A 48,673-nucleotide genomic window follows, 5' to 3' on the forward strand; every position below is an offset into this window, starting at 1 on the left:
TGAAGCAAGGTTCGGTGAGCGTCAGGGAAGGACAGCAAGTGACAGTCGGCAGTCCGCTGGCGCTGTCCGGCAACACCGGCAACAGCAGCGGCCCGCATTTGCACTTTGTGGTGCAGCGCAACACGGGGCAGGGGCTGGTATCGATTCCGTATCAGTTCAACCAGCCACTGGGCGCGTTGCCCAACTTTGCGTTGGGCAAACAGTGAAGGCAGAGGAGATCAACTGTGGCGAGGGGATTTATCCCCGTTGGACGGCGAAGCCGTCCCAAAACATTCAATGCGGTGTGTCAGTCAATACAGGGATGAAGGATTTGGGGCCGCTTCGCAGCCCAACGGGGATAAATCCCCTCGCCACAAAAGCCGCCCGCCATCCTGATCAATCCAGCATCAACACCTTCGCCAGCACAATCTTCGGGCCTTTCATCTTTTTGATGATGATCCGCAGGCCTTCGACTTCCAGCACTTCTTCCTCTTCCGGCACGCGGTTGAGGGTTTCATAGACCAGGCCGGCGAGGGTTTCCGCTTCGATGTGATCGAGGTCGATGCCGAGCAGACGTTCCACCTTGAACAACGGCGTGTCGCCACGCACCAGCAGCTTGCCCGGCTGATAGGCGAGGATGCCGCGTTCAGCCTTGCGGTGTTCGTCCTGAATGTCGCCGACCAGCACTTCCAGCACGTCTTCCATGGTCAGGTAGCCGATGATGTTGCCGTCAGCCTCCTCGACCACGGCGAAGTGCGAGCCGCCCTTGCGGAACTGCTCCAGCAACTGCGACAGCGGCATATGGCGCGACACGCGCTCCAGCGGACGAGTCAGTTCAGCCAGGTTGAACGACTCGGGAATGTGATCCAGCGCCGCCAGTTCCAGCAGCAGATCCTTGATGTGCAGCAGGCCGACGAACTCCTGCCGCTCGCTGTCGTACACCGGATAGCGGCTGAACTTGTGGCGACGGAACATCGCCAGAATTTCCTTCAGCGGCGCGTTGAATTCCAGCGAGATCAGGTCTTCGCGGGAGTTGGCCCAGTCGACCACTTCCAGCTCGCCCATTTCCACCGCCGAGGCCAGCACACGCATGCCCTGGTCGCTGGGGTTCTGGCCACGGCTGGAGTGCAGAATCAGTTTCAGTTCTTCGCGGCTGTAATGGTGTTCGTGGTGCGGGCCGGGTTCGCCCTGGCCGGCGATGCGCAGAATCGCGTTGGCGCTGGCGTTGAGCAGGTAAATGGCCGGGTACATCGCCCAGTAGAACAGGTACAGCGGCACCGCCGTCCACAGCGACAGCAGCTCCGGTTTGCGGATCGCCCACGACTTGGGGGCCAGCTCGCCGACGACGATGTGCAGGTACGAAATGATGAAGAACGCAGTGAAGAACGAGACGCCTTTGACGACCTCGGCCGATTGCACACCGACCGCGCTCAGCAGCGGCTCAAGAATGTGCGCGAACGCCGGCTCACCGACCCAGCCCAGGCCCAGGGAGGCGAGGGTGATACCGAGCTGACACGCCGAGAGGTACGCATCGAGCTGACTGTGTACGGTGCGCAGGATATGCCCGCGCCAGCCGTTCTGTTCAGCGATGGCCTCGACGCGGGTCGAGCGCAGTTTGACCATGGCGAATTCCGCCGCAACGAAAAAACCGTTGAGCAAAACCAGGATCAGAGCAAATAGGATCATGCCGAAATCGGCAAATATTGTTGCGAGGGACAAGCCAGGGGAAGGGTCCATGATGGAGTTTTGCGGGTTCCGTATGATTCAAAAGAAGGTAAAAGCCGCGCCTGAAAGGCAGGCACAAGTCAGCCAATGTAGCGGCTGACCGGGCGATTGCCTAGTGGCGCGTGCCGGGCGGCATCATTCGCTGGCGCTGATCGCCTGTGCATGGGCCACCTGAGCCGGGGCAAAATGGCAGGTGAACGTGCTGCCGTGACCGGGCACGCTGCTGATCTCCATCCGTGCGCGATGGCGCAGCAACACGTGTTTGACGATGGCCAGGCCTAGCCCGGTGCCGCCGGTGTTGGAGTTGCGGCTGGAGTCGACGCGGTAGAAACGTTCGGTCAGGCGCGGCAGGTGTTTGCTGTCGATGCCGATCCCGGAATCCTGCACGCTCAGGTGCGCGCCTTGATCGTCGCCCGACCAGCGAATGCGGATATTGCCCTCGGCCGGGGTGTACTTCACCGCGTTGAACACCAGATTGGAAAACGCGCTGCGCAACTCCGCCTCGCTGCCCTTGAGCAAAATGCTCGCATCGGCTTCGAGGGTGATGTGCTGGTTTTTTGCGCCGGACAATTGCTGCGCATCGCTTTTGATCGATTGCAGCAACGTGTCGATCTGCACTGGCTGGTTGTCCGACGGGTAATCAGTGGCTTCCAGTTTCGCCAGCAGCAACAGGTCGTTGAGCAGCGTCTGCATGCGCCCGCCTTGTTGCTGCATTTGCTGCAGGGCTCGGCTCCAGCGCGGGTTCACCTCTTCGACGTTGTCGAGCAGGGTTTCCAGATAGCCGCAGATCACCGTCAGCGGTGTGCGCAGTTCGTGGGAAACGTTGGCGATGAAGTCTTTGCGCATCTGTTCCAGCTGATGGATGCGCGTGACGTCGCGCACCAGCATCAAGTGTTCATTGTTGCCGTAGCGGGTGATGTACAGCTGAATGCGCAGGCGATCATTGGTCGGCGAGGGGATTTCCAGCGGCTCGGCGTAGCTGTCTTGCTCGAAGTACTCCTTGAAGCGCGGATGGCGCACCAGGTTGGTCACCGGTTGGCCGCTGTCCTGCGGGGTCTTCAGACCGAGCAAGGTTTCCGCCGCGCGGTTCCACCATTCCAGATTGCCGTCGCTGTCGAGCATGATCACCGCGTCTTTCAGCGCGGCGGTGGATTCCTGAACCCGGTCGATCACCGCTTGCAGACGCCCGCGTACGCGTTGGTCGCGGCGTTGCAGGTGATAGATGCTGTCAAAAACCTCACCCCACAGGCCATAGCCATCGGGCGGTGCTTCATCGGGTTGGTGCAGGCGCAGCCATTCATGCAACCGCAGCAACTGCTTGAGCGTCCAGGCCAGATAAATACCCAGACCTGCAGCAAGGCTCCAGCCGTAATAGCCGGTGATCAGGCCGATCACCAGGCAGGCGGTGACCAGCAACAGCATGTGGCGAATCAGGGTGCCATGCCAGTTTTGATTCACGGAGCGTCCTTAACGCAGCTTCGAGTTTCAAGCCACAAGCTTCAAGCTAAAGCGGATCGGCTTCAACTTGCCGCTTGTAGCTAGAAGCTTGCAGCTGCTGTTTTATGCCTTGGTGGAAAACCGGTAGCCAGTGCCGCGCACGGTTTGTACCAGATTTTCGTAGGCGTCGCCGAGGGCCTTGCGCAGGCGGCGGATGTGCACGTCAACGGTGCGCTCTTCAACGTAGACGTTGCCGCCCCAGACCTGATCCAGCAACTGGCCACGGGTGTAGGCGCGTTCCTGGTGGGTCATGAAGAATTGCAGCAGACGATATTCGGTCGGGCCCATCTCGGCCGGTTTGCCGTCGATGGTCACGCGGTGGCTGATCGGGTCGAGCAGCAAGCCACCGACTTCAATCGGCGCTTCGCCATCAGTCGGGCCGGCGCGGCGCAACACGGCTTTGAGGCGGGCGACCAGTTCACGCGGGGAAAACGGTTTGGTGATGTAGTCGTCGGCACCGACTTCCAGACCCTGGATCTTGTTGTCCTCTTCGCCCTTGGCGGTGAGCATGATGATCGGGATATCCCCGGTCAGCTCGTCACGCTTGAGGCGGCGGGCCAATTCGATGCCGGACGTGCCGGGCAGCATCCAGTCGAGCAGGATCAGATCCGGCTTGCGGTCGACAATGATGGCGTGCGCCTGCTGCGAGTTCTCTGCCTCGAGGCAGTCATAGCCGGCCATTTCCAACGCAACGGCGATCATTTCGCGAATGGGCGCTTCGTCGTCGACGATCAGAATGCTCCTGCCAACCATGCCTTAATCCTCTTGTCATTTAACTGTCTTGCGCCGCATTAGATAACGGAATTATTGCAGTCGTGTGACAGTATTTTAGTCGCCCGGCGATTGGCGCGATCCTGAACTAAGCTTTAAGTCCGAATCCTGACAACCACAAAAGAAGGTTTCCATGACTCAAATGACTGTTTCTTTCAAAGCGCTGATGCTTGCCGCTGCCCTGGCATTGCCATCGATGGCATTCGCCGCCGACCCGGCGATGGAAAAGGATGGCATGTACACCGATCACAAGGGCATGACCCTGTACACCTTCGCCAAAGACTCTGCGGGCAAGTCGATGTGCAATGACAAGTGCGCGACGAACTGGCCGCCGTTGATGGCTGCGGCGGGCGATAAGTCGATGGGTGACTGGACTGTCATCAAGCGTGACGACGGCAAGATGCAGTGGGCCTACCAAGGCATGCCGCTGTACACCTTCGTGATGGACAAAAAGGCCGGTGACATGACCGGTGACGGCAAAATGGACGGCGCCTGGAAAGTCGCCAAAGCCAAATAACCGCATTGCCTTTGTAGGAGCTGAGCTTGCTCGCGAAAGCGGTGTGTCAGTTAACGCGTGTGCTGACTGACACGACGTCTTCGCGAGCAAGCTTTGCTCCTACAAGGTTCTATGTTTAGCGCAACGCGTAATCCAACACGATCCCGACGAATATCGCCAACCCGGCCCAATGGTTGTGCAAAAACGCCTTGAAGCAGCGCATCCGGTCGCGATCCCGCGTGTACCAGAATTCCCACGCGTAGCAACCGGCAGCGACCAGTAAACCAAGGTGAAACCACGTCCCCAACTCGAACTTCGACCCTGCCAGCAACAGGCAGCCCAACGACAACGCCTGCAAACTCAGGATGATCACCCGATCCGCTTCGCCAAACAGAATCGCCGTCGACTTCACGCCGATCTTCAAATCGTCATCGCGGTCGGTCATCGCGTAATAGGTGTCGTAACCCACCGTCCACAGCAGGTTAGCGATCCACAGCAGCCACGCCGCCGCCGGCAGCTCGCCGGTCTCGGCGGTGAACGCCATCGGCATGCCCCACGAGAACGCCGCGCCCAGCACCACTTGCGGGTAATAGGTGAAGCGCTTCATGAACGGATAGGTGAACGCCAGCGCCAGACCGCCCAGCGACAACCAGATGGTCGGCGCGTTGGTGCACAGCACCAGCAGAAAACTCACGCCCATCAACAGCGCAAAGAACACCAGCGCTTCTTTCGAACTGATTCTGCCCGCAGCCAATGGCCGTTGCGCGGTGCGTTTGACGTGGCCGTCGACCTTGCGATCGGCCCAGTCGTTGATCACGCAGCCGCCGGCGCGGGTGAGGATTACGCCGAGGACAAAAATCACCACGTTGGCCAGCGACGGCGAGCCTTTTCCGGCAATCCACAGCGCCCACAGCGTCGGCCACAGCAGCAGGTAAATGCCGATCGGCTTGTCCATCCGGGTCAGCTGAATGAAATCCCAGGCGCGCGGGTTCAAACGGTTCAGGGACTTGAGCAGGCTCTGATACATCAGCAGTTCTCCGAATGGGCGCGGGCGGTGCGCCACAGGCTCGGCAGGAAGATTTCCGCGACCAGCACGCTCAGCGCGCCACGGTCGAAACGGGAACGACGGCCCCACAGTGCGGGCGCCTTGGCGGCGGGCGGCAGCCATTCTTCAGGGTAGTGGCAGACTTCGAGTGCGCGGCGCTGGAAGGCCTGATCGCAAAACAGCAATTCGCCCAGCGAGCGGCTGCCGAGTTCGTCCATGTGCAAACCGTCGCCCTGCAACGCGGCGCGCGAAGCGACGCTGCGGGCAAACACCCAAGCCTCGCCGTGGCCGCGCAAATACACCTCGCGCACCCAGCCTTCACTGCCTGCGGCCAGATCCAGCGCCGCGCATTCGTCGGCACGCAGGGTGTCCCAGCCTTCGAACAAGGGCGTCACGCTAAAGCCGTCGTTAGACAAACGGGTGAGTCGGCGGGTCAGGGAGCCTTCGTCGAACAGCCAGTCGAGGGTCAACGAATCGGGGAGGGGCGTCAGTCGGCTTTGAGTCAGCCAGAGCGGGGCCGGGGAGGAATTTGTCTGTTGCACAATGAGTCATTATTGGCCGCAAATGAGGCGGCGAGCTTACCATGGCGAGCTGCGATATTGAGCGATCCGGGTCGCCGTTGCGCCGAACAGGCTTGCATCTGCGCGGCTCCATCAGTACAAAACGCGCTGAGCCGGACGGCAGCGCAACACCCATCGACCGTCCGCGCCGGCAAAAGCCTGAACCCCTGAGGAAGTACCTGAATGAAAAAGTGGCAATGTGTGGTCTGCGGCCTGATCTACAACGAAGCCGACGGCTGGCCGGATGACGGCATCGCGCCGGGCACTCTGTGGCAGGACGTGCCGGAAGACTGGCTGTGCCCGGACTGCGGCGTCGGCAAAATGGACTTCGAAATGATCGAAATCAACTAAGTAAATCCAAAGGAGTAAGGCATGAGCGCACCTGTCGTCATCATCGGCACCGGCCTGGCGGGCTATAACCTGGCCCGGGAATTTCGCAAGCTCGACAGCGAAACCCCGCTGCTGTTGATTACCGCCGATGACGGCCGCTCTTACTCCAAACCAATGCTCTCCACCGGTTTTGGCAAAAACAAAGACGCCGATGGCCTGAGCATGGCCGAACCGGGCGCCATGGCCGAGCAATTGAAAGCCGAAGTGCGCACCCACACGCGCATCAGCGGTATCGATGCCGGCCACAAGCGTCTGTGGATCGGCGAAGAAGCTGTCAGCTATCGCGATCTGATTCTCGCCTGGGGCGCGGAAACCGTGCGCGTGCCGGTCGAAGGCGATGGCGCCGAACTGGTGTTCCCGATCAATGATCTCGAAGACTACGCGCGATTCCGTGCCGCAGCCGCCGGCAAGCGCCGCGTGCTGCTGCTCGGCGCCGGTCTGATTGGCTGCGAATTCGCCAACGACCTGATCCTTGGCGGCTATGAAGTGCAACTGGTCGCGCCATGCGAGCAGGTCATGCCGACCTTGCTGCACCCGGCCGCTGCCGCCGCCGTGCAGGCTGGACTGGAAAGCCTCGGCGCCAAGTTCCACCTTGGCCCGGTGCTGACCCGTTTGCAGAAAGTCGCTGACGGTCTGGAGGCGCACCTCTCCGACGGCCAGGTCATCGCCTGCGATGTGGTGGTCTCGGCCATCGGTCTGCGCCCGCGCATTGATCTGGCGGCGGCTGCCGGCGTGCAGGTCAATCGCGGTGTCGTGGTTGATCGCCATTTGAAGACGTCCCACGCCAATATCTACGCCTTGGGCGATTGCGCCGAGGTCGATGGGCTGAATCTGTTGTACGTAATGCCCCTCATGAGCTGTGCGCGTGCGCTGGCACAAACCCTGGCGGGAAACCCTACAGCAGTGACCTACGGCCCTATGCCCATCACCGTGAAAACCCCGGTGTGCCCGTTGGTTGTTTCGCCGCCGCCACGCGGTAGCGAAGGCGTCTGGACGGTCGAAGGGCAGGGCGCCGACGTCAAAGCGTTGTGCCATAACGCAGACGGCCAGTTGCTCGGTTATGCGCTGACGGGCGCGGCGGTGATGGAAAAACTCGCCCTGAACAAACAGCTTCCAGCCTTGCTGGCGTAAATACCGGTCGTTCTGTCGGAATCACCCCGCTTTTGCCCCCACAAAGATCCGGGTGAGACTGGCGCAGGCTTTAACCGCGTGCCATCCTCACTCCCGTCTGCCGCAGAGTAGAGCACCTGCGGCGCCTTGGGCGCTGTTCCAACGAGGACAGCACGGACATAACAACAAAAAACCGTCAAAGGGGCTTCACTAATGCGTAAACCAGAACTCGCCGCTGCAATCGCTGAAAAAGCAGATCTGACCAAAGAACAGGCCAACCGCGTTCTCAACGCCGTTCTCGAAGAAATCACCGGCGCTCTGCACCGCAAGGACAGCGTCACGCTGGTGGGCTTCGGCACCTTCCTGCAACGCCACCGCGGCGCCCGTACCGGCAAAAATCCGCAAACCGGCGAGCCGGTGAAAATCAAGGCCAGCAACACCGTTGCGTTCAAGCCAGGCAAATCGTTGAAAGACAGCGTCAATCCATAATTGCAACGAACTCCCTGAATAATGGGGAGAACGGTTGCGGAAAAATGGGCATACCGATTGAATCGGATGCCCATTTTTTATGCCTGATGGTTTCTACATATCGTTGTATGGCGATCGCCATTAATACTCTTGCAACAATATGCACATTGTATGCAATCCAGTCGGCTGATAATCCTTTCTATATAAAAGCCATCATTGTGATGGCACTTTTTTAATTGTCTGTTGTCACGCGGCGTTTAATTGAAACAGCAATGAAGTCTTTCAGAATTTTCCTACATCGGGATTTTTCAAAACTTGTCATGCTCCGCTCTGCTTCCGGCGACTCGTTCGGCTCCTGTTTTCAAGGGCGCTGGCGACCGCTCTGGATCGACGCTTTGCGGCCGGTTCGACCAGAGCGATGCTATTAAAATGGCATCGGGGATTCCCTGACGGAATATAGGGAAACCTCCTACGTGATTTAAAGAACACTTCGTCTTGTTGTTTAATCAGATGCTTGCTAGTGGCCATCATAGTGATTACGATGCGCGCACTTGAAAGAGCACAAACTCAATTGGATGAGTCCCGTACCCGCTCTTCGATACTGTCCCGCGCCGATGCAATTCCAATAGGCGCATGACCGTAATCCTTAATAAAGGCCATGGATGTCCTACTCAAGCAAACTTTCCGCTCATTACCTCGAACTCGCAAAAGTCTCTGTTTCCAAAGAGAATTTCGCGGGCGAAGACGTTCGTTTTTCGAGCGAATTCGAGGCATTGGAAAGCGAACTGAGCAAAGCCTCGTCGATGCACGAAAGCGGGCAGATCGACTGGCTGAAAATCCGCGAAAACAGCGAAAACCTGCTGCGTACCCAATCCAAGGATTTGCGTGTCGGCGCCTGGCTGACCTGGTCGTTGTACCAGCGTGAATCCTTCCCCGGGCTGCTGGCCGGCCTCGGTCTGCTGCACCATCTGTCGGAAAACAACTGGGCCGACGTCCACCCGCTCAAACCCCGCACCCGTGCCGCCGCCATCGGCTGGCTGGTGCCGCGTCTTGAGCAGGTCATCACCGAAAACATCGCGATCAAAGAGCAGTTGCCGATGTTCCGGCAGCTCTCCGATCATCTGACTGGTCTTGAAGCCGCTTGCGCCGAGCACTTGGGCGATGAGTCGCCGCTGCTGCTGCCGATCTCCCGTCGCCTGAAAACCATGATCCAGCGCGCTGCCGACAATCAGCCGGCCCCCGGTGTGGTGGGCGCAGCGGTGGCGCAGGTCAAGCAGGCCGCGACCCAGTTGCTCACTCCCGGCGCGCCGATCGACAACGAAAAAGACGCGCACAAAGCATTGCGCGCCCAGCAAGACAGCGCTCGCCCGTTGTGTGCCTGGTGGCTCAAGCAGAAAGCCACTGACCTGCGCGCCTTGCGCCTCAACCGCACGCTGTTGTGGATGACCATCGACGCGGTGCCCGAGCGCAACGCCGAGCAGATCACCGTGTTGCGCGGCCTGCCGGTCGACAAGCTCAAGCTCTATCAGGATCGCTTCGATCAGGGCAAATACGCCGACCTGCTGGTGGAACTGGAGGCGAGCCTGGCGAAGGCGCCGTTCTGGTTCGATGGCCAGAGGATGGTCTGGGAATGTCTCCAGAACCTCAACGCCGAGCTGGCCATGCGCGAAGTGGAAATCCACTTCGCGCTTTTGGTTCAACGGCTGCCCGGCATTATCGAACTGCGTTTCCATGACGGCGCACCGTTTGCCGATCCCGCTACTCGGGCGTGGATCGCCGCTAACGTCATGCCGCATCTGCAAAGCGCCAGCGCGCCGCGCAAGGTCGAAAGCGACAACGTCGAAACCCAGCCTGCCTGGGAAAAAGCCCTCGAAGAGGTGCTGCCGATTCTGCGCAAGGAAGGCCTCAAGCCTGCCGTGCAGATTCTCAAGCAAGGACTGCAAGCCGCCCAAGGCGGGCGCGTGCGGTTCTTCTGGCAGTTCGCCCTCGCACGGCTGTGCTTCATGGCCAAGAAATACGAACTGGCCAAGAACCAGCTGGAAACCCTCGATCAGACATTACAGGACTCAGGCCTGCACGCCTGGGAGCCCGATCTTGCATTGGAAGTGCTGCATTTACTGCATAGCTGCTGCGAGTTGTTGCCGCAGAACCATGCCGTACGTGAACGCAAGGAAGAGATTTATCGCAGGCTGTGCCACCTCGATCTCGAAGTGGTACTCGAATAGGCCCCAGGGCCACAACCGCAAGGAGAAAAGCCATGGCCAAAGAAGGCTCGGTAGCCCCCAAGGAACGCATCAACGTCACCTTCAAACCCGCCACCGGCGGTGCTCAGGAAGAGATTGAACTGCCGCTGAAGCTGCTGGCAATCGGTGACTACACCCACCGCAAGGACGAACGCAAGATCGAAGATCGCAAGCCGATCAGCATCGACAAGGTGACCTTCGACGAGGTGTTGGCCAAGCAAGAGCTGAGCCTGTCGATGAATGTGCCGAACCGTCTGCAGGAAGAAGGCAGCACGGAAGAGTTGGGCGTGCAGCTGCGCGTCAATTCGATGAAGGACTTCAACCCGGCCAGCCTGGTCGAGCAAGTGCCTGAGCTGAAAAAACTGATGGAACTGCGCGATGCGCTGGTGGCCCTCAAAGGCCCGCTGGGTAACGCCCCTGCGTTCCGTAAAGCCATCGAAGGCGTGCTCGCCGACGACGAATCCCGCGGTCGCGTACTCGGTGAGCTGGGCCTCAACGCCGCAGCCCCGGACGCCTGAACCCAGCAGCCAAGGAAGCCAACACAATGAGCACTAGCGCAGCACAAGAGAAAGGCGCCGCGAGCGGCGAGTACAGCATTCTCGACAGCATCATCGCCGAAACCCGTCTGACCCCGGACGACGAAGCCTACGACATCGCCAAACGCGGCGTGTCGGCCTTCATCGAAGAACTGCTCAAGCCGCAGAACAACGGTGAACCGGTCAAGAAAGCCATGGTTGACCGCATGATCGCCGAGATCGATGCCAAGCTCAGCCGTCAGATGGACGAAATCCTGCACACCCGGATTTCCAGGCGCTGGAATCGTCGTGGCGTGGTCTGCAGCTGCTGGTCGACCGCACCAACTTCCGCGAAAACATCAAGATTGAAATCCTCAACGTCTCCAAAGAAGACCTGCTGGACGATTTCGAAGATTCGCCGGAAGTCATGCAGTCTGGCCTGTACAAGCACATCTACACCGCTGAATACGGCCAGTTCGGTGGTCAGCCGGTGGGCGCGATCATCGCCAACTACTACATGTCGCCAAGCTCGCCTGACGTGAAACTGATGCAGTACGTGTCCAGCGTTGCCTGCATGTCTCACGCGCCGTTCATTGCTGCGGCCGGCCCGAAATTCTTCGGTCTGGAAAGCTTCACCGGCCTGCCGGATCTGAAAGATCTGAAAGACCACTTCGAAGGCCCGCAATTCGCCAAATGGCAGAGCTTCCGGACTTCGGAAGACTCCCGCTACGTTGGCCTGACCGTGCCGCGTTTCCTGCTGCGCAACCCGTACGACCCGGAAGAAAACCCGGTGAAATCGTTCGTGTACAAGGAAGCCGTTGCCAACAGCCACGAGCACTACCTGTGGGGCAACACTGCTTACGCGTTCGGCACCAAGCTGACCGACAGCTTCGCCAAATTCCGCTGGTGCCCGAACATCATCGGCCCACAGAGCGGTGGCGCTGTTGAAGACCTGCCGCTGCACCATTTCGAAAGCATGGGCGAAATCGAAACCAAGATCCCTACCGAGGTTCTGGTCAGCGACCGTCGTGAATACGAACTGGCCGAGGAAGGCTTCATCTCTCTGACCATGCGCAAAGGCTCCGACAACGCGGCGTTCTTCTCCGCAAGCTCGGTGCAGAAGCCGAAGTTCTTCGGCATCAGCGCTGAAGGCAAGGCTGCAGAGCTGAACTACAAGCTCGGCACTCAACTGCCGTACATGATGATCGTCAACCGCCTGGCTCACTACTTGAAAGTGCTGCAGCGCGAGCAACTCGGTTCGTGGAAAGAACGTACCGACCTCGAGCTGGAACTGAACAAGTGGATCCGTCAGTACGTTGCTGACCAGGAAAACCCGAGCGCCGAAGTGCGTGGCCGTCGTCCGCTGCGCGCTGCGCAAATCATCGTCAGCGACGTTGAAGGCGAGCCGGGCTGGTACCGCGTGAGCTTGAACGTGCGTCCGCACTTCAAGTACATGGGTGCCGATTTCACCCTGTCGCTGGTTGGCAAGCTGGACAAAGAGTAAGAGCGACTCATGGACGGATACGGCAGCCTTTTCGAACGCCTTAATGGCGACGCAGAAAAACGCAGTGGTTGGAGCCGCGAGGTTTCCGCCATGGCGTCCGTGGCTGCCCATCTGGCCAAAATGCTCAGCACCCGGGCCGGCAGCGTGCAAACGCTGTCCGACTACGGGTTGCCCGATCTCAATGACATGCGCCTGAGCCTGCACGACTCTCTGAGTCAGGCCCGCCTGGCCATCGAATGCTTCATCGAAGCCTACGAGCCGCGCCTGAGCAATGTGCGTGTCATTTCCCTGCCGCGTGATCACGATCAGCTACGCCTGGCCTTCAGCATCGAAGGCCTGCTGGAAGTTGATGGTTTCAAGCGACAGGTCAGTTTCGCCGCGCGCCTGGATGGCAGCGGTCAAGTGAAGGTCAACTAAGGAGACTCCGATGTCTGGCAAACCCGCAGCACGCGTATCCGACCCCACCGCTTGCCCGCTCCCCGGCCACGGCACCAACCCGATCGCCGCCGGTTCCGGCGACGTGTTCTTCGACGGCCTCGCGGCCGCCCGCCAAGGTGATGCCTCGGCGTGTGGTGGTGCGATGGTCGGCGATCTGGCGACCACGGTTTTGATTAACGGCAAACCTGCTGCAACGGTCGGTTCGGTGGGTTCGCATGGGAACAAGGTTACGGCTGGGTCCGGGACGGTGATTATTGGCAATTCGCATACGCCGGTGACGTTTGTGCCGCCAGTTCCAATGCCTGACTATTTCAATGACTTTTTCGTTTTGAGGGACGACGAAGGTAGCCCGGTGGCAAATTACGGCTACCGATTGGAGACCGAGTCAGGTGAGATTTATGAGGGCGTGACGGACGTCAACGGCCACACCAAAGCTGTTAGCACCGGTAAAGCTTCCCAGATATTGAAAATTTCCCTGCTTCCTCCAGCAGGAGTCGCGAATGTCTAACGTTACGCCTCTGGCGGAGGCTCCTTCCACCCCTTCTACCAATCGTGAGGGGCAGGTCGCGACCGTAAAATTAGCAAAGCTTTCAACTTATGAATTCAATATAAGATCGTTTCACCCAGGGAAAACGTTTGGGTGGAGCGGCTTTTACTTCGAAGGTGATGCACGCGGCTTTTCGTTAAAGCCAAGCGGCCTCTCTGGCGCTCAAGGTACGCTAATAACTTCACGTGTATGGCATAGGTTTTTTGTAAAGCTGGCAACGAACGAAGTTGTTAATACGCAAACGGAGTCGAATGATTCCGGGAAGGCGGGTGAAGAACATACTCACTATGATGCAGAGTTAAAGCCCAAAGGCGGAAGCTGGCCATCAATTAAAAGTGAAAAGGGTGCAGTCACTACTGTTTGGGTTGATGGTGGTTACGCAGGTGAGAATCACGCTTTTCCATTTTCAGCGGAAACAAAAAAATTGACAGGAATGACATTCGTGCCAAGCCTGGACGTAAGTTACAAAGTTATAATGACGTTCGATCGAGTGGCGAAGCATTTAGATGTAGTGACATATATAACTGGTGATGGATTTCCGAACTGTGAGGCTTTTATTACTGATGCTTCTGGAAAATCTGTTTTTTTAGGTGTGCATGTTCGGAAGGCTGCAGCTCTTGTTGCGCTATTTGGTGATAAGAAGTATCCGATGATCTCTTCGGCGATTCGCATAGAAGTTGATGAAGAGGGGAACTTCAAAGGCACTCTTGGAAACGAGATGAGAAGGCGAAAGTTAAAAAAAGAAGCTCTGGAAATGCGGCCGATTGAGGAGTGGAATAATTTTTTCAAAAATCTTAGTCCGAACGATGGCCGCTGGATGGGTATCTGGGAAGAGCCTATGCCGGACGACTCTACCGAGTCGACGTTGAAATGACGTATGTGAGTTATTTTAAAACAGCGATTTGGTTGCCAATGGTGGTGTTGCCGGTTTTGCTGTTGCTTGATGCTTTATATTTTTCCAGCCCGCTACGTGGTGGGATGGAACAGTTCGTCCTTATATACGTTCTTGGTTTCGGGCTGGTGGCCTATGTGTTATTCGCGGTCTTTTCTACTCGTTTGATTTCTAGGAGAACTGAGCTTGAAGTCGTACGTCTTGCTTGGTGGGCTCCTGTAGTTTTTATCCCGTTTTATGGAGTGCCTTGGGTTGTTTATGGCATCGGATGTTTGGCGTTTGGCAGGCTAGCTGGTCTGGGTATGATGTTTTTGTGGTTAACTTATATTCCCTATGTTTTAGTGGTTGGCGCATTTTTTTCAGTTGTTACGGTTGTTGCTTTTAAAGTCTTGAGTAAGTTTTTACTGTTTTCCGAGAAGCGTTAGAGATGCTTGTGATAAGCCCTGTTATGTGGCGTATCAAAACAGGTGGCTGTTCCAAATGGTAGTAAGCTCGTGATTTGGAAATCGAGAAAGGTGAAATGATGAGTGCAGCTCTATTATATTTTTCAAATGATGAAGTATGTAGGCGCAAGCTCATGAAGCTGTCTGTCGCAATTCTTGCTGTGGCTTTGTTTTCACTGACAAACGTGTTTCCTAATGCGCTCATGATGTTGATGGATGGTGTTAACTTCATCCCGTCTGAATCCTCCATTTTTTCATTCAAGCCTTATGAGATAAATGAGGGGTCGTCGAATTACTGGATCTATGGCGAGGATGGTAAGAACTATTACTACTTCTCCTACGAGCCCGCAGCGCCTTACGTATTCATTCGTAAATCCAATGCATGTCCGTCATTTGATCGGCTTGACCATGCCACGTGGTGCGCCGCAGAAGGCGGCGGTCAAAAATGAACCGGCATTTCGGTGGCGGAGCGTTTTTTTTATGAGTTCATTTTTCAGGCAGGTACCCCGTGTCCTTTAACCACTACTACCAAAGCGAACTCACCGCACTGCGCCAACTCGGTCGCCGTTTCGCCGAGCGTAGTCCGGCGCTGGCACCGTATCTGGGGCAGGCCGGGCGGGATCCGGACGTGGAGCGGTTGCTGGAAGGCTTTGCGTTTCTCACCGGGCGTTTGCGCCAGAAGCTCGACGACGAGTTGCCGGAGCTCAGCCATTCGCTGATGCAATTGCTCTGGCCCAACTACATGCGCCCGCTGCCGGCGTTCAGCATTTTGCAGTTCGATCCGCTCAAGCGTTCGGGCCCGGCGCTGGTGGTCGAGCGTGATACGCCGGTGGAGAGCAAGCCGATCGAAGACGTGCGTTGCCGCTTCCGCACTTGCTACCCGACCGAGGTGTTGCCGCTGGATCTCGCGGCGTTGAATTACTCGGTGAAGGGCGACGGCTCGCTGCTCAGCCTGCGTCTGGAAATGAGTGCCGACGGCCACCTCGGTGAGCTGGAACTGAGCAAGCTGCGTCTGCACTTTGCCGGTGAGCGCTACATCAGCCAGATGCTTTACCTGAGCCTGCTGCGCAACCTCGAAGGCATTGAGCTGATCCCGCTCGACGGCGCCGGCAAGCCAATTGATGGCGTCAGCGGCAAGCCGATGGCGTTCAAGATTCCCGGTGACCGGGTCACCCCGGTGGGCTTTGCCGAAGAAGAAGCGTTGATCCCGTATCCACTGAATACCTTCCGTGGCTATCGCTACCTGCAGGAATACTTCGCCTTTCAGGACAAATTCCTCTTCGTCGACGTCAACGGTCTGGACATCCTCAACGCGCTGCCGCAGGACACCCTCAAGCAGATGCGCGGCCTGGAATTGCGCTTCGACATTCGCAAGAGCGGCATCCTGCGCATGCGCCCGACACTGGATAACGTGAAGCTGTTTTGCACGCCGATCGCCAACCTGTTTGCCCACGATGCGTTGCCGATTCGTCTCGACGGCAAGCAGGACGAATACCTGCTGCTGCCGGCGGAATACGATCTGGAAAACTGCGGTGTGTTCTCGGTGGAAACCGTGACGGGATGGAAGCCCGGCGGCCTCGGTTATCAGGAATACGTGCCGTTCGAATCCTTCGAGCACGACCCGAGTTTCGACGTGCCCAACAGCCGTCCGCATTACAGCATTCGCCAGCGCTCGTCCTTGCTGCACGACGGCCTCGACACTTATTTGAGCTTCGGCATTCGACACACCGAAGCCCACGAAACCCTGTCGATCGAGCTGATTTGCACCAACCAGAATCTGCCGCGCAAGCTCAAGCTCGGCGACATCTGTGTGGCCTGCGAAGAGACGCCGGAGTTTCTCAGTTTTCGCAACATCACCCCGGCTACATCGAGTTTTGCGCCGCCGCTGAACCGTGACTTCCTGTGGAAGCTGATCAGCAACATGTCGCTTAACTATTTGTCGCTGGCCGACGTCAATGCGTTGAAGGTGATTCTGGAAACCTACGACTTGCCGCGTTACTACGACCAGCACGCGGAAAAAGTCAGCAAACGCCTGCTCGGCGGCCTGAAGAATATCAAGCATCACCACGTCGATCGCTTGCACCGTGGCTTGCCGGTGCGCGGCTTGCGCACCGAGCTGACCATCGACCCGGAAGGGTACATCGGCGAAGGCGATCTGTTCGTCTTCGCTTCGGTTCTTAACGAGTTTTTCGCGCTTTACGCCAGTCTCAATTCATTCCACGAGCTGCGAGTAAAAAGCACACAGGGAGAGGTGTACCAATGGACACCACGTATGGGCCTGCAGCCCCTGCTTTAAGCGGGCTCACCAAGGCGATACGCGAGTACTCGCTGTTTCAGGCAGTGCTGCTGGTGATCGATCGGCTGCGCGAGGCACACCCGTACCTGAGCGAAGACGATTTGTACGATCAGCTGGAATTCCAGGCCAATCCGAGCCTGGGTTTTCCCGGCAGCGACGTCGATCGCGTGGAGTTTTTCGAAGAGCACGGGCAGATGCGCGCGCGCATGCGTTTCAACCTGATCGGCCTGGTCGGTTCCGGTTCGCCGCTGCCGGCGTTCTATGGCGAACAAGCCCTGGGCGATAGCGAAGACGGCAACCCGACGCGCAACTTCCTCGACCTGTTCCACCATCGTCTGCAACGGCTGATGCTGCCGATCTGGCGCAAATACCGCTACCGCGCAAGCTTCCAGAGCGGCGCGCTCGACCCGTTTTCGGCGCAGTTGTTTGCGCTGATTGGCCTCGGTGGCGAAGAGATCCGCAAAGCTAAAGAACTCAACTGGAAACGCCTGCTGCCGTACCTCGGTTTGCTCAGCCTGCGCGCGCACTCGGCGGCGCTGATCGAAGCCGTGCTGCGTTACTACTTCAAGCACGAAGACCTGGTCATCGAGCAGTGCATCGAGCGCCGCGTCGAGATTCTCGAAGAACAGCGCAATCGTTTGGGCCGCGCCAACAGCCTGCTCGGCGAAGACCTGGTGCTCGGCGAGCACGTGCGCGACCGCAGCGGCAAATTCCGCATTCATATCACCGAACTCGACTGGCAGCGATTCCATGAATTTCTGCCGATCGGTTTTGGTTACCAGCCGCTCTGCGCGCTGGTGCGGTTCACCCTGCGTGACCCGCTCGATTACGACATTCGCCTGGTGCTGCGCCAGGAAGAAATCCGCGAACTGCGCATCGGTGAGCAGAACGCCTGTCGCCTCGGTTGGACCAGTTGGCTGGGCCGCGAAAAAGCGGACGGCGTGGTGACCCTGGGCAGCAAAATTCATTAAGGACGTGAGCCATGATCAACGTAGACCTGCAACAACTCATCCAGGCGCTGGACGCCGAAACCCGTCGTGATCTGGAGCGTTCGGCCGAGCGTTGCGTCGCCCGTGGCGGCAGCAAAATCCTCGTCGAAGACTTGATGCTCGGCCTGCTCGAACGTCCGAACGGCTTGCTCGCCCGCGCGTTGCAAGACGCCGATGTCGACGCCGGTGAACTCAGCGCGGCGCTGCAATCGCGCGTCGAGCACAGCGCTTCGCGCAACCCGGTGTTCGCCCCGGAACTGGTGCAGTGGCTGCAAGATGCGTTGCTGGTGGCCAACCTTGAACTCGGTCAGACCCAGGTTGAAGACGCCGCGCTGATCCTCGCGCTGTTGCGCAACCCGATACGTTACGCCGGCAGCCGTTATCAGCCGCTGCTCGCCAAGCTGAACATCGATCGCCTGAAAGAATTTGCCCTGTCGCAACAGGAGCAACCGGCGGCCAACGGCAAACCGGCGGCGCAGGGCGAATCACTGTTGCAGCGTTTCACCCACAACCTGACCCAACAGGCCCGCGACGGCAAACTCGACCCGGTGCTGTGCCGTGACGGCGCGATTCGGCAGATGGTCGACATCCTCGCCCGTCGCCGCAAGAACAACCCGATCGTCGTCGGTGAGGCCGGTGTCGGCAAGACCGCCATTGTCGAAGGACTGGCTTCGCGCATCGCCGCCGGTGAAGTGCCGCAAGTGCTCAAAGGCGTTGAACTGCTGTCGCTGGACATGGGCCTGTTGCAGGCCGGCGCGAGCGTCAAAGGTGAATTCGAACGTCGTCTCAAAGGCGTGATCGACGAAGTCAAAGCTTCGCCAAAACCGATCATTCTGTTTATCGACGAAGCCCACACGCTGATCGGCGCGGGCGGCAATGCTGGCGGTTCTGACGCCGCTAACCTGCTGAAACCGGCACTGGCCCGTGGCGAACTGCGCACCATCGCCGCCACCACGTGGGCCGAGTACAAGAAATACTTCGAGAAAGACCCGGCACTGGCCCGTCGTTTCCAACCGGTGCAATTACACGAACCGACCGTCAGCGAAGCGGTGACCATCCTCCGTGGTCTGGCCCAGGTTTACGAGAAGAGCCACGGCATCTATCTGCGTGATGACGCAGTGGTCTCGGCGGCTGAACTGTCCGCGCGTTATCTGGCCGGTCGGCAGCTGCCGGACAAAGCCGTTGATGTGCTCGACACCGCTTGTGCCCGCGTGCGCATCAGCCTCGCCGCTGCTCCGGAAAGTCTTGAGCGCCTGCGTGGCGAACTGGCTGAAGGTGGTCGTCAGCGTCAGGCCCTGCGCCGTGACGCCGAGGCTGGTCTGCTGATCGATCACGAAGCGCTGGAGGCTTTGGAAGCACGTCTCGACGACGCCGAAAACGAGATGGTCGCGCTGGAAACCCTGTGGATTGAACAGAAAACCCTGGCCGAGCGCCTGCTCGATCTGCGTCAGCAACTGGCCAAGGCTCGCGAAGCCGCCGCCGTTGAACCGGTGCTCAGCGTTGAAGAAGACGCCGAAGGCACCGTCATCGAAACCCTCGCCGCCGAGGTCGAAGAAGGCCAGAGCGTCGAAGCGCTGGAAGCGCAGCTCAACGAAACCCACAGCGCGCTGACCGCCGCCCAGGTCAAAGAACGTCTGGTCAGTTTCGAAGTGTGCCCGCGTCTGGTCGCCGAAGTGATCAGCGCCTGGACTGGCGTGCCGTTGGCGCAACTGGCTCGCGAGCACAACGCCAAAGTCGCCAGTTTCGCCACCGATCTGCGCACGCGCATTCGCGGTCAGGAACAAGCCGTGCACGCACTGGATCGCTCGATGCGCGCCACCGCTGCCGGCCTGAACAAACCTGATGCGCCAGTCGGCGTGTTCCTGCTGGTCGGCCCGAGCGGCGTCGGTAAAACCGAGACCGCGCTGGCCCTCGCTGATCTGCTGTACGGCGGCGACCGTTTCATCACCACCATCAACATGTCCGAGTTCCAGGAGAAGCACACCGTCTCGCGCCTGATCGGCGCACCGCCAGGCTACGTCGGTTACGGCGAGGGCGGCATGCTCACCGAAGCCGTGCGGCAGAAACCGTACTCGGTGGTGTTGCTCGATGAAGTCGAGAAGGCTGATCCGGACGTGCTCAACCTGTTCTACCAAATCTTCGATAAAGGCGTGGCCAACGACGGCGAAGGTCGCGAGATCGACTTCCGCAACACGTTGATCCTGATGACCTCGAACCTTGGCAGCGATCGCATCAGCGACCTTTGCGAAAACGGCGCGCGGCCGACCGCCGAAGTGCTGGAAGAAACCATTCGCCCGGTGCTCAGCAAACACTTCAAACCGGCGCTGCTGGCGCGGATGAAAGTGGTGCCGTACTACCCGGTCGGCGGCCCGGTATTGCGCGAGCTGATCGAGATCAAACTCGGTCGTCTCGGCGAGCGCCTCAACCGTCGTCAGCTGGATTTCAGCTGGTGCCAGAACCTCGTCGATCACTTGTCCGAGCGCTGCACGCAAAGCGACAGCGGCGCGCGCCTGATCGATCATCTGCTCGATCAACACGTGCTGCCGCTGGTGGCCGATCGTCTGCTCGACGCCATGGCCACCGGTGAAAGCCTGAAGCGCGTGCACGCCACGCTCGACGGCGAAGCCAGTGTGACGTGCGAGTTCGCCTGAGGTGGGCGTGATGTTCACTCAAGTGCCGCAGCCGCTGGTGTATGCCGAAGCGTTGCTGGCGCAGTTCGCCAGTCTGTCGCGCGCGGCGGACGGTGCTGCGCTGCTGGGTGACTTCGTGCGCGGCTTGGCCGAGTTGAGCGGTTGCGAACTGGCGCAGTTGTACCTGCTCGACGCCACCCACACCTGCCTGGGGATGAACGCCGAATGCCTCGACGGCGCCCTGCAACCGCGTGAAGCGGCGAGCCTGCCGGCGGATTACAACGGTGAGCAACTGCTGCAATTCGCCCTGTGCCAGAACCGCGTGGTATGCCTCGACGACTTGAGCGGCAGCCTGCACGAAACCAGTTTTCTGCCGGCGGTGGCCTCGCCGTGGCAGTCGCTGTTGTGCGTGCCGCTGGTCAATCAGCACAAGGCTGTCGAAGGCTTGCTGCTCTGCGCCAGCCGCCGTCGCACCGACCTGCAAGGCTTCGCCGATTCGCTCGGTCAGCTCGGCTCGTTCGTGCTCGGCCAACTGCATTTGCTCCAGCGTCTGCGTCAGCCACGCGATGTGTCGGCACCGGTGGCGCGCAGCGTGCCGAGCATCAGCGGTTACGGTCTGATTGGCAAAAGCACCGCGATGCGCCAGACCTACTCGCTGATCGGCAAAGTCCTGCACAGCCCGTACACCGTGCTGTTGCGCGGCGAAACCGGCACCGGCAAGGAAGTCGTCGCGCGGGCGATTCACGATTGCGGGCCGCGTCGCTCGCAGGCGTTCATCGTGCAGAACTGCGCGGCGTTTCCTGAAAACCTGCTGGAAAGCGAGCTGTTCGGCTATCGCAAGGGCGCCTTTACCGGCGCCGATCGCGACCGCGCCGGGCTGTTCGACGCGGCCAACGGCGGCACGCTGTTGCTCGATGAAATCGGTGATATGCCGCTGTCGCTGCAATCGAAATTACTGCGCGTGTTGCAGGAAGGCGAGATTCGTCCGCTGGGCTCCAACGACACGCACAAGATCGACGTGCGCATCATCGCCGCGACTCACCGCGATCTGTCGGTGCTGGTCAGCGAAGGCAAATTCCGCGAGGACTTGTACTACCGCCTCGCGCAATTTCCGATTGTGCTGCCGGCGCTGCGTCAGCGCGAAGGCGACATCCTCGACCTGGCCCGGCATTTCGCCGAAAAGGCCTGCGCGTATTTGCAGCGAGATCCGGTGCGCTGGTCGGACGCGGCGCTGGAGCATCTGTCGGGTTACACCTTCCCCGGCAACGTTCGCGAACTGAAAGCGCTGGTCGAGCGCGCGGTGCTGTTGTGCGAGGGCGGCGAGTTGCTGGCCGAGCATTTCTCCCTGCGCATGGAGCCGATGCCCGAAGACAACAGCAGCCTGAATCTGCGTGAACGCCTGGAGCAGGTCGAGCGCACGTTGTTGCTCAACTGCCTGCGCAAAAACGACGGCAACCAGACCCTCGCCGCCCGCGAACTGGGCCTGCCACGCCGCACGCTGCTATACCGCCTCGGCCGCCTGAATATCAATTTGGGTGACTTCGATGGTTGAGCAGAAATTGATCGCTGCACCCAACAATATCCCTGTGGGCAGTGAAACCCCTGTGATCAGTGAACCCCCTGTGGCGAGGGGATTTATCCCCGATCGGCTGCGCAGCAGTCGCAGTCCGGCAAACACGGTTTCCCTGCAGAAACCGGGTCACAGGTTTTGGGGGCGCTGCGCACCCCATCGGGGACAAGTCCCCTCACCACAGGGGATCAACATTCCTCCCAGAAGTGGCTGGAGGCTGCGATCTAGAGCCCCCCAAACCAACAAATTCGCTAATAACGGCGCCGCCCGCAAGGGCCGGCGCTTTGTGCTTTGTCTACCCCTGGAGACCCTCTGATGTCTGTTCGTCACTGGCACGCTGTCCTGCTGACCCTCGTCGTTCTATGCGGCCTTGGCGGCTGTAGCGGCAACTACAAATTCAACGACAACGACTATCGCCCGCTGGGTGATCCGCAAGCGGCCAATCGCGGTAAGTGATTGCAAGGAGCAGCAAACATGGAATTGGTTTTCGAAATGCTGAACACCAAGCAATTCGTGCCCACCGAGTTGTGCCAGAAGACCTTCAAGCAGGCCGGCGGCGTGATCGGGCGAGGCGAGGATTGCGACTGGATCATCCCTGACCGCAAGCGTCACCTGTCCAATCACCACGCGATTGTCAGCTACCGCGAAGGCTCGTTTTTCCTGACCGACAGCAGCAGCAACGGCATTCAGGACGGCGGCAGCGGCGCGCGTCTGCACAAGGGCGAACCGGTGCGCATCGAGCACGGCAGCACCTACGTGCTCGGCGACTTCGAGATTCGTGCGCGACTGGTGCGTGACCCGGCCACGTTCGACGGCGAAGCCGGCCGTCCGCGCGCGGCGGGCAGCATCATTCCCGACGACGCGTTCCTCGACCTCGACCCGCTCAATGCCATCGAACAGCAAGAGCGCGTGTACTCGGAAATCGACGAATTGCTGGCGCCGACTGCCAAGCCCGAGGATTCCCGTCAGCGTGCCGACTACGCGCGCATCGACATGGAAAGCCTGATGGTGCCGGAGCTGATCGCCGCTCCCGTCGAGCCTGAACCCGCGCCGGCGCCGAAGCCTGTTGAACGGCAAAGCGAAGGTTTCTGGGAGCACTTCGGCGCCGCGCTGGGTGTCGACGTCAAAGGCCTCAGCCACGACGAACGCGAAGCGCTGGCACTGAATGCCGCGCGCTTGCTGCGTCAGAGCGTCGGTGGTTTGCAGCAGAGCCTGCGCACCCGTTCGGAGCTGAAAAACGAGCTGCGTCTGGCCCAGACCATCGTCCAGGGCACCAACAAGAATCCGCTGAAATTCGCCGTCGATCCGAGCGAAGCGCTGGAGATTCTGTTGCAGCCAAGCAAGCCCGGTCATCTGCCGGCCGAGCAAGCGATCTCCCGCGCGTTCCGTGATCTGCAGGCGCATCAAGTGGCGCTGCTGACCGCCAGCCGCGCCGCCGTTCGCGGCACGCTGGAGCACTTCTCGCCGGAGCAATTGACCCTGCGTTTCGAGCGCGACAACAAGCCGCTGATCGCAACATCGGGTGGGCGCTGGAGAGCGTTCGGCCGTTATCACCAGGCACTGCGTCAGGACGATGACTGGAGCGAGCGCCTGTTGGCCCGCGACTTCGCTCAGGCCTACGAAGAACAGATCCGCCTGATCTCCACCCTCCACACCGACCACCAAGGATGATGCGCATGTCTCGCCGCTCGACCGCTTTTTTCCAGACGCTGACTGCGCTCACTTTGCTGGCGTTGCTCGCCGGTTGCTCGTCGCTATCGCCGTACTCGAACGTGACCAAGGTCAACCTGAAACTGACCGGCAGCGATCAGTTGAACCCCGATCTCAACGGGCGTCCTTCGCCGATCGTGGTGCGCCTGTTCGAACTCAAACACCCGGTGACCTTCGAAAACGCTGACTTCTTCAGCCTCTACGAGCGTGCCAAGGAATCCCTCAATCCGGATCTGGTGGCCACCGAAGAACTCGAACTGCGCCCGGGTGAAACCGTCGAGTTGAAGCTCAGCGTGGAGGAGGGCAGCCGTTACGTGGGCGTGCTCGCCGCTTACCGCGATCTGCCGGAAACCGAGTGGCGCTACACCGTGCAGGTCACCCCGCAGGAACTCACCGAGGCTGATCTGACCCTCGATCAGACGGGTATCCGCAACAGCCAAGAAACGCTCGCCAAGGCGGATAACTGATCATGAATACCCACAAAGTCATTTGGCAGGAAGGCATGTTGCTGCGGCCGCAGCACTTCCAGCACAACGATCGCTATTACGATCACCAGATGAAAACCCGCACCCAGTTGCTGGGCAGTTACACCTGGGGTTTCCTCAATCTGGAGATCGACCTGCAGTTCCTCAACATGGGCAAACTGGTGGTCAGCCAGGCCTCGGGGATTCTTCCGGACGGCAGCCTGTTCGAACTCGGCGGCAACACCGAACCGCTGGCGCTGGACGTACCGCCGAACACCGGCAACACCCCGATTTTTCTGGCGCTGCCGCTGGTCACCGGTAACCACATCGAGGCGCGCCGTCCGGAGCAGTCCGACGTGCTCGCGCGCTTCACCGCGTACGACGCTGAAGTGGCTGACTCCAACGCCGGCGACGATTCCGCCAGTCAGGTCAGCTGCGGTCGCCCGGATTTCAAACTGATGCTCGGCGAGCAGCAGAGCGATCAGGCCTACGTAAAACTGAAAATCTGCGACGTGCTCGACACCACGCCCGACGGCGTGATCAGCCTCGATCCGGATTTCGTGCCGACCTACATTCAGGCTCACGCGTCCAGCTATCTGCTGTCGTGCCTGAAAGAAGTCATCAGCATGCTCAACCACCGTGGCGACACGATTGCCGAGCGGATTCGCTCCAACGGCAAGGTCGGCGGCGCTGAGGTTGGCGACTTCATGATGCTGCAACTGATCAACCGCACCGAGCTGCTGCTGCGTCACTACCTCGGTCTGGAGCAAGTGCACCCGGAAGAGTTGTACCGCACGCTGCTGACCATGCTCGGCGATCTGGCGACGTTCTCCGGCGAGAGCAAACGCCCGCGTCTGGACAGCCGTTATTCCCACGCCGATCAGGGCGGCAGCTTCCGCAAACTGATGGAAGCGATCCGTCAGGTGCTGTCGATGGTGCTCGAACAGCACGCCATCGAGTTGATCCTGCAAGCGCGTCAGTACGGCATCATCGTTTCGCCGTTGCACGACCACAAATTGCTCGGCACCGCGTCGTTCGTGCTGGCAGCGAGTGCCAACTGCGATTCCGAAGAACTGCGCCACCGCTTGCCGGCGCACCTCAAGGTCGGCCCGGTGGAGCGCATCCGCCAACTGGTCAACCTGCATTTGCCGGGGATCAAGGTCAAACCGTTGCCGGTGGCCCCGCGGCAGATCGCGTTCCACTCCAACAAAACCTATTTCATTCTCGAACTCAGTTCCGAAGACCTGGCACAACTGGAACGCTCCGGCGGTTTCGCGTTCCACGTGTCCGGCGAATTCGCCGAGCTTGAACTGAAATTCTGGGCCATCAGGAACTGACCGACATGATCAAGGACATGGAACACAACCAGGACGACAAAACCGTCCTGCTCGACCGTCAGGGCCACGGCCCGGCGTCGAGTCCGCTGACCGACTTCGCCGCGCCACCGCGCTTCGAACAACTGGAAGAACGGATGATCTACGCCGCGCGCCTGCGCCCGGCAGAGTCGTTCAATATCAGCCTCAATTCTCTGGTGGCTGCATCCTCCGATTTGCTTTCGGAAGTGGTGCGCCTCAAGCACAGCGAAAGCCGCGAAGACTTGTACGCGCTCAACGAGCGCCTGACCGCCGGGCTCAAGTTGTTTGAAGTGCGCGCCCTGCACAACGGCGCCGAAAGCAGTCAGGTGATGGCCGCGCGTTACGTGCTCTGCACCGTGGTCGACGAAGCCGTCGTGACCACGCCGTGGGGCAACGAAAGCGAGTGGTCGCAGATGAGCCTGCTCAGCAGCTTCCACAACGAAACCTTTGGCGGCGAGAAGTTTTTCCAACTGCTCGATCGGCTGTCGAAAAACCCGGTCAAACACCTGCCGATGCTTGAGCTGATGTACCTGTGCCTGTCCCTCGGTTTCGAGGGCAAGTACCGCGTACAGGCACGCGGCATGCTCGAACTCGAAGGCATCCGCGACGCCTTGTACCGTCAGATTCGTCAGTTGCGTGGCGACGTGCCGCGCGAGTTGTCGCCGCACTGGGAAGGCCTCAACGATCAGCGCCGCAGTCTGGTGCGCATCGTGCCGGCGTGGATGGTGGTGTTGTTCACGCTGGTCTGTCTGGTGGTGATGTATTCGGGCTTCGCCTGGGTTCTGGGCGAGCAGCGCGACACCGTTCTGCAACCTTATCAGCCGCTTGATCCGGCCGCGGTGCAACCGCAGTCGCAGCCGTAAACAGGGACGTGTGATGAAAAAGTTTTTCAAGAAAGTCGGCGCCTTCCTGCGCCAGACCTGGGTCTGGACTTTGCTGCTGGTGCTGTTCGTGGCGCTGCTGGTGTGGTTCGTCGGCCCGTTGTTGGCGGTCGATGACTACAAGTTCTGGGAGAGCCCGACCTCCCGCCTGCTGACCATTGCCGTGCTGTTCCTGATCTGGGGCCTGGTCATGGTCTTCGTCAGCTGGCGCGCCGGTATCCGCAAGAAAGCCGAAGAAGAAAGCGAAGACGGTCAGGATCGTATCCGCCGTGAAGAGTTGATCGACGAAGAGCAGAAAGAGTTGAAGGCGCGCTTCAAAGACGCGCTGAAAACCCTGAAGACTTCCAGCCTCTATCGTGGCCGCAGCGAGCGCTGGCGCAGTGACTTGCCGTGGTATCTGCTGATCGGCCCGCAGGGTTCCGGCAAGACCAGTCTGCTGGACTTTTCCGGTCTGGAATTCCCGATCAACAAGATCGACCGCAAGCTGACCCGCGACACCCTCGGCACCCGTCATTGCGACTGGTACTTCGCCGACCACGGTGTGCTGATCGACACCGCCGGCCGTTACCTGACGCAGCCGGACGCCGAAGTCGACAGCAGCGCCTGGACGACCTTGCTCGAGCTGCTGCGCAAGCGTCGCCGTGGCCGTCCGTTGAACGGTGTGCTGGTGACCATTCCGGTGGAAACCCTGCTCGGCGGTAGCGAACAAGACATCGACACCCTCGCGCGTCAGGTGCGTGGCCGTCTGCAAGATGTGCATCAGAAACTGCACGTCGACGTGCCGGTGTATCTGGTGCTGAGCAAGGCTGACAAGCTGCTGGGCTTCGACGAATTCTTCGATCAGCTGAGCCGCGAAGAAAGCGATCAGGTGCTCGGCACCAGTTTCCGCAAGGATCAGGTCGGCACCGACGTCGCGGTACTGCGCAATGAATTTGAAGAGCTGCTGCGTCGCCTCAACAGCCAGGTGATCATGCGCATGCACTCCGAGCGCGACACCCAGCGCCGTGGCCGCATCCTCGACTTCCCGCATCAACTCGGGCAGATCGGCGAGCGCCTGTGCCTGTTCGTCGACATGGCGTTCACTGGCAACCGTTATCAGCGTGCCACGCAACTGCGTGGTTTCTACCTGACCAGCGCACCGCACCTGACCCAGGAAATGGATTCGACCACCGCCGGCATCGGCGCGAGTCTGGGCATGAGCGCCGGTGTGCTACCGACGCTGCGCAGCGGTCGTTCGCGCTTCATTCACCACTTGCTCAGCCGGGTGATTTTCCCTGAGGCGGATCTGGCTGGTCTCGACAAGCGTGAACGCAGCCGCATCCATTGGGGCCAGCGTGCGTTGTACATCGGCGCACTGGCGTCGTTGGCACTGTTCGGCATCCTCTGGGCCGGTGGTTTCTCGGCCAACTACGAGCGTCTGGAAAACCTTCGTACGCTGGCGCAGAACTGGACGCAGCAACGTTCGGCACTGACCTCGCGTGATGACGCGATGGGCGTGTTGAAAACCCTCGACACCAGTTATGCGGCGACCCAGGTGTTCCCGAAAAAGGGCGACGTGTCGTATCACGAACGTGGCGGTCTGTATCAGGGCGAAGACGTCAATCCGCCGGTCGCCGACGCCTACGAGCGTGAGCTGCAAGCGCAGTTGCTGCCACGGGTTGCATCCCAGCTCGAAGGGCAGATCCGCGCCAACCTGCAGGATCGCGAAAAGCTGCTGAACAGCCTGCGCGCGTACTTGATGCTGAACATGAAGGATCGTCGCGACGCGGCGTGGCTCAAGGACTGGATCGCCACTGACTGGTCGCAACGCTACACCGGCAACACCGCGGTGCAGAACGGTCTGAATACTCACCTCGAACGTCTGCTCAAGCAGCCTTTTATCTATCCGCTTAACGACCAGTTGGTCGCCCAGGCGCGGCAGGTATTGCGCAGCGAATCGCTAGCCAACGTCGTGTATCGCATGCTCCGCGAGCAGGCGCGCAATCTGCCGGAATACCGTTTCAGCCAACACCTCGGCCCACAAGGCTCGCTGTTTATCGGCACCGATTACGTGATTCCGGGCTTCTACACCCAAGAGGGTTATCAGCAGTATTTTTCGGTACAGGGCGCGACTCTGGTCACCGACATCCTGCGTGACAACTGGGTGCTGGGCGAAGGCGCGGGCATCAGCGACATGGACTTGCGTCGTCTGATGGTCGAGCTTGAGCAGTTGTATTTCCGTGACTACGCCAACTACTGGAGCGAAGCCGTTGGCCAGGTGGCCCTGCCGCCGATCAACGACGCCGGTGAAGGCGCCGAGCAACTGGCGGGCCTGACGTCGGCCAACTCGCCGGTGCTCGCCTTGCTCACGGAAGTGCGCGAGAACACCCGCTTCCAGGCTGTTGCTGACCCGGTGGATCAAGCCGCCGAAGCGGCTGATGCGCTGGCCGAGCAGAAAGGCAAACTGGGCAAGGTCGGTAAACTGGCGGCCGCCGCAGCAGACAAGGCTTCGGCCCTGACCGTTGCGAAGAACCTGCCGGACACCGCGAAGAAGTCGCTGCAACGTCGCTTCGAGCCGCTGCATCGTTTGCTCGATGACAACAACGGCCCGGCCGCTGACCTGACGCCGGCGCTCAACGCGCTCAACGACCTGCAACTGCAACTGGCCAGCCTGGCCCGTTCCAGCTCGCCGGAACAAGCCGCGTTCGAACTGGCGAAAACCCGCATGAGCGGCCAGCGTGATGCGCTGACCAACCTGCGCAATGCCTCCGGTCGTCTGCCGCGTCCGCTGAGCGTGTGGTTCAACGTGCTGGCCGAAGACTCGTGGCGTCTGGTGCTGAACGATGCGTACCAATACATGAACGGCCGTTATCAAAACGAGCTGTACAGCGTGTATGGCAAAACCATCAGCAAGCGTTATCCGTTCAGCGCTACCAGCACCAGCGACGTGGCGATCGCCGACTTCCGCGAGTTCTTCAAGGATCAAGGCATCGCTGACCGCTTCTTCGACAACTACATGCGTCCGTTCGTCAGTGGCGATCCGGGCAACTACCGCATGCGTAGCGTCGATGGCCACAGCCTGCCGGTGTCCAAGGTTTACCTCGATCAGATGGCCGCCGCACTGACCATTCGCAAGAGCTTCTTCTCGATCAACCCGGCCGAGCCGACCGTGCAGTTCAAACTCGAGCCGTACACCCTCGATCCGGCGGTCAGCCGTTCCGAGTTCAAGTTCGGCGACAAGACCATCGAATACCGTCACGGCCCGATTGTGCCGGTGTCGTTCAAATGGCCGACCGATGCTGAAGACGGTCGCACCAGTCTGGTGATGGACAAGATGTCGGGGCGTCCGATCGGCATCGAGAAAAACTCCGGCCCGTGGTCGCTGTTCCGTCTGTTTGATCTGATGCAGACCGAGTACCTCAACGGTCGCGACGTGCTGGTGCTGAAAGCTGACGTGGGTGGCCTGCGCGCCAACTACCTGCTGACCAGCCAACGCTCGCCGAACCCGTTCGACATGGGCGTACTGCGCACCTTCCGTATGCCGGTGCAGCTCTGATGCTCGTGGCCAGTGCCTGGCGCAGCGCGGCGCGTACCGACCCGGGCAAGGTGCGGGCGCGCAACGAAGATGCCTTCCTCGACTCGCCACAGCAGGGGCTGTGGGTGGTCGCGGACGGCATGGGCGGTCATCAGGGTGGCGACATCGCCAGCCAGTTGATCGTCGCCAGCCTGGCTGAACTGCCGCAACACGATGACTTCGACGAACGCCTCAAAGCCATTCGCCAGTGCCTGCATTGGGTGAACCGACGTTTGGGGCAGGAGTTGACCGTCACCGCCGGCCGTCACGACAGCGTCATGGGCAGCACCGTTGTGGCGCTGCTGGTGGAAGGCAATCGCGCGGCCTGCATCTGGGCCGGCGATAGCCGTTGTTATCTGTGGCGCGGGCAGCGTCTGTATCAGCTGTCCAAAGACCATTCGCTGCAACAACAATTGATCGACGAACAGAAAATGAGCGTCGATCAAGCGGCGGCGCACCCGGCGGCTCATGCCTTGACCCGAGCCGTCGGCGCGGCCGAACAACTGACCCTGGATGTGCTGGAACTCGAGGTCTATCCGGGCGATGCGTTTTTGCTTTGCAGCGATGGTTTGTACCAAGGCCTGAGCAGCGATGCCCTCGGCAACGCCCTCAGTCTCAGCGCGCCGCACGTGGCGCTGGAACGTTTGTTCGACGGCGCCCTGCGGGGCTCCGCGCGGGACAACCTGACTGCCGTGGTGATCCGCCAATGAGTGAAATCGAATCGCCAATCGATGACCTGTTGATCAGCGAAGAGCAGGCCAGCAACCTGACCTACTTCGCCTTCGCCAAGTCGCACAATGCCGAACCCGCGCTGGCCCCTAAAAAGGCCAGCATCGGTGTGCTGCCCGATGTGTTGGCCGGTCGCTACCGCCTCGAGCGGCTGCTCGGGGCCGGTGGCATGGGCGCGGTTTACCGGGCGCGGGATCTGCTGCACGAACAGTTTGGCGATCCCGACCCTTACGTTGCGCTGAAAATCCTCAGCGAAGAATTTGCCGAGTCGCCGGACGCCAGTGCCTTGCTCTACAGCGAGTTCGCCCTGACCCGACGCCTGCGCCACGACAACGTCGTGCGTGCGCACACTTTTGAAGTCGATACCGACTGCCAGCGGGCCTTTATCACCATGGAATACATGCGTGGCCTGACCCTGGACAAATTGCTCTGCGAGCGGCCCCTCGGCCTGCCGTGGAAAGAACTGCGCGACATCGTCCTGCCGCTGCTCGACACGTTGGCGTATGCCCACTGTCGCGGCGTGCTGCACGGTGATCTGAAACCGAGCAACGTCATGCTCAGCGAAGACGGCCTGCGCCTCTTTGACTTCGGCCTCGGTCAAGCGGAGGAGGGTGTGCTGCCCGGTCTGCCGCACCTGAGCCGTGAACGCTTCAACGCCTGGACACCGGGCTACGCCGCCCCCGAACTGCTTGAAGGCCAGCCGTTGTCGGCCGGCGCGGACGTGTACGGCGTGGCCTGCGTGATCTACGAGCTGGCGGGCGGCAAGCCGCCGTTCCGCCGCGTGGCCTCGACCCTGGCCCGCGACGAACACCTGGAGCGCGAGCTGCACGCGCCGAAAAACCTACCGAAACACTGCTGGCCCGCGCTGCGCAAAGCGCTGAGCTTCAATGCGGCAGAACGCAGCATCACTGCCGGCCAATTGCGTGACGCCATGAGCGCCACTTCGTCCTGGCGGCAACGCCTGCGTTTTCGGGCGTAACGGATGACATTCGAACAGGGAGCACACAATGTTCAACTCAGCTAACGAGACCCACTTCAGCCTGACGGTGGAAGACTATGTCGGCGACCTGCAAGTGCTGTCGTTCACCGGCACCGAGGGTGTCAGCCAGCCGTATCGTTTCGACCTCGAACTGGTCAGCGAAAACCCCGATCTGGATCTGGAAAAACTCCTGCACAAGCAGGCCTTTCTCGCGTTCGATCCGCAGGGCTCCGGCATTCACGGGCAGATTTATCGCGTCGCTCAAGGCGATGCCGGCAAGCGCCTGACGCGCTACAAAATCTCCATCGTGCCGCAGCTGCAATACCTGCATCACCGCACCAACCAACGCATCTACCAGCAGATGTCGGCGCCGAAAATCATCGCGCTGATCCTCGACGAACACGGCATCAAGGCCAACGCCTACAGCTTCCAGCTCAGCCAGCCGTGCCCGGATCGCGACTACTGCGTGCAGTACGACGAAACCGACCTGCATTTCGTCCAGCGCCTGTGCGAAGAGGAAGGCATTCACTACCACTTTCAGCACAGCGAAAAAGCCCACCTGCTGGTGTTTGGCGATGACCAGACCGTGTTCCAGAACCTCGGCCAGCCGACCGCGTACGTGCAAGGCAGCGGCATGGTCGCCGACGAACCGGTGATCAAAGGCTTCAAACTGCGCCTGGAAACCCGCACCACACGCACCATGCGCCGCGACTACGACTTCGAAAAACCGCGCCTGCAAATGGAAGCCGCCTACAAACCGGATGGCGAGAGCACTGAACCGGATCTGGAGGACTACGACTACCCCGGCCGCTTCCTCGACCGCGCGCGCGGCAAGTTCCTCAGCCAGCGCGCCCTCGAACGCCACCGTGCCGACTACCGTCAGGCCGAAGGGCGTGGCGACCAGACCAAACTGGTCAGCGGCCACTTCATGGAAATGTCCGACCACCCGCGCAGCGAATGGAACGACCTGTGGCTGCTCACCGAAATCGTCCACGAAGGCAAACAGCCGCAAGTCCTCGAAGAAAGCGTGACCAGCGACACCACCAATAACAAGGACGACTTCCATCAGGGCTACCGCAACACCTTCCTCGCCACCCCGTGGGACGTGTTCTACCGCCCGGCCCTCGAACACCCGAAACCGCGCGTACTCGGCAGCCAGACCGCCATGGTCACCGGCCCCAAAGGCGAAGAAATCCACTGCGATCAATACGGCCGCATCAAAGTGCAATTCCACTGGGATCGCGAAGGCCTCGCCGACGACAAAACCAGCTGCTGGCTGCGCGTCTCCAGCTCCTGGGCCGGCGACCGCTACGGCGCCATCAGCATCCCGCGCATCGGCATGGAAGTCCTCGTCACCTTCCTCGAAGGCGACCCCGACCAACCACTGGTGACCGGCTGCCTGTACCACAAAGAAAACCCGGTGCCGTACGCACTGCCGGCGAACAAAACCCGCAGCGTATTCAAAACCCTTAGCTCCCCGGGAGGCGGTGGGTACAACGAACTGCGCATCGAAGACAAGAAAGGTGCGGAGCAGATCTACATCCACGCCCAGCGTGATTGGGATGAGAACGTCGAGCATGACCAGAAGATTCGGGTCGGGAATGAACGTCACGACACGGTTGAGAAAAACACCTACACCGAGCTGAAAGCTGAAGAACACCGCACCACGATTGCTGATCGCAAGATTGAAGCGAAGGCTGACGATCACCTGACGGTGGGGCAGAGCCAGCACGTCAAACTGGGTACGGCGCAGCTGACCAGTGTCGGGAATGAGATTCACCTGAAGGCGGGTGACAAGATTGTGATCGAGGCGGGATCGGAGCTGACGATTCTGGGTGGGGGGAGTTTTATCAAGCTGGATGCGGGCGGCGTGACGGTGGTTGGGCCGGTGGTGAAGATTAATGCGGGTGGGGCGGCTGGGTCGGGGACGGGGATCGGGATTTTGACACCGGTAATACCGTTGATTGCGGATCAGGCTCGGGCGGGGAATACTCTAAAAAATGCAGCTGTTGAAAATTTCTATGGGCAAATGAAGTTCGTCACGAGTACGGGTGTTCCTTACAGCTCAGTAGCTGCGGCATTTATCATTCCTAATAGGACTGCACCATTAACATTTCGAAGCGATGCGGACGGACTATCGCCAAACGTCAAAGCCGAGTCCATCCAAGAAGCAGAAGTGCATTTAATCTGGGATGATTTTGAGGTTCCGGAAGGTTCTGATGATTATGAGAAAGGACGCAAAGCATGAAGCAGGAGCCCATCACCAAATTAGACATAAGCAAAAAACAGGATGCCAGACCACACGAGTATTGTGTGACGTGCGAACAATCCTGGTCTTTTGCTCAGATGGAAGCCGTTAAGCGCTTGAGTATTCGCGAAAAAAGCCTTTTTTCAGGGAAAAGCAAGCTAACCCTGGTGAGTGACTTCAGTGTCAGGGCTGCGCGAATTGCAGGAAACTATGCACGTTTTTACCTCGAGACTGAACCCGGCGGTAGGCCTGAATTAAAAGGTCGATTCTATTGGATGGGCCTTGCCGCATTCGCCAGTAAGCAGGTCATGTGTGGGCTGGACTTCACAAAATTTGCCCAACGAGCTTCTGCACCCCTCGTCGTCATGCCTGCGACTTATGCTGAGGTCAATGCCGCGATTCTGGTTGGGAAAAATGGGTTGGGCAAAGGCAACTTCTGGTTATTTCAGGATATTTTTTGTTGGCATTGGTTATATGTTAAATCTCCCGATGAGTTTATGTCGTGCAAATCTCGTCGTAATGTCGATACCTATGAAACAGAAACCCAAAAGCGCGTTAAAGATTTACCGTGGGCAAGTGCGGCGCTTGGCTCAATAAACAACCTGAAGAAAACCAACGAAATTGATGAGGCGTTTGATTTAATAAAGGCTGTAGAAGCAATGCCCGCGGGCGCCGCGCGGGAAACAGCAAAATTCGAATCGCTTTTAAAAATTGCCGATCATGAACAATTAAAAATTCTGCAGCCGCTTATTTATGATGATTGGACATTTCAAAAAATTCTTGACGGTCAGGCGTTGTCCGAAGGGCTTCCCTACGTTCCGTTGAGATCTGCTGCGTTTGCAATTGCGTGTGATGTAAAAGACTCTGAGCATAGAGTTAAGATGACGGACGACGATGGCAGTCTATATAAAGCCAAAGAACGAATGAAATTCATTCTGGCGATTGCTAAGCAGTACCACAAATTAATGCAGATAGAGACTTGGCGTATGGAGTCGACAATTGCCACCATCGCAAGTTGGGCCGACAAGACATGAAGCACCATCTATTGATTTTGTTAGTTTTGTTAAGTGGTTGTGGTAATGATCAGGGCGAAGTGAGTACTAAAATGGAAAAGAGTAATCCGGTTGTCAAAATTGACGTTGACGGTTCTTTCGATGCTCTGTTTAAAAGCAGTCCTTTGAGGTTCTCCGAGGAATGCCCAGCATCGATGGGGATTTGTTGGTACAAAATAAACATGCGCAGTGGTGATCCATCTATCCCTAACGTTGTTGTCGATGTGGCTGGCGATAACCTCACAGTCGATAAAGTGACCGACATCAGTGTCTCACGAGTGACAGGAGAGGAGAATGTCACGGACTTCGACCTGACGCTGCTCGGGTTGCCTGATAATACGAGCCATGAAGATAACCGTAAGTGGGTTTATGAACTTCTGAATGGTTTCAAATTAGCCGGTTGGAAAAAGTACTTTTACCCTGCAGATCCACGCATTTCGGGAGACGAGTTGGCGAAGATACCGCAGGGAAAGCAAGTCTTTGGTGAGTATCCATTAAGCCATCCCATGTTTGATCCCGATGTTTCACTGGCACTCGATAAGTGGATGGAAGTTAAATCTTTCTACAACTGGTATATGTATAAAGGTAATGAGTTTGTTCATGTGATGGTTCAGCGCAGTGACAGTGATACTGAACCAAAATCTAAAGGCACTTATCTGACTGTCATAGAATTTACCTCTCAAGAAAACACTTGGAAGCTGGATTTTAAGGAGGAGGACAGGGCTGATTGGAAGCAGAAATTCCCTGCTCGACTGAATGAACTGTTAGCGCGCCGAGCAGAAGCTGAGAAACTGGCACGTTTGGCGGGGGTTCAGATTCAGGAAAATTATCAGGCCCCTGACATCGAGTCGAGTGTCCGCCAATAAAGTACGAACGGGTGTTCATTGTTCCTGACTCAGGTCGGCACTCTTTTTCATTTGAAGGCTATTTCCAAATGGCCGGTATTCCATTTGGGAAATTAAGCATGAAGCGTTTTGTATTTTTACCGCTGTTTTCATTTTTGATCAGCGGTTGCGATGATGTCAGTGGTAGCCGAGGCATGGCAGACATTGCCACCAACCGCCCCATTGAAATTAATATGCATGAAGATATTGAAGGGTTAGTCGCGCGTAGTCCTGTAATATTTTCCGAAGGTTGCATGTCAGCAGTTAACATGTGTTGGTATAAGGTTGAAAGATCCTTTGATGACAGCAAACTTCCGACTGTTATTATAGATAAGTCTCTGACACTCGACCACGTCGCTCGTATCAGCATTGCGGTAGATAGGGATGTTGGTAGAAGTGTTGAGGATCTAGATCTTTCAATTCGATCATTGCCAGATAACAGCTTGCATGATGATTACAGGCTGTTCCTTTTTGAACTGATTGATAAGATCACCGCTGCTGGCTGGCAACATTATTATTCGCCATCCGATCCGCGAGTTTCTGGATCGCAGATGGATAAGATTGATACACCAGACTACGTACTGGGCGACTACGTATTGAGCCATCCTTGGCTAGATCCGAGCTATCGTTTAGATCTGAGGCGCTGGTTGAGGATTGGGCGTTTTCATACGTGGACTTTTTTCAAAGACGGTAACTATCTTAAGGTGCAGGCTTGGAGCCGGGATTCGGATGATGCACCTGAGGAGCGAGGCACTTATCTGGTTAGTTTGAATTTCAAAACGCAATCAGAGTATTGGCGCACCACATTTAATACTGATAAAGAGAATGCCCGCTGGACGGAGCTCATGCCGGAAAGATTAGAAAAATATCGGATTATTCGAGAGGCAAGAGAGCAGAAGGCAATTGAAGCGGGTATTGAAATTGATACGAGTTATCACGATCCAGTTATTCAGGCGCTGAAATGAGCGTGCGGTGTTTCGATCAAAACGAGGGCTCGCGATCGGCGCCTATGGATAGCAGGTTTTCCGACGCGTTAGCCAGAATGGTTTCCGTGTCGAGCTCTTCGCAGATGTTAAAGAGGTTGCCTTCGCGGCGGTTGGACGGTTTTTTGGAGTGTGTGGGGAAGTTGTAGGCGAAGGTACGTTTAGTGGCCAGCTCGCTTGGTTCACGCATGCCGCCGTGCTTTGCGGGAAAATTCCTAGGGAGTTGCAGGGCGGAGGATCAAAAGATCGCAGCCTTCGGCAGCTCCTACAGTAATGTATTTCGGGAGGTGTAGGGGAGTGTGACTTGGTGGTCATCGTGTTGGGAAAACGGGGGATCGTCTTCAAACGGTGTTGAATAGTGGCGCTCCAGCGTGAAGTGGTTAAACTGCCCCGGCCGTTCATTTTCCTTTTGAGGCTGTGCGCATGAAATTTCGTTTTCTTCTGTGGATGATGGGTTTGTTGATGGGTAAGGCCAGCCGGACAAATCCTGCATTCCAGCAGCAGTTGGGTGACAAGGATCTGGTGTTTCAGCTGCAGACGCTGGATGGGAAAGTGGCGCGGCATTTTGTGGTCAAGGATCAGCGCATCACCAGCAAGTCTGGCGTGGTGGCAGAGCCGGCGTTTGCGATTGCGTTTAAAGATGCGGGTTATGGCTTTGCGACGATGCAGGCGAAGAACAAGCAACTGGCGTTTATGCAGGGGATTCAGGACAAGTCGATTCAGCTGAAGGGCAATCCGGCGCTGGTGATGTGGTTTCAGGGGTTGATGAAGTATTTGAAGCCGAGGAAGGCTAAGCCGAAAGCCTGAGGGCTAGAAGCTGAAGTAGAAGGGCCTGAGTCGATAGTCTGAGTAGAAGGCCTGAGTAGAGGGCTTGAGTAGAAGGGCTTTTGTGGCGAGGGGATTTATCCCCGATGGGCTGCGAAGCGGCCCCGAATCCTGAGACCTCGGTTTGACTGACACACCTTGTGGCTGGGTTTGCGACTGCTTCGCAGCCGGTCGGGGATAAATCCCCTCACCACAGGGTTTTGTGTGAATCAGCTAGATTGAGTTGGATTCTTCGCGAGCAGGCTCGCTCCCACAGGGGTTTGTGTAAATCCTTGGGGGAGCGGGCCTGTTTTGTTTTAGCCCTGGCTGAATTGCGAAGCCAGTTCGCGCAGCAGGACTTCAGCTTCGAGGACTTTGCTGACGACGTCGTTGGCTTTTTCGCGGGTCAGGCCGACGCGTTCGAGCAGGGCGTCTGGAATGTCTTCATCCGGGCCCGAGCCAATCCCGCGTCCACGCAGTAGGCGCACCGCCAGGCAGACAAGGTTCGGGTATTCGGCGTAGGCGCCGTCGTAGCTCGGATCGTGCTGGAAGCGCAGCGCGGTGGCCAGTTCGTCCGGCATGTCCCAGTAGCGCATCAGCCACGAGCCGATCTGTTCGCGGCTGATACCCAGCAGGTGTTGCTCGATGTAGCTGTGGCACAGGTGCGGGTTGACCTCCAGGTGGCGGCAGATCAGCGAGAAGTGCGGCGGGAACACGTGGGCCAGCAGCAGATACCCGAAGTTGTGCAGCAGACCGGCGAGGTAGGTCAGGCCGGCCTCCGGGCGCTGGGCGCGAGGCATGGCGCGGGTCAGGCCTTCGATGACGGCGGCTGTGTAGATCGACTGCTGCCAGTACGGCGTCGAGTGTTGCGGATGGTCTTTTGGCAGGCTCAGGGTCTTGCCGAGGGCCAGACCCAGCGCGAGGTTGATCACCAGATCGAAACCGAGCACGCGGACGATCGCGTCTTCTACCGAGCGAATCTTGCCCGGCGAGGCGTAGTACGGCGACGCCGCCCAGCTCACCACTTGTGCGGCCAGCGCCGGGTCGGTTTCAACGACGCCGGTGATGTCGTCGATGGTCGCGTTCGGGTCGACGCGCAGCTTGATGATTTTTTGCGCGGTTTCGGCCAGCGGCGGAATCTCGATGGTCGCTTCCAGACGCTGCTGAATGCGCCGTGCGGTAAACGCTTGCACGGCCTGGGTGATTTCCTCGCGGTCATCGTCCGGGCGGTCGAGGTTCGGGCGGATGCTGTTCAGCGCTTCGCCGAAGTTGGCGGCGCTGGCCTTGGTCAGCATGCTTTTGAAGGCATCGCTGGTGATTTCCAGCAACACGCCCGGCTCACCGGAGTTGATCAGCAGCTTCGGCTCGCGCAGCAGGCTTTCTTCGTAGAGGCACGGCGAACTGGTCAGTGCCGGCAGGCCTGGCAGCAGGCTCAGGCTGTGTTTGCCGAGCATCTTTTGCAGGCGCTCGGTCGACACGGCGGTCAGGCGACGGCCCGTCAGTTCGGCGAGGCGATTGAGGTCGAGCAACTGGCTCTGCGGAAACAGCACCATCAGCGCGCCGACAGCGTCGTCCAGCAACACGGCTTGTACCTTGCGCGAGGCATTGAGGCCGTGGTGGTCGAGCACTTCTTCGTAGGCGATCCCGAGCTTGTCCAGCAACAGCCGAATGACAGACGGCGCGTGCGGGGATTCGGGGGCGAGAGCGGCTTCGGTCATGGTCTGTATCCGTTTTTGAAACAATGGCGGGAGTATAACCAGCTTGGTCAGAACGAGCTGTCAGAAACTGCGACGGTGCTCACACTTGGCCGTATTGCTGCCCGTGGCGCAACCAGCGGTCAAGCAAGGGGCTGACGTGGGTCGGCCAGCGTTCCAGCAGCGCTTGCGCCGCGTCACGAACGGCGGGTAACAAGTCGGCGTCGCGCATCAGGTCGGCAACCTTGAATTGCAGCAGGCCGGTCTGACGAGTGCCGAGCATTTCACCGGGGCCGCGCAGTTCGAGGTCTTTTTCGGCGATGACGAAACCGTCGTTGGTCTCACGCATGATGCCCAGACGCTGGCGACCGATCTGCGACAGCGGCGGATGGTAAAGCAGCACGCAATGGCTGGCGGCGCTGCCCCGACCGACACGGCCGCGTAACTGGTGCAATTGCGCGAGGCCGAGGCGCTCGGGGTTTTCGATGATCATCAGGCTGGCGTTGGGTACGTCGACGCCGACTTCAATCACTGTGGTCGCGACCAGCAGTTGCAGGTTGCCGGCCTTGAACTCGGCCATGACGGCGGCCTTCTCGACGGGTTTCATGCGCCCGTGGATCAGCCCGACTTTCAACTCGCCGAGGGCGAGGGTGAGATCTTCAAAAGTGGTTTCGGCGGCCTGACAGGTCAGCTCTTCCGACTCTTCGATCAGCGTGCACACCCAATAGGCCTGACGGCCCTCGGCGCAGGCACCGCGCACGCGCTCGATGACTTCGACGCGGCGGGTGTCGGTGACCAGCACGGTGTTGACCGGGGTTCGACCGGGCGGCAGTTCGTCGAGGATCGAGGTGTCGAGGTCGGCGTAGGCGCTCATCGCCAGCGTCCGTGGAATTGGTGTCGCGGTCATGATCAGTTGATGCGGACACATGCGCCCACCGACGCCTTTCTGCCGCAGCGCCAGACGTTGCTGCACACCGAAGCGATGCTGTTCGTCGATGATCACCAGCGCCAGATTCTTGAATTTCACTTCGTCCTGGAACAGCGCGTGGGTGCCGACCACCATCGGTGTGCCACTGGCGATCTGTTCCAGCGCGGCGACGCGGTTCTTGCCCTTGAGCTTGCCGGCCAGCCACGCCACTTCGATGCCCAGCGGTTCGAGCCAGCGTTTGAAAGTGATGAAGTGTTGTTCGGCGAGAATCTCGGTCGGCGCCATCAGCGCGACTTGATAACCGGCCTCCAGCGCTTGCAACGCAGCTAGGGCGGCGACCACGGTTTTACCCGCGCCGACGTCACCCTGAATCAGCCGCAGCATCGGTTCGTGCTGACTGAGGTCGTAGGCGATTTCGTTGCCGACGCGCTGCTGGGCGCCGGTCGGGTTGAAGCCAAGATTCGCCAGATATTTCGGCGGCAGCTTTTTCGCTTTCGGCATCGCCGGCGCGCGCAAGGAGCGCATGCTTTCGCGCAGACGTTGTTGCGACAGTTGATGCGTCAGCAGCTCTTCGAAGGCCAGACGATGCTGCGCCCAGTGATGACCGAGGGCGAGTTCGTCGACGTCGGCATCGGCGGGCGGATTGTGCAGGTAGCGGATCGCATCGGCCAGCGGCGCGAGTTGATAGTCGCGTGCGAGTTCGGTCGGTAGCCAGTCGGGCAGGGTGTCGGGCTTGAGCATCGTCAGCGTCTGCATGCACAGTTGACGCAGACGCGCTTGGGTCAGGCCTTCGGTCAGCGGGTAAACCGGGGTCAGGGTTTCATCCACTGGCGGTGGTTCGTCGCCGGTGATGGCGCGATATTCCGGGTGGTAGATTTCCAGACCTGAGGCGCCGGGCCGGGCTTCGCCGTAGCAGCGAATCCGCGTGCCGCGTTTGAGCCCTTCTTTCTGCGCGTTGCTGAAATGGTAAAAGCGCAGACTGAGCCCGCCGGTGCCATCCTGCATGCGCACGACGAGGCTGCGGCGGCGGCCCATGACCACGTCGGCACCGCTGACGGTGCCTTCGACCACGGCGTCCTGACCCGGTCGCAAATGGCCGATCGGCACCACGCGGGTGCGATCCTGATAACGCAGCGGCAGGTGAAACAACACGTCCTGGAGATTCTCCAGACCGACCTTGGCCAATTTCTCGGCCATGGCTTCACCGACACCCTTGAGTGCCGTCACCGACACTTGCGACAGCTCAGTCATGACGCTCGCTTAACCGGCCGTAACCGGTGTCGCTGGCTTGGCCACCGAGCACAGGCGAATGGAGTCGGCGAGGATTTCGATGGCTTTCGGCCGTGGGAAACTCGCACGCCAGGCGATGGCCACGGTGCGGAACGGCACCGGTGGCGACAGCGGACGCACTGCGATCACGCCGGGGGCGTAGTGATGGCTGTCAACAGCCGACAACGGCAGGATCGAGATGCCCAGACCGGACGCGACCATGTGGCGAATGGTTTCCAGCGAACTGGATTCGACCGTGGTGTGCTTGGCGCCGTCGCCGCCCTTGGTCAGGGTCGGGCAGGCTTCGAGCACCTGATCGCGGAAGCAGTGACCTTCGCCGAGCAGCAGCAGGCTCTTGTCGTTGAGCAGGCCGGCGTCGATGGTTTCTTTTTTCGTCCACGGGTGCTGGGCCGGCATGAGCACGTAGAACGGCTCGTCGTACAGCGGCAGGGTCAGCACGTCGGCTTCGTTGAACGGCAGGGCGATGATGATCGCGTCGAGTTCGCCGTTGCGCAGTTTGTCGCGCAGCACGTGGGTGAAGTTTTCTTCGATGTACAACGGCATCTGCGGTGCGACCCGGTGCAGTTGTGGAATCAGGTGCGGGAACAGGTACGGGCCGACCGTGTAGATCGCGCCGACTTTCAGCGGTGCGGTCAGCTGATTCTTGCCGGCCTGGGCCAGTTCGCGGATGCCTTGGGCTTGCTCAAGAACTTTCTGCGCCTGGGCGACGATGCCTTCGCCGACCGGGGTCACGCGCACGGCGCTCTTGCTGCGCTCGAAAATCAGCACACCGAGTTCGTCTTCAAGTTTCTTCACGCCCACCGACAGGGTCGGCTGGCTGACGTGGCATTTCTCGGCCGCGTGGCCGAAATGCTGCTCTTGGGCGAGGGTAACGATGTAGCGTAATTCTGTGAGGGTCATAGCAAAGCGTCCATGAAGATGCGGGCCAAGCATACCGGCTGCAATCGATAGACGCACGTTATCAGACTGAGGGCCCAATGCGACTACTGCAAAAAGCAAAAGATCGCAGCCTTCGGCAGCTCCTACAGGGAAATGCATTCCAATGTAGGAGCTGCCCAAGGCTGCGATCTTTTGATCTTGCTACTTAACGGCGGCGTTCGAGGGAGTAAACAAACGGTGCAACAATTTCAATCGAGCCGTTGTTCAGCATGTCAGCCGGTGGCTTTGGCAGCGGTTGTGCGCGGCGGATCATTTCCAGGGTAGCCCGGTCAAGATCAGCGTTGCCAGAGCGGCCCACCAGTTCGAACGACAGCACGTTACCTTCGGCATCCACCACAAAGCGCAGACGGTTCAAGCCTTCCTTGCCGCGTGCCTGAGCACTGGCCGGGTACTTTTTGTACTTGGCCAAATGCGCGAGCAGGGTGCCTTGCCAGCTGGCTTTGGCAGCCATCTGGGCCGGCGACGGGCCTGGTGCAGGCTGGGCGGATTTCTCCGTTGGTGCCTGAGTCGGCTGGGTGTCGGCCGGTTTTTCCTCGGAAGGTTTTTCCTTCGGCGGATCGGGCAGCTTCTTCTCGACCGGCTTCGGCGGTTTAGGCTTCGGCTTCGGTTTGGGTTTCTGCACCGCGATTTCAGCCTTCGGGGCTTCGGCCAGTTTCGGAATCGGCAACTCTTCAACCGGAGCCGGTGGCTGCGGCGGTGTGACGACTTTCGGCGGAGCAGGCGGTGGCGGGGCCGGAACCGGGGCCAGCTCGACCATCATTGCCTGCGGCGGCAATTCGATGGGCGGGCGGGCGGTCCAGTTCAGCGCCAGCGCGATGGCCAGCGCATGAACGCCCAGCACCACGGCCAGGCTACCGCTGTAACGCGTCAGCTTATGGCGCGTCGTGATCATTTCTTGGCTGCCGTCTCAAGTCCTACCAGGCCGACCTTCAGGTAACCGGCGGAACGCAGGTTATCCATCACGCTCATCAGGTCGCCGTAATCCACGCCTTTGTCAGCCTGGAAGAAGATGGTGGTGTCTTTCTTGCCCTTGGTTCTGGCGTCGAGTGTGGCACCCAGTGCTTCGGGCTTCACTTCGTCTTCGCCGAGGAACAGGCGCTGATCAGCTTTTACGCTGAGGAACACCGGTTTCTCTGGCCGCGGCGCCGGTTTGGCGGTCGAGGCAGGCAGGTCGACTTTGATGTCCACGGTGGCCAACGGAGCGGCCACCATGAAGATGATTAACAGCACCAGCATCACGTCGATAAACGGCGTGACGTTGATTTCGTGGTTCTCGGCCAGATCGTCGTCTGCGCCTTCTTTCAAATGCAGGCCCATGGCCGATTACCCCACTTTAACCATGTGCGGCTGCGAGCTGCGCTCAGGCTGGTGGTCGAGGTCGCGGCTGACCAGCAACAGGACTTCTGCCGAAGCATCGGAAACCTGCGCCTTGTAACCGGCGATCGAGCGGGCGAAGACGTTGTAGATCACAACCGCTGGAATCGCTGCAACCAGACCCAGTGCGGTGGCCAGCAGGGCTTCAGCAATACCCGGTGCCACAACGGCGAGGTTGGTGGTCTGGGTTTTGGCGATGCCGATGAAGGAGTTCATGATGCCCCACACGGTACCGAACAGACCGACAAACGGCGCGGTGGAACCGATGGTGGCGAGGACGCCGGTGCCGCTGCTCATGTTGCGACCGCAGGCTGCAACCAGACGCTCAAGACGGAAGCTGACGCGTTCCTTGATGCCTTCTTTCTCGCGGCTGTTGACCGACAGGCGCATCTCTTCGAGCGCGTCGTGCACCAGCAGGTTGGCGAGGGTGCCTTCCTTGCCGGCGGTCGCGCTTGCTTCTTTAAGGGTGGTGGCTTTCTTCAGGGCAGCGATTTCGCCACGCAGACGACGCTTGGCGCCCATCAGCTCAAAGCCTTTGGCGATCCAGATGGTCCAGGTGATGATGGACGCGATGGCCAGACCGATCATCACGATTTTGACGATGATGTCAGCGTTCTGGTACATGCCCCACGGCGACAGGTCGTGGGCCATGCCCAGCGTGTTGTCGGCTTCGAGAACTTCAGGAACGTCGGCAGCGTCTACCGCTTGCACTGGATCGGTTGCAGTCGGTGCGGCAGCCGGGGCGGTGGCAGGCGCGTCAGCAGCAGGAGCGTGCTGTTCGGTCGCGGCCGGTGCGGCTGGCGCTTGCGCGTCAGCGAAGGCGGCGGTCGGTGCCAGCATCAGGCTGAGCAGCAGAGCCGCCACTGCGCTCCAGGCGCGAGGTCGTTGGGTTGGCGAAGCGGGGTTTTGATTACGTGTCATGCTGGCCGGACCTGAGATAGAAAAACGATGATGCTCTTCCAGGCCTCGTGAGGCCGAGAACAAAAGTGGCAGGCATTATTGCAAGTAATTCTTGTTAACAAAAGTAATAGAGTATCTTTTTTTCCTTGATTGCTAGCCGCTCGTCATTCGCCGGGCCTAGTCTGTCGCTTTCCGATGGGAGTTTTCTGATGTCTGCGCCTTCTGTTCTGATTGCCGGTTGTGGCGATATTGGTAGTCGTCTGGCCACGCAATTGCTGGCCGCTGGCTGGGAAGTCCATGGCTTGCGCCGGGATGTGTCACGTTTGCCGGACGGTGTCATTGGTGTTGCCGGGGATCTCTTTAATGAAGATTGCCCGGACACTTGGCCGATCGGTGCGGTGGATTACCTGGTGTATTGCGCTGCTGCGACGAATCACGATGAAGCCGGGTACCGCGCGGCTTATGTGCAGGGTTTGCAGAATGTTTTGAGCTGGCTGGATGACTATGGCCAGGTGCCGGAGCGGCTGTTGTTTGTATCCAGCAGCAGTGTTTATGGGCAGATGGATGGCGAGTGGGTGGACGAGACCTCAGCGACAGTGGCCAGCGGTTTCTCCGGACGGTTGATGCTTGAGGCTGAGCAAGTCGCGCTCAAAAGCGGTATCCCGGCGAGCATCCTGCGCCTGACCGGTATTTACGGCCCTGGCCGCGAGCGTCTGCTGACGCAGGTTCGCGAGGGTTATCGCGTCGCCGTCGAACCACCGCTATATGGCAATCGCATTCACGCGGATGACGCGGCGGGTCTGCTGAAGTTTTTGCTCGAGGCGGATCGGCAGGGGACTGCGCTGGAGAACATCTACATCGGCGTCGACAATGCACCGGCACCGTTGGCCGAAGTGGTCGACTGGTTGCGCGAGTATTTGGGCGTGACCGAGTGGGCGGCAGAGGCGAGCGTGCGGCGCACGGGCAGCAAGCGCTGCAGCAATGCCCGGGCAAAGGCCCTCGGCTGGACGCCAACATACCCAAGCTACCGCGAAGGCTACGCCGCGATCCTAGAAGGCCGCTAAAAGCAAAAGATCGCAGCCTTCGGCAGCTCCTACTTGGAATGCGTTTCCTGTAGGAGCTGCCGAAGGCTGCGATCTTTTCAGCGGTTTACTGTTTCTCGAGCAACCACTTGCGAGCACCCGGTGTGAACTGCGGCTGTTCATCCGCCAGCGCGGAGTTCACCGCTTGTAGGATTTCCAGCTCTTTGCCCTTGCGCACAAAGATCCAGTTATTGCCCTGACCGTTCTGCTGCAGCCACATGCTGTCGTTGCCGTTGCTCATCGACGCGCAATCGCCCGCCAGGCACAGCGCATATCGATCGGCACCCGGCAATCCGGACACCTGGCCATCGGCCTGGAATTGCACGGTGGCGCCTTCGCCCTCACCGCTGGTGATTTTCCAGCTGCCGCCCATGTAGGCGGAATACAGCGCACGCTCGAAACTGGCACCGATCGGCGCGCCTTCCGGTACCGGAATCGGTGCGCGATCGAACAGTTGCTCGGGTTCGTTATCGCCGGCGGCCTGTTGCAGTTGGCTGCCGTCACGTTTCAACGCGCTGGCGGAGCTGCCATAGAAGTCGACTTTCCAGGTGCCGGACTCTTCGCCCAGCAGCCGTCCTTCGACGTTCTCAAAACCGTTGGTGTAGCGGGCCTGACTGGCCTTGGTGTTGACGTCCCACTCAAGGTTCGGGCCGTAAGCCTGAAGTGCTTCGCGCAGGGGGCCGCCCTTGGCTGCAGCATTGATCGCCACCTGATTGATCCAGGTGCCGCTGATGTCACGGTCGACAGGGTTGCTGGCGCAGCCGCCGAGGAAGAGGGCGAGCAGCGGAAGAGCTAGCGCTTTGCGCATGGTGGAATCCTTTCAAAACCTTTTCTTGCAGAGCAGTCGGCGCGGCGTTTGAAGGCCGCGCCGTGCGCATCACTCGATGACCAGAATGGCATCCATTTCAACCTGCGAACCCTTTGGCAGGGCAGCAACGCCAATGGCGGCGCGGGCCGGGTACGGCTGGTCGAAGTATTTGCCCATGATCTCGTTAACCTTGGCGAAGTGGCTCAGGTCGGTGAGGAAGATGTTCAGTTTGACGATGTCCTTGAACGAACCACCAGCGGCTTCGGCCACGGCTTTGAGGTTCTCGAACACCTGGACGGTCTGGGCTTCGAAGCCTTCAACCAGTTCCATGGTTTTTGGGTCCAGAGGAATCTGACCCGACATGTAAACAGTGTTGCCGGCCTTGATCGCCTGGGAGTAAGTACCGATGGCGGCCGGGGCCTTGTCGCTGGTGATAACAGTCTTGGTCATGTAGGACTCCTTGTTAGGGTTGCGTTATGCACGCATGCGGGTGATGCGGATCACCCCGGTCAAGGCGCGCAGTTTCTTGATCACGCGGGCCAGGTGCACTCGGTCGTGGACGCTGACCACCAACTGGACAACGCTGATGCGACCATCGCGTTCGTCCATGCTGATTTTCTCGATATTGCCGTCGTCTTCGTTGAAGCTGCTGGCCAGCAGAGCGATCAGGCCGCGCTGGTGTTCCAGCTCGACGCGCAGTTCGACGTTGAATTCGCCGGTGACATCCTTGGCCCACGAGAGCTGGATGCATTTTTCCGGGTTGTGCCGGATTTCGCTGATGTTGCGGCAGTTGTCCAGGTGCACGACCATGCCTTTGCCCGCCGACAGGTGCCCGACAATCGGGTCGCCCGGGATCGGCGTGCAGCACTTGGCGTAGCTCAGCACCAGACCTTCGGTGCCGCGAATCGCCAGCGGGCCTTCCGGGCTTGGCAACTGTTCGCCTTCGCCGAGCAGGCGGCGGGCGACGACGTAGGCCATGCGGTTGCCCAGGCCAATGTCTTCAAGCAAATCTTCGATCAGTTCGAGGCGGTACTCGGTGAGCATCGCTTTGACGCGTTCGGCCTGGACTTTCTCCAGCGAACTGTCGAAACCGTTGAGCACCTTGTTCAGCAGGCGTTCGCCGAGGCTGATGGACTCGGAACGGCGCTGCAGTTTCAGCGCATGGCGGATGTGCGTGCGGGCCTTGCCGGTCACTACGAAATTCAGCCATGCCGGATTTGGACGAGCGCCGGGTGCGCTGACGATCTCGACCGTGGAGCCGCTTTGCAGCGGTTCGGACAGCGGCGCGAGACGACGGTTGATCCGGCAGGCAATGCAGCTGTTGCCGACGTCGGTGTGTACCGCGTAAGCAAAGTCGACCGCCGTGGAGCCTTTCGGCAGCTCCATGATCCGGCCTTTCGGCGTGAACACGTAGACCTCGTCCGGGAACAGGTCGATCTTCACGCTCTCGATGAATTCCAGCGAGTTGCCGGCGCGTTGCTGCATTTCCAGCACGCCTTTGACCCACTGGCGGGCGCGGGCGTGAGTGCCTTTCGGCTGCTCGTCACCACTGGATTTGTACAGCCAATGGGCGGCGATGCCGTTGTTGGCCATCTCTTCCATTTCGCGGGTACGGATCTGAATCTCGATCGGTACACCGTGCATGCCGAACAACGTGGTGTGCAGCGACTGATAGCCGTTGGCTTTAGGGATCGCGATGTAATCCTTGAAGCGCCCCGGCAACGGTTTGTACAAATTATGTACAGCGCCTAGCACGCGGTAGCAGGTATCGACCTTGTCGACGATGATCCGGAACGCGTAGACGTCCATGATCTCGTTGAAGGCCCGACGCTTTCCGCTCATTTTCTTGTAGATGCCGTAGATGTGTTTCTGACGAACGCTGACTTCGCACTGGATGCCGTCGATGGC

General features: G+C 59.2%; 45 protein-coding genes and 1 pseudogene (1 of these 46 cut by a window edge). 31 read left to right on the top strand and 15 right to left on the bottom strand.

Annotated elements, in window-relative coordinates; all coding sequences use genetic code 11:
- Positions 1–206, top strand: partial view of a peptidoglycan DD-metalloendopeptidase family protein gene (locus ACIOMO_RS15670; protein ID WP_401241866.1) — the end only. Its footprint begins 691 nt before the window's first position; only the last 206 of its 897 coding nucleotides appear in the window; its start codon lies beyond the left edge, outside the window; it ends in the stop codon at positions 204–206.
- A 169-nt stretch (positions 207–375) separates the two neighbouring features.
- On the opposite strand, the gene ACIOMO_RS15675 is transcribed toward ACIOMO_RS15670, so the two are convergent.
- From ACIOMO_RS15675 to phoB, 3 genes are all read right to left on the bottom strand, one after another.
- Positions 376–1,716 carry a hemolysin family protein gene (locus ACIOMO_RS15675; protein ID WP_053125129.1) on the bottom strand — a complete coding sequence of 447 codons (1,341 nt, stop codon included), beginning with the start codon at positions 1,714–1,716 and terminating at the stop codon, positions 376–378.
- A 123-nt stretch (positions 1,717–1,839) separates the two neighbouring features.
- The gene (gene phoR, locus ACIOMO_RS15680) at positions 1,840–3,126 is read right to left on the bottom strand and encodes a phosphate regulon sensor histidine kinase PhoR (RefSeq protein ID WP_401241920.1); all 1,287 of its coding nucleotides are present in this window, start codon (positions 3,124–3,126) and stop codon (positions 1,840–1,842) included.
- A 138-nt stretch (positions 3,127–3,264) separates the two neighbouring features.
- Positions 3,265–3,954, bottom strand: coding sequence for a phosphate regulon transcriptional regulator PhoB (phoB, locus tag ACIOMO_RS15685; protein ID WP_007896474.1), 690 nt, complete (start codon positions 3,952–3,954; stop codon positions 3,265–3,267).
- 151 nt (positions 3,955–4,105) lie between these two features.
- On the opposite strand from phoB, the gene ACIOMO_RS15690 reads away from it, so the two are divergent.
- On the top strand, positions 4,106–4,489 hold the full coding sequence (locus ACIOMO_RS15690; RefSeq protein WP_053125125.1) for a hypothetical protein: 384 nt from the start codon (positions 4,106–4,108) through the stop codon (positions 4,487–4,489).
- A 115-nt stretch (positions 4,490–4,604) separates the two neighbouring features.
- Here ACIOMO_RS15690 and ubiA read toward each other — a convergent pair whose 3' ends face one another.
- Both ubiA and ACIOMO_RS15700 read right to left on the bottom strand, forming a co-directional pair.
- Positions 4,605–5,495: a 4-hydroxybenzoate octaprenyltransferase gene (gene ubiA / locus ACIOMO_RS15695; RefSeq protein ID WP_129386663.1), complete on the bottom strand. Its 891-nt coding sequence runs from the start codon at positions 5,493–5,495 to the stop codon at positions 4,605–4,607.
- Entirely contained in the window at positions 5,495–6,055 is a 561-nt protein-coding gene (locus ACIOMO_RS15700) for a chorismate--pyruvate lyase family protein (RefSeq protein ID WP_401241869.1), read from the bottom strand. Before ACIOMO_RS15700 ends, ubiA begins: the two co-directional genes overlap by 1 nt.
- Positions 6,056–6,256: 201 nt before the next feature.
- On the opposite strand from ACIOMO_RS15700, the gene ACIOMO_RS15705 reads away from it, so the two are divergent.
- The 27 genes and pseudogenes from ACIOMO_RS15705 to ACIOMO_RS15835 all read left to right on the top strand — a co-directional run bounded on the left by ACIOMO_RS15705 (position 6,257) and on the right by ACIOMO_RS15835 (position 36,928).
- On the top strand, positions 6,257–6,424 hold the full coding sequence (locus ACIOMO_RS15705; RefSeq protein ID WP_007954349.1) for a rubredoxin: 168 nt from the start codon (positions 6,257–6,259) through the stop codon (positions 6,422–6,424).
- A 21-nt stretch (positions 6,425–6,445) separates the two neighbouring features.
- The gene (locus ACIOMO_RS15710; RefSeq protein WP_401241872.1) at positions 6,446–7,594 is read left to right on the top strand and encodes an NAD(P)/FAD-dependent oxidoreductase; all 1,149 of its coding nucleotides are present in this window, start codon (positions 6,446–6,448) and stop codon (positions 7,592–7,594) included.
- A 192-nt stretch (positions 7,595–7,786) separates the two neighbouring features.
- The gene (locus ACIOMO_RS15715) at positions 7,787–8,062 is read left to right on the top strand and encodes an HU family DNA-binding protein (protein WP_003213368.1); all 276 of its coding nucleotides are present in this window, start codon (positions 7,787–7,789) and stop codon (positions 8,060–8,062) included.
- Positions 8,063–8,703: 641 nt separating this feature from the next.
- Positions 8,704–10,266: a type VI secretion system protein TssA gene (gene tssA, locus ACIOMO_RS15720; protein ID WP_159814449.1), complete on the top strand. Its 1,563-nt coding sequence runs from the start codon at positions 8,704–8,706 to the stop codon at positions 10,264–10,266.
- Positions 10,267–10,298: 32 nt separating this feature from the next.
- Complete coding sequence (gene tssB / locus ACIOMO_RS15725; protein ID WP_053125115.1) at positions 10,299–10,802, top strand: type VI secretion system contractile sheath small subunit; 504 nt, start codon at positions 10,299–10,301, stop codon at positions 10,800–10,802.
- Positions 10,803–10,828: 26 nt separating this feature from the next.
- Positions 10,829–12,303 (top strand): annotated as a pseudogene (tssC, locus tag ACIOMO_RS15730) (type VI secretion system contractile sheath large subunit).
- Positions 12,304–12,312: 9 nt separating this feature from the next.
- On the top strand, positions 12,313–12,720 hold the full coding sequence (tssE, locus tag ACIOMO_RS15735) for a type VI secretion system baseplate subunit TssE (protein ID WP_053125113.1): 408 nt from the start codon (positions 12,313–12,315) through the stop codon (positions 12,718–12,720).
- Positions 12,721–12,730: 10 nt separating this feature from the next.
- The gene (locus ACIOMO_RS15740; protein ID WP_212545366.1) at positions 12,731–13,249 is read left to right on the top strand and encodes a PAAR domain-containing protein; all 519 of its coding nucleotides are present in this window, start codon (positions 12,731–12,733) and stop codon (positions 13,247–13,249) included.
- Positions 13,242–14,162 (top strand): hypothetical protein, encoded by a 921-nt coding sequence (locus ACIOMO_RS15745; RefSeq protein WP_212550335.1) that lies wholly within the window; start codon positions 13,242–13,244, stop codon positions 14,160–14,162. The genes ACIOMO_RS15740 and ACIOMO_RS15745 overlap by 8 nt, the downstream gene beginning before the upstream one ends.
- A gap of 5 nt (positions 14,163–14,167) precedes the next feature.
- Positions 14,168–14,605, top strand: coding sequence for a hypothetical protein (locus ACIOMO_RS15750; RefSeq protein WP_212550336.1), 438 nt, complete (start codon positions 14,168–14,170; stop codon positions 14,603–14,605).
- 152 nt (positions 14,606–14,757) lie between these two features.
- Positions 14,758–15,072 carry a hypothetical protein gene (locus ACIOMO_RS15755; protein ID WP_212545363.1) on the top strand — a complete coding sequence of 105 codons (315 nt, stop codon included), beginning with the start codon at positions 14,758–14,760 and terminating at the stop codon, positions 15,070–15,072.
- 59 nt (positions 15,073–15,131) lie between these two features.
- Complete coding sequence (gene tssF, locus ACIOMO_RS15760; RefSeq protein WP_053125099.1) at positions 15,132–16,919, top strand: type VI secretion system baseplate subunit TssF; 1,788 nt, start codon at positions 15,132–15,134, stop codon at positions 16,917–16,919.
- Positions 16,883–17,890, top strand: coding sequence for a type VI secretion system baseplate subunit TssG (gene tssG / locus ACIOMO_RS15765; RefSeq protein ID WP_053125097.1), 1,008 nt, complete (start codon positions 16,883–16,885; stop codon positions 17,888–17,890). Before tssF ends, tssG begins: the two co-directional genes overlap by 37 nt.
- 11 nt (positions 17,891–17,901) lie before the next feature.
- Positions 17,902–20,559, top strand: coding sequence for a type VI secretion system ATPase TssH (tssH, locus tag ACIOMO_RS15770; protein ID WP_401241879.1), 2,658 nt, complete (start codon positions 17,902–17,904; stop codon positions 20,557–20,559).
- 10 nt (positions 20,560–20,569) lie between these two features.
- Positions 20,570–22,090 carry a sigma-54 interaction domain-containing protein gene (locus tag ACIOMO_RS15775; protein ID WP_401241881.1) on the top strand — a complete coding sequence of 507 codons (1,521 nt, stop codon included), beginning with the start codon at positions 20,570–20,572 and terminating at the stop codon, positions 22,088–22,090.
- Between the two features lie 333 nt (positions 22,091–22,423).
- On the top strand, positions 22,424–22,564 hold the full coding sequence (locus ACIOMO_RS15780; RefSeq protein WP_053125091.1) for a hypothetical protein: 141 nt from the start codon (positions 22,424–22,426) through the stop codon (positions 22,562–22,564).
- A gap of 18 nt (positions 22,565–22,582) precedes the next feature.
- Positions 22,583–23,779, top strand: coding sequence for a type VI secretion system-associated FHA domain protein TagH (gene tagH, locus ACIOMO_RS15785; protein WP_401241884.1), 1,197 nt, complete (start codon positions 22,583–22,585; stop codon positions 23,777–23,779).
- Between the two features lie 5 nt (positions 23,780–23,784).
- Positions 23,785–24,285, top strand: a complete 501-nt coding sequence (gene tssJ, locus ACIOMO_RS15790) for a type VI secretion system lipoprotein TssJ (protein WP_053125087.1) — start codon at positions 23,785–23,787, stop codon at positions 24,283–24,285.
- 2 nt (positions 24,286–24,287) lie between these two features.
- A complete protein-coding gene (gene tssK, locus ACIOMO_RS15795) occupies positions 24,288–25,619 on the top strand; it encodes a type VI secretion system baseplate subunit TssK (protein ID WP_053125085.1) in 1,332 nt (443 codons plus the stop codon).
- Positions 25,620–25,624: 5 nt separating this feature from the next.
- Positions 25,625–26,500 (top strand): type IVB secretion system protein IcmH/DotU, encoded by an 876-nt coding sequence (icmH, locus tag ACIOMO_RS15800; protein WP_053125083.1) that lies wholly within the window; start codon positions 25,625–25,627, stop codon positions 26,498–26,500.
- 13 nt (positions 26,501–26,513) lie between these two features.
- On the top strand, positions 26,514–30,053 hold the full coding sequence (tssM, locus tag ACIOMO_RS15805) for a type VI secretion system membrane subunit TssM (protein ID WP_401241889.1): 3,540 nt from the start codon (positions 26,514–26,516) through the stop codon (positions 30,051–30,053).
- Positions 30,053–30,781, top strand: a complete 729-nt coding sequence (locus ACIOMO_RS15810) for a PP2C family serine/threonine-protein phosphatase (protein ID WP_053125079.1) — start codon at positions 30,053–30,055, stop codon at positions 30,779–30,781. Before tssM ends, ACIOMO_RS15810 begins: the two co-directional genes overlap by 1 nt.
- Positions 30,778–31,779, top strand: coding sequence for a serine/threonine-protein kinase (locus ACIOMO_RS15815; RefSeq protein WP_212545356.1), 1,002 nt, complete (start codon positions 30,778–30,780; stop codon positions 31,777–31,779). Before ACIOMO_RS15810 ends, ACIOMO_RS15815 begins: the two co-directional genes overlap by 4 nt.
- A gap of 28 nt (positions 31,780–31,807) precedes the next feature.
- On the top strand, positions 31,808–34,027 hold the full coding sequence (locus ACIOMO_RS15820) for a type VI secretion system tip protein VgrG (RefSeq protein ID WP_401241894.1): 2,220 nt from the start codon (positions 31,808–31,810) through the stop codon (positions 34,025–34,027).
- Complete coding sequence (locus ACIOMO_RS15825) at positions 34,024–35,061, top strand: DUF2515 family protein (RefSeq protein WP_401241897.1); 1,038 nt, start codon at positions 34,024–34,026, stop codon at positions 35,059–35,061. Before ACIOMO_RS15820 ends, ACIOMO_RS15825 begins: the two co-directional genes overlap by 4 nt.
- On the top strand, positions 35,058–35,945 hold the full coding sequence (locus ACIOMO_RS15830) for a hypothetical protein (RefSeq protein WP_156316193.1): 888 nt from the start codon (positions 35,058–35,060) through the stop codon (positions 35,943–35,945). Before ACIOMO_RS15825 ends, ACIOMO_RS15830 begins: the two co-directional genes overlap by 4 nt.
- A 68-nt stretch (positions 35,946–36,013) precedes the next feature.
- The gene (locus tag ACIOMO_RS15835; protein ID WP_401241900.1) at positions 36,014–36,928 is read left to right on the top strand and encodes a hypothetical protein; all 915 of its coding nucleotides are present in this window, start codon (positions 36,014–36,016) and stop codon (positions 36,926–36,928) included.
- Positions 36,929–36,944: 16 nt separating this feature from the next.
- On the opposite strand, the gene ACIOMO_RS15840 is transcribed toward ACIOMO_RS15835, so the two are convergent.
- Positions 36,945–37,136, bottom strand: a complete 192-nt coding sequence (locus ACIOMO_RS15840; RefSeq protein WP_401241902.1) for a hypothetical protein — start codon at positions 37,134–37,136, stop codon at positions 36,945–36,947.
- Between the two features lie 233 nt (positions 37,137–37,369).
- On the opposite strand from ACIOMO_RS15840, the gene ACIOMO_RS15845 reads away from it, so the two are divergent.
- Entirely contained in the window at positions 37,370–37,753 is a 384-nt protein-coding gene (locus ACIOMO_RS15845) for a helicase (protein ID WP_039757355.1), read from the top strand.
- 314 nt (positions 37,754–38,067) lie between these two features.
- On the opposite strand, the gene ACIOMO_RS15850 is transcribed toward ACIOMO_RS15845, so the two are convergent.
- The 6 genes from ACIOMO_RS15850 to exbB form a co-directional block, all read right to left on the bottom strand.
- Positions 38,068–39,468 carry an aminoacyl-tRNA deacylase and HDOD domain-containing protein gene (locus ACIOMO_RS15850; protein ID WP_401241905.1) on the bottom strand — a complete coding sequence of 467 codons (1,401 nt, stop codon included), beginning with the start codon at positions 39,466–39,468 and terminating at the stop codon, positions 38,068–38,070.
- 79 nt (positions 39,469–39,547) lie between these two features.
- Positions 39,548–41,623, bottom strand: a complete 2,076-nt coding sequence (recG, locus tag ACIOMO_RS15855) for an ATP-dependent DNA helicase RecG (RefSeq protein WP_053125064.1) — start codon at positions 41,621–41,623, stop codon at positions 39,548–39,550.
- A gap of 9 nt (positions 41,624–41,632) precedes the next feature.
- Positions 41,633–42,562: a hydrogen peroxide-inducible genes activator gene (locus ACIOMO_RS15860; RefSeq protein WP_053125062.1), complete on the bottom strand. Its 930-nt coding sequence runs from the start codon at positions 42,560–42,562 to the stop codon at positions 41,633–41,635.
- A gap of 184 nt (positions 42,563–42,746) precedes the next feature.
- Positions 42,747–43,493 (bottom strand): energy transducer TonB, encoded by a 747-nt coding sequence (locus ACIOMO_RS15865; RefSeq protein WP_038359287.1) that lies wholly within the window; start codon positions 43,491–43,493, stop codon positions 42,747–42,749.
- The gene (gene exbD, locus ACIOMO_RS15870; protein ID WP_053125060.1) at positions 43,490–43,918 is read right to left on the bottom strand and encodes a TonB system transport protein ExbD; all 429 of its coding nucleotides are present in this window, start codon (positions 43,916–43,918) and stop codon (positions 43,490–43,492) included. The genes ACIOMO_RS15865 and exbD overlap by 4 nt, the downstream gene beginning before the upstream one ends.
- 6 nt (positions 43,919–43,924) lie before the next feature.
- Complete coding sequence (exbB, locus tag ACIOMO_RS15875) at positions 43,925–44,896, bottom strand: tonB-system energizer ExbB (protein WP_400754685.1); 972 nt, start codon at positions 44,894–44,896, stop codon at positions 43,925–43,927.
- A 188-nt stretch (positions 44,897–45,084) separates the two neighbouring features.
- Here exbB and ACIOMO_RS15880 point away from each other — a divergent pair, with 188 nt between their 5' ends.
- Positions 45,085–45,939, top strand: coding sequence for an SDR family oxidoreductase (locus tag ACIOMO_RS15880; protein WP_401241909.1), 855 nt, complete (start codon positions 45,085–45,087; stop codon positions 45,937–45,939).
- An 85-nt stretch (positions 45,940–46,024) separates the two neighbouring features.
- Here ACIOMO_RS15880 and ACIOMO_RS15885 read toward each other — a convergent pair whose 3' ends face one another.
- From ACIOMO_RS15885 to ACIOMO_RS15895, 3 genes are all read right to left on the bottom strand, one after another.
- Complete coding sequence (locus tag ACIOMO_RS15885) at positions 46,025–46,765, bottom strand: hypothetical protein (protein ID WP_401241912.1); 741 nt, start codon at positions 46,763–46,765, stop codon at positions 46,025–46,027.
- Between the two features lie 69 nt (positions 46,766–46,834).
- On the bottom strand, positions 46,835–47,215 hold the full coding sequence (locus ACIOMO_RS15890; protein ID WP_003229509.1) for a RidA family protein: 381 nt from the start codon (positions 47,213–47,215) through the stop codon (positions 46,835–46,837).
- Positions 47,216–47,239: 24 nt separating this feature from the next.
- Positions 47,240–48,673: RelA/SpoT family protein (locus ACIOMO_RS15895; protein ID WP_401241915.1), on the bottom strand; the 1,434-nt coding region annotated here is incomplete at its 5' end.

The organism is Pseudomonas sp. NPDC087804 (genome assembly GCF_044742965.1).
GTDB lineage: Bacteria > Pseudomonadota > Gammaproteobacteria > Pseudomonadales > Pseudomonadaceae > Aquipseudomonas > Aquipseudomonas rustica.

Excerpts from the sequence above, each read along its gene's own strand:
- exbD (WP_053125060.1), bottom strand. The coding sequence starts at position 43,918 with ATGGGCCTGCATTTGAAAGAAGGCGCAGACGACGATCTGGCCGAGAAC.
- ACIOMO_RS15710 (WP_401241872.1), top strand. The coding sequence starts at position 6,446 with ATGAGCGCACCTGTCGTCATCATCGGCACCGGCCTGGCGGGCTATAAC.
- ACIOMO_RS15835 (WP_401241900.1), top strand. The coding sequence starts at position 36,014 with ATGGCCGGTATTCCATTTGGGAAATTAAGCATGAAGCGTTTTGTATTT.
- ACIOMO_RS15890 (WP_003229509.1), bottom strand. The coding sequence starts at position 47,215 with ATGACCAAGACTGTTATCACCAGCGACAAGGCCCCGGCCGCCATCGGT.
- tssJ (WP_053125087.1), top strand. The coding sequence starts at position 23,785 with ATGTCTCGCCGCTCGACCGCTTTTTTCCAGACGCTGACTGCGCTCACT.
- ACIOMO_RS15675 (WP_053125129.1), bottom strand. The coding sequence starts at position 1,716 with ATGGACCCTTCCCCTGGCTTGTCCCTCGCAACAATATTTGCCGATTTC.
- tssB (WP_053125115.1), top strand. The coding sequence starts at position 10,299 with ATGGCCAAAGAAGGCTCGGTAGCCCCCAAGGAACGCATCAACGTCACC.
- ACIOMO_RS15830 (WP_156316193.1), top strand. The coding sequence starts at position 35,058 with ATGAAGCACCATCTATTGATTTTGTTAGTTTTGTTAAGTGGTTGTGGT.
- tssE (WP_053125113.1), top strand. The coding sequence starts at position 12,313 with ATGGACGGATACGGCAGCCTTTTCGAACGCCTTAATGGCGACGCAGAA.
- ACIOMO_RS15810 (WP_053125079.1), top strand. The coding sequence starts at position 30,053 with ATGCTCGTGGCCAGTGCCTGGCGCAGCGCGGCGCGTACCGACCCGGGC.
- ACIOMO_RS15780 (WP_053125091.1), top strand. The coding sequence starts at position 22,424 with ATGTCTGTTCGTCACTGGCACGCTGTCCTGCTGACCCTCGTCGTTCTA.
- ACIOMO_RS15880 (WP_401241909.1), top strand. The coding sequence starts at position 45,085 with ATGTCTGCGCCTTCTGTTCTGATTGCCGGTTGTGGCGATATTGGTAGT.
- tssG (WP_053125097.1), top strand. The coding sequence starts at position 16,883 with ATGGACACCACGTATGGGCCTGCAGCCCCTGCTTTAAGCGGGCTCACC.
- ACIOMO_RS15845 (WP_039757355.1), top strand. The coding sequence starts at position 37,370 with ATGAAATTTCGTTTTCTTCTGTGGATGATGGGTTTGTTGATGGGTAAG.
- ACIOMO_RS15840 (WP_401241902.1), bottom strand. The coding sequence starts at position 37,136 with ATGCGTGAACCAAGCGAGCTGGCCACTAAACGTACCTTCGCCTACAAC.
- ACIOMO_RS15860 (WP_053125062.1), bottom strand. The coding sequence starts at position 42,562 with ATGACCCTCACAGAATTACGCTACATCGTTACCCTCGCCCAAGAGCAG.
- ACIOMO_RS15825 (WP_401241897.1), top strand. The coding sequence starts at position 34,024 with ATGAAGCAGGAGCCCATCACCAAATTAGACATAAGCAAAAAACAGGAT.
- ACIOMO_RS15815 (WP_212545356.1), top strand. The coding sequence starts at position 30,778 with ATGAGTGAAATCGAATCGCCAATCGATGACCTGTTGATCAGCGAAGAG.
- ACIOMO_RS15715 (WP_003213368.1), top strand. The coding sequence starts at position 7,787 with ATGCGTAAACCAGAACTCGCCGCTGCAATCGCTGAAAAAGCAGATCTG.
- ACIOMO_RS15745 (WP_212550335.1), top strand. The coding sequence starts at position 13,242 with ATGTCTAACGTTACGCCTCTGGCGGAGGCTCCTTCCACCCCTTCTACC.
- icmH (WP_053125083.1), top strand. The coding sequence starts at position 25,625 with ATGATCAAGGACATGGAACACAACCAGGACGACAAAACCGTCCTGCTC.
- ubiA (WP_129386663.1), bottom strand. The coding sequence starts at position 5,495 with ATGTATCAGAGCCTGCTCAAGTCCCTGAACCGTTTGAACCCGCGCGCC.
- phoB (WP_007896474.1), bottom strand. The coding sequence starts at position 3,954 with ATGGTTGGCAGGAGCATTCTGATCGTCGACGACGAAGCGCCCATTCGC.
- phoR (WP_401241920.1), bottom strand. The coding sequence starts at position 3,126 with ATGCTGTTGCTGGTCACCGCCTGCCTGGTGATCGGCCTGATCACCGGC.
- tssH (WP_401241879.1), top strand. The coding sequence starts at position 17,902 with ATGATCAACGTAGACCTGCAACAACTCATCCAGGCGCTGGACGCCGAA.
- ACIOMO_RS15705 (WP_007954349.1), top strand. The coding sequence starts at position 6,257 with ATGAAAAAGTGGCAATGTGTGGTCTGCGGCCTGATCTACAACGAAGCC.
- ACIOMO_RS15740 (WP_212545366.1), top strand. The coding sequence starts at position 12,731 with ATGTCTGGCAAACCCGCAGCACGCGTATCCGACCCCACCGCTTGCCCG.
- tagH (WP_401241884.1), top strand. The coding sequence starts at position 22,583 with ATGGAATTGGTTTTCGAAATGCTGAACACCAAGCAATTCGTGCCCACC.
- tssM (WP_401241889.1), top strand. The coding sequence starts at position 26,514 with ATGAAAAAGTTTTTCAAGAAAGTCGGCGCCTTCCTGCGCCAGACCTGG.
- tssK (WP_053125085.1), top strand. The coding sequence starts at position 24,288 with ATGAATACCCACAAAGTCATTTGGCAGGAAGGCATGTTGCTGCGGCCG.
- exbB (WP_400754685.1), bottom strand. The coding sequence starts at position 44,896 with ATGACACGTAATCAAAACCCCGCTTCGCCAACCCAACGACCTCGCGCC.
- ACIOMO_RS15865 (WP_038359287.1), bottom strand. The coding sequence starts at position 43,493 with ATGATCACGACGCGCCATAAGCTGACGCGTTACAGCGGTAGCCTGGCC.
- ACIOMO_RS15755 (WP_212545363.1), top strand. The coding sequence starts at position 14,758 with ATGAAGCTGTCTGTCGCAATTCTTGCTGTGGCTTTGTTTTCACTGACA.
- ACIOMO_RS15820 (WP_401241894.1), top strand. The coding sequence starts at position 31,808 with ATGTTCAACTCAGCTAACGAGACCCACTTCAGCCTGACGGTGGAAGAC.
- recG (WP_053125064.1), bottom strand. The coding sequence starts at position 41,623 with ATGACTGAGCTGTCGCAAGTGTCGGTGACGGCACTCAAGGGTGTCGGT.
- ACIOMO_RS15775 (WP_401241881.1), top strand. The coding sequence starts at position 20,570 with ATGTTCACTCAAGTGCCGCAGCCGCTGGTGTATGCCGAAGCGTTGCTG.
- ACIOMO_RS15885 (WP_401241912.1), bottom strand. The coding sequence starts at position 46,765 with ATGCGCAAAGCGCTAGCTCTTCCGCTGCTCGCCCTCTTCCTCGGCGGC.
- ACIOMO_RS15690 (WP_053125125.1), top strand. The coding sequence starts at position 4,106 with ATGACTCAAATGACTGTTTCTTTCAAAGCGCTGATGCTTGCCGCTGCC.
- ACIOMO_RS15850 (WP_401241905.1), bottom strand. The coding sequence starts at position 39,468 with ATGACCGAAGCCGCTCTCGCCCCCGAATCCCCGCACGCGCCGTCTGTC.
- tssA (WP_159814449.1), top strand. The coding sequence starts at position 8,704 with ATGTCCTACTCAAGCAAACTTTCCGCTCATTACCTCGAACTCGCAAAA.